Source organism: Nonomuraea sp. NPDC049625 (genome assembly GCF_040675285.1).
In the GTDB taxonomy this organism is placed as follows: domain Bacteria; phylum Actinomycetota; class Actinomycetes; order Streptosporangiales; family Streptosporangiaceae; genus Nonomuraea; species Nonomuraea angiospora_A.
On the sequence record NZ_JBFAOQ010000002.1, the window covers coordinates 1,282,027 to 1,338,790 of the forward strand.

General features: G+C 72.7%; 50 protein-coding genes (2 of these 50 running past the window's edge). 24 read left to right on the top strand and 26 right to left on the bottom strand.

Going from position 1 to position 56,764, the window contains the following annotated elements:
* Positions 1-905, bottom strand: partial view of a sulfate permease gene (gene sulP, locus AB0J87_RS13270; protein WP_363964927.1) — the 5' portion only. 760 nt of this gene lie to the left of the window's left edge; 905 of the gene's 1,665 nt are visible here — the first part of the coding sequence; its start codon is at positions 903-905; the stop codon falls past the left edge of the window.
* 73 nt (positions 906-978) lie between these two features.
* Between sulP and ppk2 the strand changes: the two genes are divergently transcribed.
* Entirely contained in the window at positions 979-1,773 is a 795-nt protein-coding gene (gene ppk2, locus AB0J87_RS13275; RefSeq protein ID WP_363964929.1) for a polyphosphate kinase 2, read from the top strand.
* Here ppk2 and AB0J87_RS13280 read toward each other — a convergent pair whose 3' ends face one another.
* A complete protein-coding gene (locus AB0J87_RS13280; RefSeq protein WP_363964931.1) occupies positions 1,774-2,748 on the bottom strand; it encodes a helix-turn-helix domain-containing protein in 975 nt (324 codons plus the stop codon).
* A gap of 122 nt (positions 2,749-2,870) precedes the next feature.
* Between AB0J87_RS13280 and AB0J87_RS13285 the strand changes: the two genes are divergently transcribed.
* A complete protein-coding gene (locus tag AB0J87_RS13285) occupies positions 2,871-3,677 on the top strand; it encodes an ion transporter (protein ID WP_363964933.1) in 807 nt (268 codons plus the stop codon).
* A gap of 18 nt (positions 3,678-3,695) precedes the next feature.
* On the opposite strand, the gene AB0J87_RS13290 is transcribed toward AB0J87_RS13285, so the two are convergent.
* Positions 3,696-3,968, bottom strand: coding sequence for a GlsB/YeaQ/YmgE family stress response membrane protein (locus tag AB0J87_RS13290; protein ID WP_350737993.1), 273 nt, complete (start codon positions 3,966-3,968; stop codon positions 3,696-3,698).
* Between the two features lie 195 nt (positions 3,969-4,163).
* Here AB0J87_RS13290 and AB0J87_RS13295 point away from each other — a divergent pair, with 195 nt between their 5' ends.
* Both AB0J87_RS13295 and AB0J87_RS13300 read left to right on the top strand, forming a co-directional pair.
* Entirely contained in the window at positions 4,164-4,760 is a 597-nt protein-coding gene (locus AB0J87_RS13295) for a DUF305 domain-containing protein (protein ID WP_363964935.1), read from the top strand.
* 243 nt (positions 4,761-5,003) lie between these two features.
* The gene (locus AB0J87_RS13300; protein WP_363964937.1) at positions 5,004-5,810 is read left to right on the top strand and encodes an isocitrate lyase/phosphoenolpyruvate mutase family protein; all 807 of its coding nucleotides are present in this window, start codon (positions 5,004-5,006) and stop codon (positions 5,808-5,810) included.
* 36 nt (positions 5,811-5,846) lie between these two features.
* Here AB0J87_RS13300 and AB0J87_RS13305 read toward each other — a convergent pair whose 3' ends face one another.
* The 3 genes from AB0J87_RS13305 to AB0J87_RS13315 form a co-directional block, all read right to left on the bottom strand.
* Positions 5,847-7,511 carry a VanW family protein gene (locus AB0J87_RS13305; RefSeq protein WP_363964939.1) on the bottom strand — a complete coding sequence of 555 codons (1,665 nt, stop codon included), beginning with the start codon at positions 7,509-7,511 and terminating at the stop codon, positions 5,847-5,849.
* 193 nt (positions 7,512-7,704) lie between these two features.
* Complete coding sequence (locus AB0J87_RS13310) at positions 7,705-8,700, bottom strand: pyridoxamine 5'-phosphate oxidase family protein (RefSeq protein ID WP_363964941.1); 996 nt, start codon at positions 8,698-8,700, stop codon at positions 7,705-7,707.
* Positions 8,701-8,824: 124 nt separating this feature from the next.
* The gene (locus AB0J87_RS13315) at positions 8,825-9,940 is read right to left on the bottom strand and encodes a glycosyl hydrolase 53 family protein (RefSeq protein ID WP_363964943.1); all 1,116 of its coding nucleotides are present in this window, start codon (positions 9,938-9,940) and stop codon (positions 8,825-8,827) included.
* A gap of 269 nt (positions 9,941-10,209) precedes the next feature.
* Between AB0J87_RS13315 and AB0J87_RS13320 the strand changes: the two genes are divergently transcribed.
* From AB0J87_RS13320 to AB0J87_RS13335, 4 genes are read left to right on the top strand one after another with little or no spacing between them, the layout of a single operon-like run.
* A complete protein-coding gene (locus tag AB0J87_RS13320) occupies positions 10,210-11,262 on the top strand; it encodes an aromatic ring-hydroxylating dioxygenase subunit alpha (protein WP_363964945.1) in 1,053 nt (350 codons plus the stop codon).
* Between the two features lie 20 nt (positions 11,263-11,282).
* The gene (locus AB0J87_RS13325) at positions 11,283-11,597 is read left to right on the top strand and encodes a hypothetical protein (RefSeq protein ID WP_363964947.1); all 315 of its coding nucleotides are present in this window, start codon (positions 11,283-11,285) and stop codon (positions 11,595-11,597) included.
* A complete protein-coding gene (locus AB0J87_RS13330; RefSeq protein WP_363964949.1) occupies positions 11,594-12,541 on the top strand; it encodes a PDR/VanB family oxidoreductase in 948 nt (315 codons plus the stop codon). Before AB0J87_RS13325 ends, AB0J87_RS13330 begins: the two co-directional genes overlap by 4 nt.
* A 14-nt stretch (positions 12,542-12,555) precedes the next feature.
* The gene (locus AB0J87_RS13335) at positions 12,556-13,338 is read left to right on the top strand and encodes an IclR family transcriptional regulator (protein ID WP_363964951.1); all 783 of its coding nucleotides are present in this window, start codon (positions 12,556-12,558) and stop codon (positions 13,336-13,338) included.
* 61 nt (positions 13,339-13,399) lie between these two features.
* Here the strand turns inward: AB0J87_RS13335 and AB0J87_RS13340 are convergent, their stop codons facing one another.
* Positions 13,400-14,254, bottom strand: coding sequence for an aldo/keto reductase (locus tag AB0J87_RS13340; RefSeq protein WP_363964953.1), 855 nt, complete (start codon positions 14,252-14,254; stop codon positions 13,400-13,402).
* Positions 14,255-14,299: 45 nt separating this feature from the next.
* Positions 14,300-15,145, bottom strand: coding sequence for a PP2C family protein-serine/threonine phosphatase (locus AB0J87_RS13345; RefSeq protein WP_363964955.1), 846 nt, complete (start codon positions 15,143-15,145; stop codon positions 14,300-14,302).
* 250 nt (positions 15,146-15,395) lie between these two features.
* On the opposite strand from AB0J87_RS13345, the gene AB0J87_RS13350 reads away from it, so the two are divergent.
* Entirely contained in the window at positions 15,396-16,199 is an 804-nt protein-coding gene (locus AB0J87_RS13350; RefSeq protein ID WP_363964957.1) for an SAM-dependent methyltransferase, read from the top strand.
* 2 nt (positions 16,200-16,201) lie between these two features.
* Positions 16,202-16,690: a hypothetical protein gene (locus tag AB0J87_RS13355; RefSeq protein ID WP_363964959.1), complete on the top strand. Its 489-nt coding sequence runs from the start codon at positions 16,202-16,204 to the stop codon at positions 16,688-16,690.
* Between the two features lie 88 nt (positions 16,691-16,778).
* Here the strand turns inward: AB0J87_RS13355 and AB0J87_RS13360 are convergent, their stop codons facing one another.
* On the bottom strand, positions 16,779-20,753 hold the full coding sequence (locus AB0J87_RS13360; protein WP_363964961.1) for a S8 family serine peptidase: 3,975 nt from the start codon (positions 20,751-20,753) through the stop codon (positions 16,779-16,781).
* Positions 20,754-20,907: 154 nt separating this feature from the next.
* Here AB0J87_RS13360 and AB0J87_RS13365 point away from each other — a divergent pair, with 154 nt between their 5' ends.
* Positions 20,908-21,882 (top strand): helix-turn-helix domain-containing protein, encoded by a 975-nt coding sequence (locus AB0J87_RS13365; protein ID WP_363964963.1) that lies wholly within the window; start codon positions 20,908-20,910, stop codon positions 21,880-21,882.
* 9 nt (positions 21,883-21,891) lie between these two features.
* On the opposite strand, the gene AB0J87_RS13370 is transcribed toward AB0J87_RS13365, so the two are convergent.
* Positions 21,892-22,428 (bottom strand): GNAT family N-acetyltransferase, encoded by a 537-nt coding sequence (locus tag AB0J87_RS13370; RefSeq protein WP_363964965.1) that lies wholly within the window; start codon positions 22,426-22,428, stop codon positions 21,892-21,894.
* A 51-nt stretch (positions 22,429-22,479) separates the two neighbouring features.
* Positions 22,480-25,968 carry a WD40 repeat domain-containing serine/threonine protein kinase gene (locus tag AB0J87_RS13375; RefSeq protein WP_363964967.1) on the bottom strand — a complete coding sequence of 1,163 codons (3,489 nt, stop codon included), beginning with the start codon at positions 25,966-25,968 and terminating at the stop codon, positions 22,480-22,482.
* 90 nt (positions 25,969-26,058) lie between these two features.
* Between AB0J87_RS13375 and AB0J87_RS13380 the strand changes: the two genes are divergently transcribed.
* Together AB0J87_RS13380 and AB0J87_RS13385 are read left to right on the top strand one after the other, a co-directional pair.
* The gene (locus AB0J87_RS13380; protein ID WP_363964969.1) at positions 26,059-27,165 is read left to right on the top strand and encodes a histidine kinase; all 1,107 of its coding nucleotides are present in this window, start codon (positions 26,059-26,061) and stop codon (positions 27,163-27,165) included.
* On the top strand, positions 27,105-27,743 hold the full coding sequence (locus AB0J87_RS13385) for a response regulator transcription factor (RefSeq protein ID WP_363964971.1): 639 nt from the start codon (positions 27,105-27,107) through the stop codon (positions 27,741-27,743). Before AB0J87_RS13380 ends, AB0J87_RS13385 begins: the two co-directional genes overlap by 61 nt.
* Positions 27,744-27,769: 26 nt before the next feature.
* Here the strand turns inward: AB0J87_RS13385 and AB0J87_RS13390 are convergent, their stop codons facing one another.
* From AB0J87_RS13390 to AB0J87_RS13405, 4 genes are all read right to left on the bottom strand, one after another.
* Positions 27,770-28,753 carry an FkbM family methyltransferase gene (locus tag AB0J87_RS13390; protein ID WP_363964973.1) on the bottom strand — a complete coding sequence of 328 codons (984 nt, stop codon included), beginning with the start codon at positions 28,751-28,753 and terminating at the stop codon, positions 27,770-27,772.
* A gap of 51 nt (positions 28,754-28,804) precedes the next feature.
* Positions 28,805-29,575 carry a DUF2267 domain-containing protein gene (locus AB0J87_RS13395; protein WP_363964975.1) on the bottom strand — a complete coding sequence of 257 codons (771 nt, stop codon included), beginning with the start codon at positions 29,573-29,575 and terminating at the stop codon, positions 28,805-28,807.
* Positions 29,576-29,658: 83 nt separating this feature from the next.
* Positions 29,659-29,889 carry a three-helix bundle dimerization domain-containing protein gene (locus AB0J87_RS13400; protein ID WP_363964977.1) on the bottom strand — a complete coding sequence of 77 codons (231 nt, stop codon included), beginning with the start codon at positions 29,887-29,889 and terminating at the stop codon, positions 29,659-29,661.
* Positions 29,890-29,979: 90 nt separating this feature from the next.
* A complete protein-coding gene (locus AB0J87_RS13405; protein ID WP_350742907.1) occupies positions 29,980-30,339 on the bottom strand; it encodes a luciferase family protein in 360 nt (119 codons plus the stop codon).
* Positions 30,340-30,563: 224 nt separating this feature from the next.
* Between AB0J87_RS13405 and AB0J87_RS13410 the strand changes: the two genes are divergently transcribed.
* The 3 genes from AB0J87_RS13410 to AB0J87_RS13420 all read left to right on the top strand — a co-directional run bounded on the left by AB0J87_RS13410 (position 30,564) and on the right by AB0J87_RS13420 (position 34,681).
* Positions 30,564-31,967, top strand: a complete 1,404-nt coding sequence (locus AB0J87_RS13410) for an alkaline phosphatase PhoX (RefSeq protein ID WP_363964980.1) — start codon at positions 30,564-30,566, stop codon at positions 31,965-31,967.
* Positions 31,968-32,219: 252 nt separating this feature from the next.
* Positions 32,220-33,638, top strand: coding sequence for an amidase (locus tag AB0J87_RS13415; RefSeq protein ID WP_363964982.1), 1,419 nt, complete (start codon positions 32,220-32,222; stop codon positions 33,636-33,638).
* An 83-nt stretch (positions 33,639-33,721) separates the two neighbouring features.
* Positions 33,722-34,681 carry a hypothetical protein gene (locus tag AB0J87_RS13420; protein ID WP_363964984.1) on the top strand — a complete coding sequence of 320 codons (960 nt, stop codon included), beginning with the start codon at positions 33,722-33,724 and terminating at the stop codon, positions 34,679-34,681.
* Between the two features lie 7 nt (positions 34,682-34,688).
* Here the strand turns inward: AB0J87_RS13420 and AB0J87_RS13425 are convergent, their stop codons facing one another.
* Positions 34,689-35,630, bottom strand: a complete 942-nt coding sequence (locus tag AB0J87_RS13425; RefSeq protein ID WP_363964986.1) for a LysR family transcriptional regulator — start codon at positions 35,628-35,630, stop codon at positions 34,689-34,691.
* Positions 35,631-35,703: 73 nt separating this feature from the next.
* On the opposite strand from AB0J87_RS13425, the gene AB0J87_RS13430 reads away from it, so the two are divergent.
* Complete coding sequence (locus tag AB0J87_RS13430) at positions 35,704-37,041, top strand: MFS transporter (RefSeq protein WP_363964988.1); 1,338 nt, start codon at positions 35,704-35,706, stop codon at positions 37,039-37,041.
* Positions 37,038-39,260, top strand: coding sequence for an arylsulfatase (locus AB0J87_RS13435; RefSeq protein WP_363964989.1), 2,223 nt, complete (start codon positions 37,038-37,040; stop codon positions 39,258-39,260). Before AB0J87_RS13430 ends, AB0J87_RS13435 begins: the two co-directional genes overlap by 4 nt.
* Positions 39,261-39,463: 203 nt before the next feature.
* Here the strand turns inward: AB0J87_RS13435 and AB0J87_RS13440 are convergent, their stop codons facing one another.
* A complete protein-coding gene (locus AB0J87_RS13440) occupies positions 39,464-40,294 on the bottom strand; it encodes a trypsin-like serine protease (protein ID WP_363964991.1) in 831 nt (276 codons plus the stop codon).
* A 130-nt stretch (positions 40,295-40,424) separates the two neighbouring features.
* On the opposite strand from AB0J87_RS13440, the gene AB0J87_RS13445 reads away from it, so the two are divergent.
* Genes AB0J87_RS13445 through AB0J87_RS13455 form a run of 3 tightly spaced genes read left to right on the top strand, consistent with a single transcriptional unit; the run spans position 40,425 to position 43,447 of the window.
* Positions 40,425-41,570: an acyl-CoA dehydrogenase family protein gene (locus tag AB0J87_RS13445; protein ID WP_363964993.1), complete on the top strand. Its 1,146-nt coding sequence runs from the start codon at positions 40,425-40,427 to the stop codon at positions 41,568-41,570.
* Positions 41,571-41,610: 40 nt separating this feature from the next.
* Positions 41,611-42,642 carry an acyl-CoA dehydrogenase family protein gene (locus AB0J87_RS13450; RefSeq protein ID WP_363964995.1) on the top strand — a complete coding sequence of 344 codons (1,032 nt, stop codon included), beginning with the start codon at positions 41,611-41,613 and terminating at the stop codon, positions 42,640-42,642.
* 16 nt (positions 42,643-42,658) lie between these two features.
* Positions 42,659-43,447, top strand: a complete 789-nt coding sequence (locus AB0J87_RS13455) for an enoyl-CoA hydratase-related protein (protein WP_363964997.1) — start codon at positions 42,659-42,661, stop codon at positions 43,445-43,447.
* A 3-nt stretch (positions 43,448-43,450) separates the two neighbouring features.
* Here AB0J87_RS13455 and AB0J87_RS13460 read toward each other — a convergent pair whose 3' ends face one another.
* The 3 genes from AB0J87_RS13460 to AB0J87_RS13470 all read right to left on the bottom strand — a co-directional run bounded on the left by AB0J87_RS13460 (position 43,451) and on the right by AB0J87_RS13470 (position 45,699).
* Positions 43,451-43,954 carry a cupin domain-containing protein gene (locus tag AB0J87_RS13460; RefSeq protein ID WP_363964999.1) on the bottom strand — a complete coding sequence of 168 codons (504 nt, stop codon included), beginning with the start codon at positions 43,952-43,954 and terminating at the stop codon, positions 43,451-43,453.
* A 23-nt stretch (positions 43,955-43,977) separates the two neighbouring features.
* The gene (locus tag AB0J87_RS13465) at positions 43,978-44,577 is read right to left on the bottom strand and encodes a TetR/AcrR family transcriptional regulator (RefSeq protein WP_363965000.1); all 600 of its coding nucleotides are present in this window, start codon (positions 44,575-44,577) and stop codon (positions 43,978-43,980) included.
* Between the two features lie 183 nt (positions 44,578-44,760).
* Positions 44,761-45,699, bottom strand: a complete 939-nt coding sequence (locus AB0J87_RS13470) for a LysR family transcriptional regulator (RefSeq protein ID WP_363965002.1) — start codon at positions 45,697-45,699, stop codon at positions 44,761-44,763.
* A gap of 115 nt (positions 45,700-45,814) precedes the next feature.
* Here AB0J87_RS13470 and AB0J87_RS13475 point away from each other — a divergent pair, with 115 nt between their 5' ends.
* Positions 45,815-46,732 (top strand): NAD(P)H-binding protein, encoded by a 918-nt coding sequence (locus AB0J87_RS13475; RefSeq protein ID WP_363965004.1) that lies wholly within the window; start codon positions 45,815-45,817, stop codon positions 46,730-46,732.
* Positions 46,722-47,087, top strand: a complete 366-nt coding sequence (locus AB0J87_RS13480) for a darcynin family protein (protein WP_363965006.1) — start codon at positions 46,722-46,724, stop codon at positions 47,085-47,087. Before AB0J87_RS13475 ends, AB0J87_RS13480 begins: the two co-directional genes overlap by 11 nt.
* A 112-nt stretch (positions 47,088-47,199) precedes the next feature.
* Here AB0J87_RS13480 and AB0J87_RS13485 read toward each other — a convergent pair whose 3' ends face one another.
* Genes AB0J87_RS13485 through AB0J87_RS13500 form a run of 4 tightly spaced genes read right to left on the bottom strand, consistent with a single transcriptional unit; the run spans position 47,200 to position 53,757 of the window.
* The gene (locus AB0J87_RS13485) at positions 47,200-48,732 is read right to left on the bottom strand and encodes an aldehyde dehydrogenase family protein (RefSeq protein WP_363965008.1); all 1,533 of its coding nucleotides are present in this window, start codon (positions 48,730-48,732) and stop codon (positions 47,200-47,202) included.
* A 13-nt stretch (positions 48,733-48,745) separates the two neighbouring features.
* The gene (locus AB0J87_RS13490) at positions 48,746-49,900 is read right to left on the bottom strand and encodes an FAD-binding oxidoreductase (protein WP_363965010.1); all 1,155 of its coding nucleotides are present in this window, start codon (positions 49,898-49,900) and stop codon (positions 48,746-48,748) included.
* A 29-nt stretch (positions 49,901-49,929) separates the two neighbouring features.
* Positions 49,930-50,922: a LysR family transcriptional regulator gene (locus AB0J87_RS13495; RefSeq protein WP_363965012.1), complete on the bottom strand. Its 993-nt coding sequence runs from the start codon at positions 50,920-50,922 to the stop codon at positions 49,930-49,932.
* 9 nt (positions 50,923-50,931) lie between these two features.
* Positions 50,932-53,757, bottom strand: a complete 2,826-nt coding sequence (locus tag AB0J87_RS13500; RefSeq protein ID WP_363965014.1) for an FAD-linked oxidase C-terminal domain-containing protein — start codon at positions 53,755-53,757, stop codon at positions 50,932-50,934.
* Between the two features lie 67 nt (positions 53,758-53,824).
* Between AB0J87_RS13500 and AB0J87_RS13505 the strand changes: the two genes are divergently transcribed.
* Positions 53,825-55,231, top strand: coding sequence for a VOC family protein (locus AB0J87_RS13505; RefSeq protein WP_363965016.1), 1,407 nt, complete (start codon positions 53,825-53,827; stop codon positions 55,229-55,231).
* Positions 55,232-55,326: 95 nt separating this feature from the next.
* Here the strand turns inward: AB0J87_RS13505 and AB0J87_RS13510 are convergent, their stop codons facing one another.
* Positions 55,327-56,082 (bottom strand): GntR family transcriptional regulator, encoded by a 756-nt coding sequence (locus tag AB0J87_RS13510; protein WP_350727636.1) that lies wholly within the window; start codon positions 56,080-56,082, stop codon positions 55,327-55,329.
* Positions 56,083-56,149: 67 nt separating this feature from the next.
* On the bottom strand, positions 56,150-56,764 hold the 3' portion of the coding sequence (locus AB0J87_RS13515; RefSeq protein WP_363965018.1) for a citryl-CoA lyase. Its footprint extends 276 nt past the window's final position; only the last 615 of its 891 coding nucleotides appear in the window; its start codon lies off the right edge, out of view — the gene reads right to left on this strand; its stop codon occupies positions 56,150-56,152.

A 56,764-nucleotide genomic window follows, 5' to 3' on the forward strand; every position in this document is an offset into this window, starting at 1 on the left:
CTGCTGACGGGGAAGCCGTGCAGCGCGCCCGCGCCCAGGTTGGCCGCGCCCAGCGCGAGGAGCTCCTGGTTGGCGTCGACCTCCTGGTGGTGGCGGGCGGCGAAGGAGCGGGCGGTCAGCATGTTGTCGCTGTAGCCGACGAGGAAGACGCCGACGGCGGGCAGCAGCAGGTTCTCCAGCGGGGGCAGCGAGGGGGCGGGCAGCCCGGCGGGGATCGCGCCGACCACCTTGATGCCCCGCGCCTCCAGGTGGAACACCGCCACGCTGAGCGTGGCCAGCAGCACGGCGAGCAGGGGCGCCGGGGCCGCGGGCAGCCGCCACTGCAGCAGGAACAGGAAGGCGAGCACCGCGGCCGCCATGATGACGGTGCCGGGATGAGCGCGGGGCAGCAGATGGACGAACGACGACACCTGCTCGATGAGGGACTCTCCCGTCACCGGGGCGCCGATGAGCTTGCCGAGCTGGCTCGCGATCATGATGACGGCCACGCCGGCGAGGTAGCCGACGAGGATCGGCCTGGACAGCAGGTCCGCGACGAAGCCCAGCCGCAGCAGCCGGCAGCCCAGGCAGAGCAGCCCGACGATGAGGGCCAGCGAGGCGGCCAGGGAGGCGTATCCGGCCGGGTTCCCGGCGGCCAGGGGGCCGATGGCGGTGGCGGTCATCAGCGCGGTCGTCGACTCGGGCCCGACCGACAGCTGGCGGGAGGAGCCCAGCAGGGCGTACAGGGCCAGCGGGGCCAGGATCGCCCACAGCCCGGTCACCGGCGGCAGCCCGGCCACGGTGGCGTAGGCCATGACCTGGGGGACCAGGTAGGCGGCGACGGTCAGCCCGGCGAGCACGTCGCCACGCAGCCATTCGCGCCGATAGGCGGTCAGGGTGGCCAGGCCGGGCAGAAAACGGATCACGCCCGAGGATGGCGCATGATGGCACGCGGGCGCCAGCATCACGCGCCCTGACCGGTGGAGGGAGTCCGAAGGCATGAGTTCTGACGGATTGCGGCGCAAGCCTTACGAGAAGCGGCTGCTCCAGTTGCAGGGTGAGCTGGTGAAGCTGCAGGAGTGGGTGAAGGCGGAGGGGCAGCGGGTGGTCGTGATCTTCGAGGGGAGGGACGCGGCGGGCAAAGGGGGCACGATCAAGCGGGTCGCCGAATATCTCAACCCGCGCGTGGCCAGGATCGCGGCGCTGCCCGCGCCCACCGAGCGGGAGCGGACGCAGTGGTACTTCCAGCGCTACGTGGAGCACCTGCCGGCCGCGGGGCAGATCGTGCTGTTCGACCGGAGCTGGTACAACCGCGCCGGGGTGGAGCGGGTCATGGGGTTCTGCACGCAGGAGGAGTACACCCGCTTCCTGCACCAGTGCCCGATCTTCGAGCGGTTGCTGGTGGAGGACGGGATCCTGCTGCGCAAGTACTGGTTCTCGGTGAGCGACGACGAGCAGGAGCGGCGGTTCCGGTCGAGGCTGGAGGATCCGATGCGGCGGTGGAAGCTGTCGGAGATGGACCTGGAGTCGATCACGCGGTGGGAGGAGTACTCGCGGGCCAAGGACGAGATGATGATCCACACGCACATCCCCGAGGCGCCGTGGTACGAGGTGGAGAGCGCGGACAAGCGGCGGGCCAGGATCAACATGATCTCCCACCTGCTGTCCACGATCCCGTACGAGGAGGTGCGACGGGCGCCCCTGAAGATCCCGCCGCGGCCCGCCCCCAGCGGCTACCGGAGGCTGCCGCGGGTGGAGACGCCGGTCCCGGACGTGACCGGAGACCTCACCTGATCAGGGGCCGGGCTCGCGTCCGACGGCCCTGGAGCGGAACTGCGACGGCGAGACGCCGGCCCACGCCACGAACGCCTGCCGTAAGGACTCGGCGGAGGTGAACCCGCACCGGCGGGCGATGGCCGCGACCGGCTCGCGCGATCCGGCCAGCAGCTGGGAGGCCGCCTCCAGCCGCGCGTCGCGGACCAGCCGCGACGGAGTCCGGCCCACGTGCTCGACGAACAGCCTGCTCAGGTGCCGCTCGCTCACCCCGGCGAGCGCGGCCAGCCGGGGCACGCTCAGGTCGCCGGTGAGGTTGCTGATCACGTGGTCGATGACCCGCCGGACCAGGGCCTGGTCGGAGCGCGGGATCCGGTTGAACAGGCTCACCTGCGCCTGGTTGCCGGGGCGCTTCAGGTAGGCGACCATGCCCATGGCCACGCGGCGGGCGAGCTCGGCCCCGTGGTCCTCCTCGATGAAGGCCAGCGTGAGGTCGAGGGCGGCGGTGACCCCGCCCGAGGTCGCGACCGCGCCGTCCCGGATGAAGATCGGCGCCGGATCGACGTCGACCCGCGGGTAGCGCGCGGCGAGCTGCCCCGCGTAGTGCCAGTGCGTGGTGGCCCGGCGGTGGTCGAGCAGCCCGGTGGCGGCCAGCACCGTCGCCCCGGTGCACACCGACGCGACCCGCCGCGACAGCCCGGCGAGCCGCAGGACCTGGCTGACGAACCGGGGGTTGGCGGCGGCGGCCGCGTGTCCCCGCCCGCCGGAGACGACCAGGGTGTCGATGGGGCCGTCCATCCGGTCGATCCGGTGCTGCCCGGACAGCTCGAGCCCGGAGTCGCAGCGCACGGGCCGGCCCATCGGCGTCGCGAACACCACCTCGTACGCCGGGTCGGCGCCCTGCTGGTTGGCGTGGTCGAACCCGGTCGTCACGGACGCCACGTCAACGAGCTCGATGCCGTCGTAACCGATCATGACGATCAGCCGTGCCACCATGGCCACATCGTACGGGTGCGCCGCTCGCCACGGCGATCCCGGACCTCCGGCCCAGCCGGCGCGGGCGCCGCGGCCCACTACGATGATCAATAATTGTGGTCGTCACCTGGGGGCGGTAGAAGTTGTCAGGGCCAGAACGCGTTCGTGCCGTCCTGGAGAGCAAGTTCGTGCAGCGCGGCGTCATCGCCGTGATCGTCATCAACGCGATCACCATCGGATGCGAGACGAGCGCGGACCTGATGGCGCAGGTCGGCGGGCTGCTGCACGCCGTCGACCGGATCGCGCTGGCGATCTTCACGGTCGAGATCGCCGCCCGCCTGTACGCCTACCGCAAGTCGTTCTTCGCCGACCCGTGGAACTGGTTCGACGCCGCGATCGTGGGCATCGCGCTCGTCCCGGCCTCCGGGCCCACGTCGGTGCTGCGATCGCTGCGCATCCTGCGGGCGCTGCGGCTGGTCTCGGCGGTGCCCAGCATGCGGCGCGTGGTGGGCGCGCTGCTGACCGCCATGCCCGGGATGGCCTCCATCATCGGCCTGCTGGTGCTGATGATCTACATCGCGGCGGTGATCTCCACGAAGCTGTTCGGGGAGCTCGTGCCCGACCGCTTCGCCGACCTGCCGCGCTCGCTGTTCACCCTGTTCCAGATCATGACCGGCGACGACTGGGGCAACGTCGCGCAGGAGGTGATGGAGCACAAGCCGTGGGCGTGGGTCTTCTTCATCGTCTACATCCTGATGTCCACCTTCGTCGCGCTGAACCTGTTCATCGCGGTGGTGGTCAACGCCATGCACGAGACGGAGCCGTCCCCCGCGGAGACCCGCGCGCAGGCGGAGCTGGAAGAGGTGAAGCAGGAGCTGGCGGCGGTCAACGCCAAGCTCGACCAGCTGCTGACGCGCGAGCCCGCGCCCGCGGGCGGCAAGGGCCCCTGACGGGGACGGCTGCCGCCGCTACCTTCGCCGCTTGCCGCCGTAGAGGCCGACCGTCAGCGAGACGCCGAGGGCCGCCAGGGCGACCTGGATGGCGAGCTCGATCCAGTCGACGCCGCCGGTCTCGGCGACGCCCAGAACGGAGGCGATCGCGGTGCCGACGAGCGCCGCGACGACGCCGATCGCGATCGTCAGCCAGATGGGGATGCGCTGCCGCCCCGGGATGACCAGCCGCCCGAGGGCGCCGATCACGATGCCGATGATGAGTCCGGAAATGATGCCGGTGATCGCCATGCTGAACTCCCCGACGCTCGGTGGTCCGTCTGCCCCGCACAACGAACGCGCTCCACGGCCGGTTCCTGACGCTCCCAGCACGGTAGCAACGGCCCTTCCCGGGGAACATATGGCCAGGTCAGCCCCGCGTAGACGGCTTGGGCTGACGTGCTGAAATCGGGGGGTTCAGCGGCGATGACCATAAAACCAGCGGCAGTGCACGGCGTCTCACTGGCCACGTCCTTGGCGGTGGGGGCGTTCGCCCTCGCCGCCTGCGGCAGTAGCCCGGCGCGGCGGGACACGACCATGATGTCCGGAGCCGTGCCGGTCGCGACGGCGAGCGCTCAGTCGAAACCCGCTTTCGACGACGCCGACGTGATGTTCGCGCAGATGATGATCGCGCACCACCAGGAAGCCATCGAGATGGCCGAGCTGGCCACGACGCGGGCAACGTACGAGGAGACCAAAGAACTGGCGGAGAAGATCAAGTCCGGGCAGCAGCCGGAGATCGAGACCCTGCAGGGCTGGTTGAAGGAGTGGGGCAAGACCACGCCGATCAGCGAGGCGGGGCACGAGGCGGCGGCCGGCATATCCGACGCGAACATCAAGACACTGCTGGACGCCCGGGGCTCGGCCTTCGACAAGGAGTTCCTCACGATGATGGCCGATCATCACGAGGAGGCGATCGCCATGGCGCGGGTCGAGCGGAAGCACGGGAAGAGTTCGAAGGCGAAGAAGCTGGCCGATCGGATCATGAAGGAACAGCAGGCCCAGGTGACGCAGATGAAGAAGCTCCTCGCCCGGATTCCATGACGCGAGGGTCTCGACCGGGCGGGAGGTCACGGGTGACCGGCCTCGCGTCCGGGCGGGGGACGCTGGTCGGGGCGCGCGACGGGGGAGTTGCCCGTCAGTCGCGCCCTGACTGTTTCCGAGGTCGCGTGCGCTCTGGTGGGCAGCGGCACGGTCACAGCGGGATGTCCGGATATGGCCGGACCTGAGCCTGCGGCACGGAAGATCCTTTGGTGTCCGTAGAGCTGCTTTGCCAAGGAGATCCGCATGACGCCGACCACGGTCACCCAGGCCGCCCGGTTCAGAGACCTGCACGAGGGCACGGTCCTCGTGCTCCCCAACGCCTGGGACGCCGCCTCCGCCGCCCTGATCGAGGCCGCGGGCGCGCGGGCGATCGCGACGACCAGCGCCGGGGTGTCCTGGGCCAACGGGGCGCCGGACGCGGAAGGGCTCGGCCGGGAGCGGATGGTGGCCGCCGTCTCCGCCATCGTGGCGGCCGTGACGGTGCCGGTCACCGCCGACATCGAGGGCGGGTACGGCGACGTCGCGGGCACCGTTCGCGCGGTGATCGAGGCCGGCGCGGTCGGCGTCAACCTCGAGGATTCCCCCGGCCCCGACGGCGCGCCGCTGCTGTCACCCGCGGACCAGGCCCGGCGCATCGCCGCGGCGCGGGCGGCGGCCGACGCCGCGGGGGTCGAGCTGTTCGTCAACGCCCGTACCGACGTCTACCTGGCCGGTGCTCCGGGGGACCGGCTCGCCGAGGTCGAGGAGCGGGCGCGGGTCTACGCCGAGGCCGGGGCCGACGGGCTGTTCGTGCCGGGCCTGCTGGACCTGGACGCCATCGCCCGCCTGGCCGGCGGGCCGCTGCCGCTGAACGTGATGGCCGGGCCCGGAGCCCCGCCGGTGCAGCGGCTGGCGGCGGCCGGCGTGGCGCGGGTCAGCGTCGGCTCGGCGATCGCCCAGGCCGCCTACGCGTGCGCCGCGCGGGCGGCCGCCGAACTGCTCGGCGGCGGCACGTACGCGACGCTCGACGGCGGCCTCGACTACGGCGGCCTCAACGCCCTTCTCCGATGACGACACCGCCCTCGCCCGCGCTCACCGGTCCCGAGGTCACTTCTCGCAGGTGAGGCGGGGTTCGGCGTCGTAGACGGTGTGGAAGCGCTGCTTGCGCAGGACCTTGCCGTCCTTCTTGAAGATGCGCCACACGTCGATGGCGAAGCCCTCCGAGCCGTCCATGGGGATGCACTCGTCCCCCTTCTCGCTGAGGGTCTCGACGGGCTTGACGTTGTAGCGGTCGGAGCTCTGCGACTCGATGTCGTAGCGCTTGGTGCTCCAGAACTGCACGGTGACCGAGGTGCTCGTGTACGAGGTCTTGATCAGGACGCCGTGGCGGGAGTCGTTGCGCCAGCGGAAGTCCGGCTGGGGGAAGGAGACCGTGGACTCGCGCCCGGCCGGGTAGCGGGAGATGTAGTACTGGTGGGCCCGGTGCTGGACGTCCTGGAAGCCGCCGAAGAAGACGGCGTTGAACATGGTGGTGGCGAACTGGGAGACCCCGCCGCCGACGTCGTTGACGAACCGGTTGTTGAGGATCATCGGTGCCTCGACGAAACCGCGGGCCTTGTCGCGCTTGCCGACCACGTCGTTGAGGGAGAACGTCTCCCCGGGCTGCACCACGTAGCCGTCCACGATGTCGGCGATGGTGTGGATGTTGGTCACGCGGGGCGCGCAGCACGGGTGCTGGGTGGTGAACGAGCTGACCTGCTCCTTGACGCCGAGCTTGGCCGCCTCGGCCGTGGTCACCCGGGGCTGCCGGGCCGTGGCGGGCAGGTCGACGCGGCGGCTGCCCGCCGCGACGGCCTCGGCGATGGCCGGGCCGAGCGTCTTGATGTCGGCGCCGTGGCCGGCCTTGGAGGGGACGACCTTCGGCTTGCCCTTGACGATCGTGAAGGAGGCGTCCTTGGGCGGCGTGATCAGCAGCGACTTGGCCATGTCCGCGGCGATCTTGCCGGCGTCGTACGACGGGCGCAGGCCGTTCTTGCCGTCGGGGACGAAGCGGAGACCGGCGGCCAGCTGCTCCCTGGACACGGTGGCCTGCTTGCCGCCGCTGGCCAGCGTGAGCGGGGAGGCGATCGCGGTGCGCGCCGTGGCGGAGGCGACCTCCTTGACCTGGGCGGCGGTGAGCGCGGGAGGCGTCACCTGGAGCTTCAGCTCGACGGAACTGCGCCCGGCCGCGAAGGCCGCCCGCACCGCCTGGGCCGCTCCGTCGCGGTCCAGCGCGCGTCCGGGCTTGGGCAGGACCGTGCGCGGCTCCAGCCCCTGGTAGCGGACGCCGCCCTGCACCGGCTTGGTGTCCACGCTCTTGGCCAGGCCGGCGAGCCCGGCGGCCAGCCGCTGCTCGTCCACGATGACCCGGGGCGGGAGCTGCCGGCTGCCGAAGAGGGAGCGGGCGATGCCGGCCGGGGTGGCGGCCCCGGCCATCGCGGCCTCGATGGTGGCCCGGGCGTCGAAGTCCAGCCCCAGCTCGGCGGGCGTGAGCTGGACCCGCTTGCCGCCCGCGACCAGCGTCATCGGCTGCCGTACGCGCTGGGCCAGCTGCCGGTCGAGGTGGGAGCGGGCGGCCTCGGGCGCCAGCCCGCCGATGTCCACGCCGTCCACGCGCGTGCCCGGGGGAACCTTGCCGGAGAGCGAGATGGCGGGCACGGCGTAGCCGAGCACCGCGACCAGGACGACGGCGGCGGTGATGATGAGCACGCGCCGCGAGCGAGGGGCGCTCACGACGGCGCCCGAGTGTGCATGAGGCCCGGGTGCGGGCCGCCGGCCGGGAGGGGCCCGGATCCGGTAACTGTGATGTCCATTTGGTCTTGGATACGGCTGGCGACCCGTTCAGAGTTCTCCGCCGACCTGACCTGCGATGATGCCCGGGGGTCGCGCATAGTGACGGAGTGTACTAGCAGATGTAGTAGGCGCGTCACCGGCGGACGGCGGGCACCGGCTGGTCACGGCGGGCGGCCTCCGCCCTGACCCGCTTCCGCAGCTCCTTCGCGTGCCGGACGAACGACCACGTACGGCCCACCGCACCGCCGGCCAGGCTCCAGTCGTTCAGCGCCCGTTCCACCTCGACCTCCAGCAGGTCGCCCGAGCCCGTCGTCGATCCCAGCAGCACGACGTTCTCCTGCCCTCCGGTCCCCGAGGACCGGTGGAACGTCAGGCACACCGGCCCCGGCGAGCCCGTCACCCCGGCGGGCAGCAGCACCTCGAACCCCCGCCTGGTGCGGACGACCGAGCGGGCACGCACCGTCACCGGCAGGCCGTCGGCCACCATCGAGACGACGGGGGCGCCGAGCCCCATCGCCCGCGCGGCGTAGGGCCGCCAGTCCACCGGCGGCGCCGACCGGCTCGGCAGCCGGGGCCCCGACGGCGCCAGGTCGGACCGGGGGAAGCTCGTCCCGCCCGGGCAGGTCCAGGTGCGGGGCGCGGAGGAGAGGTCGCCCTCCGGCCACCAGGTGACGCGTTCGGGGGTCACCTCCACGTAGACGCGGGCGAAATACCAGGTCAGCCCCCTGAGCAGGAACAGCGGCGCGTCGGCGAGCCCGCTCCCGGCCTTGGCCGGCGCCTCGCGAACGTACCGGTCGGTGTTGGCCTGCAGGTCGGCGTCGCGTACGGCGGCCCGCCCCTGGACGAGCACCACGGGCGCCCGGTCGAGGCCGCTGCCCGCCGGGTCGGAGTACAGCAGCGCCACGCGCGGGTCACGGCGGGCGCGTTCGGCCTTGTCGGGGTAGGACAGGCCGGTCGTGACGTCGAGCGTCCCGCCCTTGCCGACGTACGGCGTGACCGGCCAGGTCACCGGGCGGCCGGCCCGGGTCAGCGAGGTGTACTCGCACACGGACGAGCGCTCGAACACCTGCCGCACCTCCGCGGGCAGGACCCCGCCCGCAGGGGCTGTGGTCGTGAAGCCTGTGATCATCGCCTGTCTCCCTTCCGTCCTCCGGAGACAGTGTGCGGAAGGCTTCTCCTGAACGTCTTGGCGCTCACTTGCGGACGTCTTGGACCCCGGCTCGACGCCGTATCGAGCCGGGGAGCGGGTCAGGCTAGGGGGTCCATCTGATGCCGGGGTTGACGCCGCCGGTCCAGTTGAAGGTGGCCATGTTGTCCCACTGGTCGCCGGTGCCGTTGATGTTGGCCGGGTCCCAGCCGTTGCCCTGGATGGCGTACCAGGTCGGCTCCCAGTAGAAGACGCCGATCGCCCCCGCGTTGCGGGCGGTGTTCTGGACGGCGGTGAAGTTGCTCGCCTGCCCCGCCCAGGTGGCCGGGTAGCCGGAGCACGGCGCCGAGCCGTTGATCGCGTTCGGCTCGCTGTCGGCGTTGTTCGCGGTGAACGGGTAGGCGGTCTCCGCCACGATGACGGGCTTGCCGTAACGGGTCCGCACGTCGTTGATCACGCTGGACAGGGTGGACTGCGAGCCGTGCCACATGCAGTAGTACGACAGGGCGGTGATGTCCCACGGCACGCCCTTGGCGCGGATCCCGTCGTAGAACCAGCGGGCGTTCGCGAGGCTGTCGGCGTCCGCGGTGTGGATGATCACCTGGGTGCCGCTGTTGCACGCCTTGGTCGCGTTGTAGCCGGCTTTGAGCAGCAGGCTGAGGTTGGTGAAGTCGTTGTTGATGACCTTGCCGTCGTTCCAGAGCATGCCGACGTTGATCTCGTTGCCGATCTGCACGCTGTCCGGCGTGGTGCCCTGCGCCTTGAGGCTGGTGCAGATGTCGTACGTGTAGTTGGAGACGTCCGTCTGGAGCTGGGCGATGCCGTGACTGGCCCACGCCGCCGGCTTGAACTGCTTGCCCGGGTCGGCCCAGGTGTCCGAGTAGTGGAAGTCGATCATCAGGCCGAGGCCCTTGGCCTTGACCGTCCTGGCGTAGGCCAGCACCTTCGCCTTGTTGTTGTAGCCGCCGGCCGGGTTGTTCCAGATGCGCAGCCGGGCGTAGTTGACTCCGGCGCCGATGAGGATGTCCAGCGGGTCGGCGGCCGTCCCGGAGGCGTTGTAGTACTTGGCCCCCAGGTCCAGGCTCCGCTGGAGGGAGGAGATGTCGGCGCCGCGCATGCTCAGCGTGGCGGCCTGGACGGGCGTCGCCGGCGCGACCGCGATCAGCGCCGCGAGTGTCAGCAGGAGGGTGACCCGGATCCTTCGTAAGTGGTACGTGGTCATGATCGGTCCCGTTGATAGAGCCGAATTCCGGACTGTGTGCACGTTCACGGACGCATGTGGCGACGAGCTGGCCGAAAAATGCGCCTTTGGGGGGCGAAAGCGGCCTTATGCATACTGTGAACGTTCACAGACTGCTTGAGCATGAGGATAAAGAAGAATCCGGCACTCGGGAAGAGCGAGTTTTCCGGCATCCGGGAATCGTTGTTCCGCGCTCCGGGCGGCCGAGCCACCATCGTTCCCACCGGCCGCCGCACCACGAAGGAGTCGCCGTGTCGAGCATCCCCCGCGATCAGTGGTACGTCGCCGCGTACGGGCGAGAGATCGGCCAGGAGCTGTTCACCCGCACCATATGCGGCGAGTCCATCCTGTTCTGGCGCACCCGCGCCGGGACCGTCACCGCCATGTCCGACCGCTGCGTGCACCGCCGGTTCCCGCTGTCGCAGCCGCCCAGCCGGCTCGTCGAGGACCAGGTGGTCTGCGGGTATCACGGCTTCACCTACGGCGCCGACGGCGCCTGCGTCGCCGTCCCCGGCCAGACCAGGGTGCCGCGTACCGCCCGGTTGAAGAGCTACCCGGTCGTCGAGCTGGACTCCTTCGTCTGGGTCTGGATCGGCGACCCCGCCCTGGCCGACGCGGCCCGCATCCCGCGCGCGCCCTGGCTGGACTCGCCCGAGTACACGACGGTGTCGGGGATGGAGCCGCTCCAGGCGCGGTTCGGGCTGCTGGTGGACAACCTCATGGACCTGTCGCACGAGACGTACCTGCACGGCGGGTACATCGGCACCCCCGAGGTGGCCGCCACCCCGATCACCACCACGGTGGACGAGGAGGCCGGGATCGTGCACGTCAGCCGCCACATGGACGACGCCGAATGCCCGCCGTTCTACGCCAAGTCCACCGGGCTGACCGGCCGCATCATGCGCTGGCAGGACATCGAGTACACCCCGCCGTGCCTGTACAAGCTGCACTCCCGCATCGCCCCGCTCGGCGTGCTGCCCTACGCCGGCGGCGGCGACCCGGACGCCTTCCACGTCGAGGTCGTGTACGCGATCACGCCCGAGACCGAGCACTCCACGCACGACTTCTGGGCGGTGGCCCGCGACTTCGCCCTGGACGACCAGGGCGTGTCCGACTTCCTGGCCGAACAGAACCGCACGGTGGTGCTGCAGGACGTGGCCGCGCTCGACGTGCTGGAACGGGTGATCGCGACCGAGCCGGCGGGCTACCAGGAGCTGTCGATCAACATCGACACGGGCGGGCTGGCGGCCCGGCGCATGCTGGCCGGACTGGCGGGGCAGGGCGCCCCGGCCCGGCAGGCGTGACGGGCATGGAGCCCGGACGCGTGCCCACCCGGCGTGGGCTGCTCCGCGTGGTGTGGCTGCCGGGGAGCGACCTGCTCCAGGGCACCTGCCACTGCGGCGCCGTACACGTCGCCGACGGGCCCGTCGAGGTCTGGGAATGGCTCCTCGGCCACCCGACCGGCCACAACACCCCCACGAACCCGCCGCCACCCGACGCCCCCACCGGAACGGCGCGAACCGACGCCGGGGCGGCGCGAACCGACGCCGGGGCGGCGCGAACCGACGCCGGGATGGCGCGAAGCGACGCCGGGGCGGCGCGTCCGGACGCCCTGTCGGGGACGGGAGCCGCCCGATGAGCGCTGAGCGCAAGCTGGTCGTGCAGGCTCGCGACCCGGTCGCCGACGGGGTCGTCGCGCTCGACCTGCGCGACCCGGCAGGCGCCGAGCTGCCCGCGTGGGAGCCCGGCGCGCACATCGACCTGGTGCTCGGCGGCGACCGCGTCCGCCAGTACTCGCTGTGCGGCGACCCGGCCGACCGCACGACCTGGCGCGTCGCCGTGCTGCGCGAGCCGGACGGCCGGGGCGGCTCGGCGTACGTGCACGAGGATCTCCACCCGGGCGCGACGGTCCTCGCCCGAGGCCCGCGCAACCACTTCCCGCTCCACCCGGCGCCCCGCTACCTGTTCGTCGCCGGAGGCATCGGCATCACGCCCATCCTGCCGATGGTGCGGGCCGCCGACGCCGCCGGCGCCCGGTGGCACCTGGCTTACGGCGGCCGTACGGCGGGCTCGATGGCGTTCGGCCGCGACCTCGAAGCCGCGTACGGAGACCGGGTGGAGCTGCGCCCGCAGGACGAGCACGGCCTGCTCGACCTCGACGCCCTCCTGGCGCGGGCCACCCCGGACACCCTCGTGTACTGCTGCGGCCCCGCCCCGCTGCTGGCGGCCGTCGAGAGCCGCTGCGCGGACCGGCCGTCCGGCACGCTGCACGTGGAGCGCTTCGAGCCCAAGGAGGCGGCCGACCCCGTACGGACGGAGTCCTTCGAGGTCGAACTGGCCGTCACCGGCGTCACCCTCACCGTGCCCCCGGACCGCTCGATCCTCGACGTCGTGCTGGAGGCCGGCGTGCAGGTCCTATCCTCGTGCCATGAGGGGACGTGCGGCACCTGCGAGACCGCGGTGCTGGCCGGCGCGGTCGAGCACCGTGACTCCCTCCTCACCTCCGAGGAGCGGGCGGTGAACGACACCATGTTCGTCTGCGTCTCCCGCGCCGCCTGCCCCAAGCTGGTCCTCGAACTCTGACCAGGGAGCCGCCGATGCAGATCCCAGCCCCCAGGCAAGCGGCCGAACGCACCGGCCCGGTCGTGGCCCGCGCGCTGCAGATCCTCGGCGCGTTCACGCCCGACCGGCGCTCGCTCACCCTCAGCGAGCTGTCCCGGCACTCCCGCCTGCCGGTCTCCACGGTGCACCGGCTGGCCGCCGAGCTGCTGGCCTGGGGCGCGCTCGAACGGGATCCGGCCGGGTGCTACCACATCGGCCTGCGCCTGTGGGAGATCGGCTCGCTGGCCCCGCGCGGTCTGGGCCTGCGCGAGGCCGCGCTCCCGTACCTGGAGGACCTGTCCCAGGTCACCCGCGAGAACGTGCAGCTGGCCGTCCGGGAGGGCGCCGAGGTGGTGTTCGTCGAACGGATCGCCGGGAGCAAGGCCGTCCCCGTGCTGACCCGGGTCGGCGGCCGCTTCGCGCTCACGGCCACGGGCGTCGGCCTGGTGCTGCTCGCGTACGCGCCGGCCGAGGTGCAGGAGCAGGTCGTGGCCGGCCCCATGACCCGCTACACCGAACGGACCATGACCACCCCGCGGCAGATCCGCGCCGCGCTCGCCGACACCCGTGCCCGCGGTTACGCCGTCAGCGACCGGCAGGTCACCATGGACGCCCTGTCGGTCGCGGCGCCGATCCACGACGCCCGGGGCGACGTCGTGGCCGCGGTGTCCCTCGTGGTCCACCACGGCAGCACGTCGCCCCACGCGCTCGCCCCGCTCCTGCGCACCAGCGCCCGCGCCATCTCCCGCGCGCTGCCGCCGTCCACCCGAGGCTCGTGACGGGCCCGGTCACGCTCGGGTCGTGACGGGCCCGGTCACTTTCGGATGGTGACGGCTGAGGTCAGCCGAGGCGGGCCAGCTCCTCCTCGGTGAGCTCCAGGCCGGCGGCGCCGATGGAGTCGAGGATCGTCTCCGGCCGGCTGGCGCCGGGGATGGGGATGACGACCGGGCTGCGGGCCAGCTCCCAGGCGAGGCAGACCTGCTGGGGGGACACGCCGCGCGCCTCGGCGATCTCGGTGAAGGCGTCGCGCCGGCTCAGCTCCCCGGTACGGCCGATGCCGCCCAGCGGCGACCAGGGCAGGAACGCCAGGCCGAGCTCGGCGCAGACGTCGATCTCGGGCTCGCTGGAGCGGAAGCGCGGAGAATACTCGTTCTGCACGCTCACCAGGCGCTCACCCAGGATGTCGTGGGCGAGCCTGATCTGCTCCGGATCGGCGTTCGAGATGCCGGCCATCTGGATCTTGCCGGCGTCGTGCAGGTCCTTCAGCGCGCCGATGGTCTCCGCGTACGGCACCTTCGGGTCGGGCCGGTGGTGCTGGTAGAGGCCGATGCTCTCCACGCCGAGGGCCTTGAGCGAGCGCTCGCAGGCCTCCTTGAGGTACGACGGGTCGCCGTTCACGGACCAGCCGCCCCCGGCGACGCGGGTGTGGCCGCCCTTGGTCGCGACCAGCACCGTGTCGGCGTCACCGCCCCAGCGGGCCAGCGCGAGGGCGACCAGGCGCTCGTTGTGGCCGACGTCGTCGTGCGAAGGCGTGTAGGCGTCTGCCGTGTCGATCAGGGTGACACCGGCCTCCAGGGCCGCGAGCAGGGTGCGGATCGACTGGTCCTCGTCGGGCATGTGCCCGGCCACCGACATGGGCATGGCGCCGAGCCCGACGGCCCCGACCTGGCGGTTTCCGATGGTGCGCGTTCGCATGGCGTTGTGCATGGGTCCACCCTGCCTGCTGGAGCGCGCTCCAGGTCAACCTTCGCGCGCCGGCGTCCAGCGCATGGCCAGGAGCAGGGTGTCGTCGCTGTGCAGCACCTCGCGGCGCATCATCCGTACGAGGGTGTCGGTCAGCTCGTCCACCGGCAGGTCCCGGTGCCGGCCCGCCAGCTCGGCCAGCTCGTCCAGCCCCGCGTTGAGGTCGCGCCGGGCCTCCACCAGCCCGTCGGTGTAGAACAGCACCAGCGTGCCGGGCCCCAGCCACCGCTCGGCCACGTGGTCGCTGCCCGGATCCGGGTAGCCGAGGCCGCGCCCCCACGCCTCCAGGTACGTCGCCGGCTCGCCGGGCGCCACGATCAGCGGTGGCGGGTGGCCGCCGGTGGCCACCCGGAGCACGCCGGTACGGGGGTCGAAGCGGGCCACCAGTACGGTGCCGGCCAGATCGGGGTAGACCGGCTGCAGGATGGCCGCGGCGCGCTCCACGACGTTCTCCAGCGGCAGCCCGGCCAGGGAGAGCACGCGGATGGCGTGGATGATGTTGAGCGCGGCGCGGGTGCTGGTCACGCCGTGGCCGGCCGCGTCCACCACGACCACGTGCAGCTCGCCGCCCGGCATGATCACGACGTCGTAGAGGTCGCCGCCGGTCGGCGCGTCGTCCTCGGAGGAGGAGTAGTAGACCGCCAGCCGCGCCTGCTCCACGTGCGGGATCGGCGGGCGCAGGGCGTCCTCCAGCTCGCGGAAGATCGCCCGGTGGGCCCGCCTGAGCCGTACGTCGCGCTCCTCCAGCTCCGCGACCAGGGCCAGCACGTCCTGGCGGGCGTCGGCCAGCTCGCCCTCCAGCGTGCGGATCCGCCGCAGCGGCTCATCGGGGACGGACTTCACACCGCCCCCCGCCCATGCCGAGGCTGCTCGACCACCAGCCCCCCTGTCCGTAGCAGTCGCGGGCCAGCTCGCTCACCGCGGTGATCAGCTTAGACCGGGAGGCCGGGCCGAAGCCGTCTTCCGGGGCCGCGGCGCGTACGGCGTGCCGCGCGGCGAAGCAGACGGCTGGCGACAATGCGGTGATAAGCGCATTTGTCGGTCCGGATCCGCCCTATGATCCTGATGATCGACTCCGTGAGGAAGGGCACCTGTGGGCGAGAAGTCGGATGAGTGGAAGAGCGCGATCGACACGACCAGGCCCAGCATCGCCAGGGCCTATGACGTCGTCCTGCACGGCAAGGACAACTTCGAGGTCGATCGCGCTTTCGTCGCGGAGATCGTCAAGGTCATCCCGGAGATCTACGACGTGGCGGCCTACAACCGCCAGATCCTGGACCGCGGCGTCCGTTTCATGATCGACCAGGGCATCACGCAGTTCATCGACCTCGGTTCGGGGCTGCCGACCGTGGAGAACACCCACCAGGTCGCGCAGCGCGCGAACCCGGAGGCGCGCGTGGTCTACGTCGACAACGACCCGATGGTGCTGGCCCACGGCCGGGCCCTCCTGGCCGAGAACGAGCGCACCGCGGTGGTCACCTCGGACCTGCGCGACCCGGTGGCGATCCTCGGCGACGAGGCCGTCAAGCAGCTCATCGACTTCGACCGCCCGGTCGGCGTGATGCTGGTCGGCATCCTGCACCACCTGCACGACGACGAGGACCCGCAGGGGATCGTCGATGCGTACATGGCCGCCGTCCCGCCGGGCAGCTACCTCTTCATCACCCACTTCTGCGACTCGAGCCAGGAGTCCCGCGACGCGGAGAAGCAGTACCTCGCGCTCCTCGGCACCGGCAGGTTCCGCACCGTCGCGGAGATCACCGGATTCTTCGAGGGGTTCGAGCTGGTGGAGCCGGGCGTCGTGCCGCTGCCGTTGTGGCGTCCGGAGGTGGACGTCCCCGAGGAGCTGACCGTGGGCCAGCGCCTCATGTTCGGCGGCATCGCGCGCAAGCCCTGATCGTGTCGTCGCGCCGGGGCACCGAGCCGAGCCGGGCGGCCATCGACCTGGCCCGGCGGCAGGGCGCGGCTCCCGAGCTGATGTACGTGGTGGACCTGCCCGGGTACGAAGTGTCCGAGCAGTCGGTCGGCGTGATCAACGACGACGGTTTCGGCGCGGTCTACACCTCGCCCGACGGCAAGCGGGTGGAGCTGCGGATCGACCGCGGGCCGTACGTGCGCACGGGCACGTGCGAGCGTGACGGCGGCGGCTGGTACGTCGTGAACGGCGGCGAGCAGGAGTACGTCGCCGTGCGCAAGGACCACCACATCCGGCTGATCTGCCCGGTCGGCCAGGTGGACCGGGCGGTGCTGAAGCGGGCCGCGCAGGGCGCCCGCCCGGCGACCGGCACGGGCCCGCCTGCTCCCTCGCCACCGGCCCCGGTGGAGCGCGGCGATCTGCCCCGGAACGGCGACGCCGCTCCCATCCGGCGGAGAGGGCCCGGCGGCTGAGAGGGGGGGCCAGGGCGTCCCGGCCCCGCTCCCGCGGTCACTTCACGAGGTAGCGGGGGCCAGGGTGTCCCGGCCCCCGCTACCGCCCTCACTTCACGAGGTAGGCGTCGGACAGGATCTGCTGGACGGAGTTGCCGTCCTTGTCCTGCGCCTCGACCTTGATCGAGATGCTGCCGGGGCCCTTGGGGTTGAGCGCCAGCACCTTGCCGCCGGGCAGCACCGTGGCCCGGGTCCAGTGCGCGCCCTTGTCACCGGAGATCCAGGCCGCCCGCAGCGACGACGAGCGGCCGCCCTCGGTCCTGACGGTGAAGGCGAACGGCCGGCCGCCCTGGACCGTGTCGTTCTCCGGCAGGCCGAGCTCGTACCGCAGCCGGATCATCGGCACCTGCGCGCAGGGCTGCTTGTCCTCCCACAGCACGGAGTCCAGACAGGGGTAGGGGTTGCTGTCGCCCGTGGGGCGGGCGGAGCGGAACGTCCAGCTGGTCTCGACACCGGTGCCGGCGTGCTTCCCGGGGAACGCGTCCTTCCACGAACTCGTCAGCCGATACGTGCCGGACCCGGCGGGGACGCCGTAGTAGGGCACACCCAGGTCGTCGTACTGCGGCTTGACCTCGGCGGCGCCGCTGAACAGCCGGAGCTCCTCGGTCCCCGGCGCGCCCTGGTACATGTGGCTCGGGTCGGAGGCGTCGGAGTAGTAGCCGAAGCCGATCGGGCTGAGCGCGCGCAGCCGCAGCCGGTCGCCCTGGCGGCAGCCGTCGCAGTAGATGATGGGGGTGACCCAGTCCGGCAGGCCGGCGCCGGCCGCGAACTGCGAGGGCATGATGGCCTCGTTCCAGTCCTCCCGCTCCTTGGTCGCGCGGTTGAAGCCGCGGGCCGAAGCGGCGAAGCGCGCGCCGCCCGAGGCAGGGTCGATGAAGGTGAACTCACGCTCCCACAGCACGTCCCGGCCGGGCGCGTTGTAGTACTCGGTCCTCGCCGTGGGCCCGGCGAAGGCATGCGAGCCGCGGATGCTGAAGCGCTGCTCGGGGTTGTAGGTGTGGTTGACCTCGGTGAAGTTCGTGTACGGGCCCCACGGGCCGGGCTGGGGGGCGAACCGGGCGTGGTAGGTGGTGTCGATCTCGGTGAGGTCGCGCGCCTTCGGGGCGAAGCTCAGCTTGCCCGCCGTGGTCCCCTTCACGTAGTAGGCCAGCTTGTACTCGAACGGGGTGGTCGGCGTGACGCGCAGGGCGGCGCTCGGGTACGGCTTGCGGGCCAGGGCCTTGCCGAGCCGGTCCGCCTCGCCGCTGTCGATCCACAGCACCGGGATCTTGTTGTGGTCCGTGTAGTGCGAGTCGCTGAGCAGCCAGGCGAACCGGTCGCTGGTGACCACGCCGGCGGCCCCCACCTTGATCGCCAGGTCCACGTCGGCCGTGAAGAGGTCGAGCGAGTCCCTGGCCGGGAGGTAGACGAGCTTGCCGCGCGCGTCCGCGCCGCCGCGCAGGTCGTCGCCCGTGGTCAGGCTCAGGCGCTGGTCGGCGGCGAACTTCGGCACCAGCGGGTCGTGCTCGCTGACGTAGTGCGGGTTGAGCCGGAGCCCCGGCACGGCCAGCTCGACCTCGGGCGCCCGGCGGATCTGGTCGAACAGCACCGTGGAGGTGCCCACCGTGGGCGCCTTGCGCACCGGCGTGACCCAGAACCTGCCCCGGTTCACGGGCTCGTAGCTGAGGAGCGACGCGCCCGCGTACATCTGGCCCGAGGCGGTCGTGCGGGCGACCATCAGGTTCATGAACACCGGCTCCGACGTGCGCGGCGTGGTCACCTGGATCTGCTCGAGCTCGGTCGCGTCCAGGGTCACCGTGGTGTCGCCGTCGAGCTTGATCTCGGGGGCGAGCAGTGTGGCGTACTGGATCTGCCGGTCCGGCCTGGTGTACCACCAGGGCATGTCGCCGATGGAGTAGACGCCGCCGTGCGCGAGCTTGAGCTCGGTCTCCACCGTGCCGGGCGTGTCGGTGGTCCGCCAGTTCGCGGTGGCCGTGGTCATCGGCTCGCCCTGGAGGAGCGGGTCGGTGTCGCTGACCCGGAGGGCGGTCACGACCCCCGGGTTGAGTGTCCATTCCGGCTTTCCGACCAGCTTGACGCGTACGGTGTCCAGCTTGGCGCCCTTGTGGAGGGCGATCGGCGCGGTCAACCGGGTCGTGCCCGCGGTGGCCGTCAGGCGGCCCTCGTACCAGCCGGGGTCGCCGAGCGTGGGCTCGATGGTGAGGTCCGCGCTCGCGGTGCCGCCCGCGGGGACGGTCAGCGACGACGGGGTGAGCGTGGCCATCCCGGCGGGCGGCTGGGCGTCACCACGCTTGAGCGTCATCGACAGGGCCAGCGTGACGGGGTCCTTGCCGGTGTTGCGGAAGGTCACCTTCCTGGCCAGCGTCTGGCCGGTGTACGGGTCGGTGAACCCCGCGTGCACCGTCGCCAGGTCGTCGAAGACCTGCTGGGTGACGGCCTGCCCGATGTCCAGCCGGCCCGAGCCCTGGTCGTAGACCGTGCCGTCGGTCGGCTTCGCGGTGCCCGTCAGCGCGGTCTTGAGCTGCTCGGGCGTCCAGTCGGGGTGCTGGACGGCGAGGATTGCGGCGGAGGCGGCCACGTGCGGGGCGGCCATCGAGGTGCCGGACGCCGCGGTGTAGTTGTCGTCGATCGGGCCGCCGCCCGGGACGCTGCTGCCCTCGCCCAGCGAGGTGCCCGCCGCGCGCGCGGCGATGATGTTCACGCCGGGCGCGGTGATCTCCGGCTTGATCGCGAAGTCCTCGCTCAGGCGCGGGCCGCGGCTGGAGAACGAAGCGATCTTGTCGGCCGAGTCCACCGCGCCGACGGTGAGTGCCGAGGTCGCCGCGCCGGGGGAGGCGATGGTGTACCGGCCGGGGCCCGAGTTGCCCGCGGCGACCACGAACAGCGTGCCGTACTCGGCGGTCAGCTCGTTGGCCGCCTGGCTCAGCGGGTCGGTGCCGTCGGTCGGGTTGCTGCTGCCCAGGCTCATGTTGACCACCCGGACGCGCTCGGTGGCCGCCTGCCACTGCATCGCCGCGATGATCTCGGAGTTGTTGCCGCTGCCCGTGTCGTCCAGGGCCTTGGCGATGGTCAGCTTGGTGCCGGGGGCGACGCCCTTGTACTTGCCGCCGGAGGCGGCGCCGCTGCCGGCGATGATCGACGCCACGTGGGTGCCGTGACCGACCCGGTCGGTGACCTCGTCGGGGTTGCCGCCGCCCGGCATGCCGGCCGGGACGAAGTTGCGGGACGCGACGATCCTGCCCTGCAGGTCGGGATGCGCCAGGTCGATGCCGCTGTCGATGATGCCGACCTTGGCGCCCGTGCCGTCGTAGCCGGCCGCCCAGGCCGCGGGGGCGCCGATCTGCGGGTTGCTGACGTCGTCGAGCGCCTTGGCCTTGCCGTCGAGCCACACCTTGCGCAGGCCGCTCGTCAGGGCCCTGGCATCGTTCCGGCCCCCTCCCAGGGACTGCCAGAACGCGGCGGCCTGCTTCTTGTCCACCTTGATCGCGGCGCCGTCGATGCTCTCCAGCACCATCGGCTCAGTGCCGCCCTTCAGCGACCTGGCCTTGCCCGCCAGGTCGGCGGCCTTGGTCTGCGGCTGGTACTGGACGATGAGCGGCAGCTGCGCGGTCTTGGCGTCGCCGTAGCCGTTGGCCGCCAGGTAGTCGACGTTGAACAGCTCCTTGTCCAGCAGGCCCCCGCTGACGTAAGGGGCGGCGTCAGCGGGGATCACGTAGTAGCCGTGGTCGTCCTGCTGGGCCTGGTACGTCCGCGCCTCCGCACCCTCGACGGGCTCCAGCGTGGCCGAGGCGCGGCCCGAGGCGTCCTTCGCGTAGGTGACGGTGTCCCCGGTGATCAGCGTGATCTTGACCGCCGGCAGGCCGGTCACCGGCGCGTTCGCCCTCGTGGCCGCCCCCGTGGTCGCCGTCGTGGTCGCCGTCGTGACGGTCGCCGCGACGGCCGCCTGCGGGACCGCGGCGAGCGGCGCCGCGAGTAAGGACGCGAATAAGGCCACGAGTCCGCGGCGCCGGGGGGTGGACAGCATACGCACACCTTTCTCCAGACCTGGGAAACGCCGGAGATCGTTTCCTCGCTGACCTAATCTGGGATTGAGTCAGGGCACAAGTCCGCCGAACGGGCCAAAACCCGCCAGGTGGCGGTAACCCGCCATCCCTGCGGCGGGAGGAAGGGCGTCGCCGATGCTCAAAGCGATCGGCCTGTCACCGGCAGAGAGCCGCCTGTACGCGACGCTCGTCGAGAACCCGCGATCATCCGCCGCCGAACTCGCCACCCACTGCGGCGTCTCGACGCCCCTGGCGGCCCGGACGCTGGCGGCCTTCGCGCGGCGCGGCCTGGCCAGCAGGTTGCCGGGCCGCCGCGCCCGTTACGTCGCCGTCGCCCCCGACATCGCCTTCAGGCCGCTGCTCACCCGCCAGGAGGAGGAGCTCCACCAGGTGCGCACGGCCATCCACGAGCTCACCACGTCGTTCCACCTGGCCTCCCGCTACGCGGCGCACCCGGCCGAGCAGGTCGAGGTCGTCACGGGGACCGACAACATCATCAGCAGGGCGTACGCGCTCCAGGACAGCGCGCAGACCATGTTCCGCAACATCGACAAGCCCCCGTACGTCATGCGCGGCCACGCCGACAACGTCGAGCGCGAGCGGCGCATGCTCAGGTCGGGCATCGACTACCGCAGCGTGTACGACCTGGAGTCGCTGGCGCTGCCCGGCAAGCTGCGGCTCGTCCAGGACTCCGTGGCCCACGGCGAGAAGGCCCGCGTGGTGGCCGGGGCGGCGGCCAAGATGTGGATCGCCGACGACGCGCTCGCGCTGATCCCCATCCGCAACGGGGCGTACTCCATCGACGCGGCGTTCATCCTGCACCGGTCCGCCCTGCTCGACGCGCTGATCGCGCTGTTCGAGCTCGAGTGGCGGCGGGGGTTCCCGCTGCGCGGGGAGCCCCGGCCCGCCGCCGGCCCCGGCGAGCCCGACGAGCCGACCAGGGACCTGCTCGCGCTGCTCGCGGGCGGCCTGACGGACGAGGCCATCGCGCGGGCGCTGGGGCTCGGGCTGCGCACCGTTCAGCGCCGCATCCACGCCGTCATGCAGGAGCTGAACGCCATCACCCGCTTCCAGGCGGGGCTGGCGGCCCGGGAGCGCGGCTGGATCTAGACCCGGGCATCACGCGTCCGGACGGGTCAGGGTGAAGACCGACGCCCGCGACTGCGGGTAGAAGCCGGCCGGCAGCGGGCCTGCCTCCCGCCACCCGAGCCTGCGGTAGAGGCCGGCGGCGGGCGCGCCGGGGTCGGTGATGAGCCAGGCGGAGGGCCGGTCGGCGGTCATCCCGTCGAGCAGCCGCGCGCCGATCCCCTGGCCCTGGTGGCCGGGGTGGACGAAGAGCTCGACGACCTCGAAGGCGCCGCGGGTCAGCGCGGTCGCCGCGGGCAGGCCGAAGGCCGTGACGAGGGCGTCATAGACGCGGTTGCCGCTCAGCTCGTCCGGGGTCGGCCAGCCGTAGCAGACGCCGGTGAGCCGGTCGGCGTCATCGGTCGTGGTCAGCGCGCTGAAACCCGGTTTGGCGGCGCCTGCGGCGAGCTTGGCGGGGTAGCGGCCGAGCTGCTCGGGAGTCTCCGACCACGGCGGGGCGGCGTAGCAACGCTGGTAGAGGTCGATGATCTGGGCGGATATCGCGGTGATGCCAGGTCCGTCGTGATGCATACGCGAAGCCTAATTGCGAGTAGTTCGCAAGAGCAATAGGCGTGCACTCTGTCACCGGGCCGCGCACACGTCCTGGTACGGCACGTCCGGGAGGTACCGGTCCCATTCGGCGGGCGTGAGCGTGCGACCCGCCCGCGCGCACACCTTCCCGATCATCAGCGCGTCGCCGACGGGCACCTCGCGCACGGCCCCGGCCTCCAGGCCGTCCTGCATGCCGACGTACAGGACGCTCCCGTCGGCGCCGAAGGCCATGGACGAGGGGGCGAACTCCCCGACCCGGTACGAGCTGCCGAGCCGGCGCCTGGACCGGACGTCCCAGAGCTCGAGCACGCCCTCGTCGGTGGACGTGGCGAGGGTCCTGCCGTCCGGCGAGAAGACGATGACGTCGCTGGCGCCGGCGGCGCGGGGCAGGACGGGACGCAGCGGGGTCGGGCCCTTGACGTCCCACAGCCCGATCCGGTGGGTGGCGGACTCCTGGACGGCCAGGAGCCCGTCACGGCTGACGGCCAGCGTGCCGGCGTCGCCGAGCCCGGAGCCGACGGCCTTGCCGGTCATCACGTCGACGAGCCTGCCGTCCCCCGAGACGAACACCTGCCGTCCCGGAAGGAAGGGGCCGATGCTCAGCCGGGTCTTGTACGCGGCCACCGCGCGGCCGTCGGCGGCGTCCAGCACGACCACGCTCATCAACGGACTCTCGCCCAGCAGGAGGGTGATGGCGATCCTGCGCCCGTCGGGGGTGAAGTTGACGTACGCCGGCTGGTAGTCGCCTTCCCCCACCCGCTTGGACCAGAGTTTCCTCCTGCTCGCCAGGTCCCACAGGGTGATCGTGCGGTCCATGCCGGCGACGGCCAGCCTGGTGCCGGCGTCGTCCATGCCCAGGATGGACCCTTCCTCCCCGACACGCAGGCGGCCCGCCTCCTTACGCGTCCGCAGGTCGAACACGCTCAGCTCGGCACCGTTCGTCCAGGACACCGCCCAGTGGGCGTCGCGGCTGAGCGTCGGGGTGTCGGGCACGGCGACGGACGGGGTGCGCGGCACGAGGTCCACGCTGATGACGGTGTCGTCGACGAGGTAACGCAGCGTCCTGCCGTCGGGGTCGAAGCGGACGTCGCCGAACTCGCCCTCGGCGCGGTAGCGCAGGACGGTCCGCTGGTCGCTGATCCGCATGACCTCCAGGTCGCGGCCGTAGAAGCCGGCGATGTAGCGCCCGTCGGCGCTGAACCGGAGCCGTCCGGAGTCGTGGCAGATCCCGCAGTTCAGCGTTTCCTTCAGCTTGTGCGGGCGCCCGGTGACGGCGTCCACTAGGACGATGTCGCCCGCGACGTCGGAGCAGGCCAGGGTCTTTCCGTCCGCGCTGTAGGCCGCCAGGACGTGGTTCCTCACGCAGGCGGGGAAGGGGCGCTCGGTGGTCCAGCCGGGCAGGCCGATCTGGTCGAACCGGTAGCCGGGAAGCAGCAGGTGTCTCCCCGTCGGATCCACGAGCGGCGCGGGGGTCTGCGCCATCGTCCGGTCCGCGTAGACCAGCCGGCCGAACTGCTTCCCGGTGGTCACGTCGATGAGGAAGGGGACGTCGTCGGCCATGGTGACGACGAGCGTCGTCTCGTGCTCGCCGAACACGACGCCGTAGCCGCCGTTCCCGGTCGGCTCAAGAGATCTGCGCACCAGCGTCCTGCCGGTCTTCAGGTCCCAGACGCCGAGCTCGTCCGAGGTGGTCTGGGCGAGCAGGCGCCCGCTGCGGCTGAGCGCGGGGCCCTGGATGATCGTCCCGCGCAGGGTCATGCCGGGCCAGCTCGCCGTCCGCCTGCCGGTGCGCACGTCGTAGACGTTGACGCCGCCCTCGCTGAAGCTGACCAGCGTGCGCCCGTCGCGGCTCAGCGTCCGCCGGCCCATGCCCTTGACCGGGGGGTCGCGGAAGGCGGCCGTCTCCAGTTGCTGGAGCGAGCCCATCAGGCTGGAGCGGGCCTCCGGCTGCGGCGAGACCCGGTACGCGGCCACGCTGAGCAGCATCGCGAGGCCCGGATCGGCGGTGCGCATGCGGTCGGACTCGGCCGCCACCTGCTTGGCGGTCAGGATGTCGAGCCGCTCGACAGCCTGCCGGCGCTGCCACACGGCCAGCCCGCCCGCCACCAGCGCCACCGCCAGCAGCCCGGCCAGCGCCGACGTGACCAGCGTCCTGCGCCGGCTGCGCCTCCTGGTCAGCTCGGTGCCCGCACGCAGGAAATCGCGCTCGAACGGGGTCAGCGTCAGGTGCCTGCGGCCGGTCGCCGCCCAGCTCAGCGCCTGCTCCAGGCGGCTGCCCTGCAGCACGTCGCCGTCGCGCCGGCCGTGCTCCTCCCAGTGCCGCGCCGCCGCGTTGATCTCGTCCAGCATCGCCAGCCCGGCGCGCTCGGCCTCCATCCACGTCCGCAGGCGCGGCCAGGCCCGCACCAGGCCGGGACGCGCCAGCGCCACCGACCCGTCCCTGGTGGTGACCACGTACGAGAACGCCTCCAGGATCCGCTGGACGGCCGCCGCCTCGTGGTCCGGCCGGCCGCCGAACAACTCCTCGTGGCCGGCCCGCCGCAGCGTCTCCTGGCCCTCGGCGTTCACCGCCACCAGTCGCAGGAACACCTCGGCCGCCAGGTCGCGCGCCTCCGGGCCGAGCGAGCCGTAGGCGTCCTCGGCGATCGCGCCCAGCGCGGGGTCGTCCCGGTCGGGCGCCCGCATCCCCCCGGCGCGGCGGCTGCCGGCCGCCAGCAGCCCGCCCACGTCGGACCCGTCGCCGCTGACCAGCGCCAGCAGCAGGTCGCGGGCGGACGGCCGGGCCCGCGGATCCTTCTCCAGCGCGGCCTCGATCAGCGTGGCCAGCCCCGGGGGCAGCGCGCTCACGTCGGGGTGGTGCGTCAGCACGCGGTGCATGACGCCGCCCAGGTTCTCGCCGCCGAAGGCGTCCTGCCCGGTGGCCGCGAACACCATGATCGCGCCCCACGCGAAGACGTCGGCCGCCGTCCCCGCCCGCTGCCCGGTCAGCACCTCGGGCGCCATGTAACCGGGCGTTCCGGCCAGCTCGCCGGTCCTGGTCAGCGACATCTCCACCGTCCTGGCGATGCCGAAGTCGATCACGCGCGGCCCGTCCGGGCCGAGCAGCACGTTGTCCGGCTTCAGGTCGCGGTGGACGACGCCCGCCTCGTGGATCGCGGTGAGCGCCGTGGCCACCGCCGTCGCCAGCCGATGCAGGTCGTCGCCGGTGAAGCGCCGCCCCTCCCGTACCGCCTCGCGCAGGCTCGGGCCCGGCACGTACTCCGAGACCAGGTACGGTTTGCCGCCGTCGAGATCGGCCGCCAGCAGCCGGGCGGTGCAGAACGAGGCCACCCGCTCCGCCGCGGCCGCCTCCTTGGCGAAGCGCCCGCGATCGCCCGCCGCGTGCAGCACCTTCACCGCCACCCGCCGCCCGTCGGGGTCGTAGGCGTCGTAGACGACCCCCTGACCTCCCGCGCCGAGCCGCCCGGCCAGCCAGTAGTCCCCGATCTGCTGCGGATCCCCCGCGATCAGCGCCTCCACGGCGGGTTAGATGCCCCCGGATCCGCCAAAGTTGCGGTGAGCACGTGGGGAGTTCCGGTCGGTGTCCGGTCTGCGCGTATCGTCGGTCCGGTGAGCTTGATGTGGGTCGCCGACGCCGTACCGGCACTGGCCGCGGTCTCGTTCGCGGCCTCCACGTCGTTCCGTCCGCGGCTCAGGTCGCGCCTGCCCGAGCTGACGCTCCTGGCCGCGGCCGTCTCCCTGGCCGTCACGCTCGCCCACGTCATGGGCGCGGTGGAGGCGGCGCCGGGCGCCGACGCGCTGGGGATGGCCGAGGGGCTGGCGCTCGCGGCGCTGGCCGGCCTGGTCGTCCGGTACGCGCCGCCCCGGCGGGCGGCCCCGGCCGCGTCGGCGGCGGGCCTGGCCGGGGCCGTCTGGCTGCTGCGGTTCTTCTTCCCGGTCTCGTGGCTGGAAGCGGTGGGCGCGTCCGCGTTCTGGGGCCTGGGCGCGCTCCTGGCCGCCGCCGTGGGCGGCTACCTGCGCTTCCTCGACGTACGGCAGGCGCGCGCGGCGGCCGACGCCCGGACCGAGCTGCGGCTGCGGCTGGCCCGGGACCTGCACGACTTCGTCGCCCACGACATCAGCGAGATGGTGGCGCACGCCCAGGCGGGCATGGTGGCGGGCGATCCGCTGGACGCCCTCGAACGCGTCGAGGCGGCCGGCCAGCGCGCCCTGTCGATGCTGGACCGGACCCTGGACACGCTGCACCACGACCGGCCCCTCACCCCCGCGGGCGATCTCGACGGCATCCGCGCCGCCGCCGAGCGCTTCTCCGAGGCGGGACCCGCCGAGGTCCGCCTGCGCATGGACGCGTTGCCGGCGGTGCCCGCGGACACCGGGGCCCTGGCCTACCGGATCGTGATCGAGGGGCTGACCAACGTGCGGCGGCACGCCCCAGGGGCGGCCCGGGTCGATCTCGCCGTGACCGCCGGGTCCGGCGCGCTCGAGATCACCATGACCAACGACGGCGTGGCGGGAACGCGGGGCGGCCGGCGAGGCGGGTCCGGCCTGCCGGCGCTGGCCGCGCTCGTCCGGGAGCAGGGCGGTGACCTGGTGGCGCGGGCCGTACCGGACGGGTGGTCGCTGGCCGCCCGCCTGCCGCTGGCACAATCGCCGGGGTGGCCATCCGCATCCTCATCGCCGACGACCAGGAAGGCATCCGCGCCGCCTTCCGGCTGATCCTCGACGCCCAGCCCGACATGACCGTCGTGGCCGAGGCCGCCGACGGCCGGGCCGCGATCGAGACCGCCAGGGCGATCGGGCCCGACGTCGTGCTCGCCGACATCCGCATGCCCGGGGCCGACGGCATCGAGGTGGCCCGCGCGCTGGCGGGCAGCGGCATCCACGTCGTGATCGTCACCACGTTCGGGCTGGACGAGTACGTCGACGCGGCGTTGCGGCACGGCGCCTCAGGATTCATCCTCAAGCGCTCCGGCCCCGCGCTGCTCGTCGAGGCCGTCCGGGCCGCGATGAACGGCGACATGCTCATCAGCCCCCAGCTCACCGTCCGGCTGCTCCGGCAGCGCGGCCTGCCCGAGACACCCCCCGCGGCGCCGCACGTCGTCCTCACCGAGCGCGAGGACGAGATCGTGGCGATGGTGGCGCACGGCAGGACCAACGCCGAGATCGCCGCGGAGCTCTTCCTCGCGCCGGGCACGGTCAAGAACCACATCGCCGCGATCCAGCGCAAGATCGACGCCAGGAACCGGGTCGCCATCGCCGCGTGGGCCTGGGCCACCGGCAGGGCCGAGCCGTGATCCCTCAGTGATCCCTCAGTGATCCCTCAGGGTGAGCCGAGGCCGTGCCACTGCCGCAACGCGTCGAGGTGCTCCGGCCTGCCGACGGCGGCGAGGTTGGAGCGGTAGAGGCCGATCGCGTGCGGGTCGTCGAGCTCGGCCCGCGTGCACGGCCGCAGGACGTTGTCCAGCTCGTCGATCACGAAGACCCAGGGGTAGCGGTCGAAGACGAGGTCGAGCAGCTCGCCCGCGGCGCAGCCGCAGTTCTCCTGGAGCTCGGGATGCACCTCGAACAGCAGCGCCGGCAGCGCGGCCAGGCTCTCGGCCGCGCCCCGCAGCACGAAGCCCTCGTACCCCTCGACGTCGATCTTGATGAGGTCGGGCGGGCCCAGGCCGCCGTCGGCGAGGTAGGCGTCGATCGAGGTCATGGGCATGGTGAGGGTGCCGGCGGCGGTGCCGACGTTCGCCGCGGCGGCCGAGTGCTTGCCCGTCTGCTCGCCCGACAGGTGCACGGTCAGCCGGCCCGGCGCCGCCCCCACGGCCACGGGCTCGATGGTCACGCGGGCGGCGAGGTCGTTGCGCTCCACGTTGCGCCGCAGGTAACCGATGTTCTCCGGCACCGGCTCGAAGGCGATCAGGCTGCCGTCCTCGGGCAGGCGCGCCGCGCCGGTGCAGGTGTAGACGCCGATGTTCGCCCCCACGTCGAGGACGGAACGGCTGATCGAGGCCAGCCGCTCGAAGACGCCGACCTCGAACTCCTCGTAGTACCCCGCCGAGACCGAAGGCATGATCGTCGCGTCCCACGCGGGGCCGGTCAGCACGACGCCCCGGTAACGCGCCTCGGCGTCGCGGTCGCCGGTGGCCACCCCCAGCCGGAACACCGTGTGGTAGAGCCGGTTGACCAGGGCGAAGCGCCGGATGCTGCGACCGCGCAGGAGCCTGCGGGCCAGGGGACTCCGGTTCGCCGCCCTGGCCGCCCGCATCACCCGGATGGCGAGCCCCTGCCGTAGCCGCTTGATCAAGGTGACCATGACAGGCATTCTGCTCGAACAGTCGCCAAATATTCGTGTAAATGGTGATTGTCAGGGACGTGGTAGCAGGGTCCGGTATTCGTCGGGCAGCCGGCCCGCCAGGTCGGCGTACTCCTCGCCGGCGATCGACTCGCGCAGCATGGTGAAGACCGCCTTGGCGTGCTCGCGAGCCCGCTCGGGGGAGACGCCCTCGCGCGTGGCGATCCGGCGGACGAACTCCTCCAGCGGGAGCTCCCGGCCGGAACCCCCGCCCACTCCGCGCTTCAGCGGCGCGTGCAGCTGGACGGGCAGCTGGCCGACCAGGTCCTCGACCTTGCCCGGGGCGATGCGCTCGGCGAGCGTCTCCAGCGCCGCCTCGGTGGCCCGGCGCGCGCCCGAGTAGTCGAGCCCGGCCCGTTCCGCGACCCCGGCCAGGAACTCCCCGGCCGGCACGATCTCGACGTACCCGCGTCCGGCCTCCGCGACCAGGGCCTCGAAGTCGTCCGGGAGGTCGGCCGCCATGTCGGCGAACTCCTCGGGGCTCACCGCCTGCCCCATCGCCCAGAAGACCGCGCGGGTGTGCCGCCCGGCCGTCTCGACGTCGACCCCGGCGCGCTCGGCCACCCGCCGCAGGAACTCCTCGACGCCGAAGGTCTCGGGGTCCCGTTCGGTGTAGAGCCAGGGCATCGCCTCCGGAGGCAGCTCCCTGAGCAGATCGCGGCTCTCGTCCTTGGAGAGCCGCTCGGAGAGCGTACGGAGCGTGGCCTGCACGGCGCGTTCGGCGGCCTGGGGTCCCGCCCCGGTCTGCTGCTCCACGATCTTGAGCAACTGGTCGTAGTACATCCCCGCTCCCCGCGCCGAGCCTGTCGTGTTCCGCCGGCTCAGCTACCCCGGAAAGGGAGACCGTCACCCGTCAGGCGGTCCCGTCAGCTGGTGCCGCCGCACAGCAGCTCCCTGGAGCCGCGCAGCAGCTCCTTGGAATCGTGTTCCACCAGCACCGGGATGAAATCGCGCACCGGGCTGTCGGCGAATCGGTCATAGGCCGTCCGCACTGCCGCCTCTACCTGCTCGGCCGAACGCGTTCCGGTGAATCTGGCGACCAGCCTGGTCACCACGTCCTGGATCGCCTCACGTTCGAGGCGCTCGTCGTACGCCATGACTTTGTCATAGCACGTTCCAAAGCCCGCCCCATAGAGCACTTTTTCGGTATAAATCAGTCACCATGGGCGGGCGGCCCATGCCCGATATCAGGCGACCTCCGAGGCGGCGTGCGCCTTGATCGCCACGCTGGTCAGCGCCAGCAGCAGATCGAGGTCCGGCTCGGCCTCGACCCTCAGGGTCACCCACGCGTGGTCGGCGTCCACCTGGACCTGATCGCAGTCGCGCAGGTACGGTTCCAGCCGTTCGATCGCGGGCTCCGTCAGGCACAGGCGCACCTCGTCCGCGCCGGTCAGGCGCAGGATCTCGGTGCCGCGGACGGTGAAGGCCATGCCACGCCTGGTGTCGCTCAGCTCCAGGGCCGGCCAGGACAACAGCTGGGCCACCGCGCGGGCCACGTACGGCCCCCGGCGCCCGGTCGATCGCCGCCTGGCGGAAATGACTGTCACGTTTCCATGCTGATGCACCGCACCACGGACCCGCCATCGTCCGTTCTTCAACTGTTATCCGCGTCGTGAGAATTTCGAACCCCGACCCGCTCACCAGGGCGCCGGACGGAACCGGTTGTTCATCCGGCGTTCATCATGCGGACTGCGGGCGGCGCGGCGGCCGTCTCCGTGGCATCGTTGGGTCGGCTGGTGTACCTGCGCCCAGACGCTAGAGGAGATGTCCCGTGTCCTCACCTGTTTCTCGTCGTTCCTTCCTCGGCCGCACCGCGGCGGGGAGCCTTGGCATCGCGTTAGCCGGCAGCATCGAGACCATCGCCGGTCCTGCCGCGCTCGCCGCCACCCGGCCCCCGCTCGGCTACGGCCCGCTGGTCCCCGACCCGGCCGGCATCCTGGCCCTGCCCGCCGGATTCTCGTACCGCGTCGTCGCGGAGGCGGGGGTGACGCTGCTGGAGAGCGGCGAGCCGACCCCGAGCGACGCCGACGGCACCGCGGCCTTCCCGCACGGCCGGGGTGCCACGCTGGTCAACAACCACGAGATCGGAGGCAGCGAGCCGTATCGGGTGCCGGCGCTGCCCGGCCTCACCTACGACCCCGGCGCCGGGGGCGGCACCACGAACATCGACGTGGACGCGCACGGCGAGCGGATCCGCGAATACGTCAGCCTGGCCGGCACCCACAACAACTGCGCCGGCGGCAAGACCCCGTGGAACACCTGGCTGACCTGCGAGGAGACCGAGCAGCGTGCCGGCGGGGCCTACCAGAAGGACCACGGTTACGTCTTCGAGGTCGACCCGTTCGACCGCGAGGCCAACCAGGACCCGGTGCCGCTGAAGTTCCTCGGCCGCTACTCGCACGAGGCCGTCGCCGTCGACCCGAGGACGTCGGCGATCTACCTGACCGAGGACGCCGGCGGGCCGAACGGGCTCTACTACCGGTGGACCCCGCCGAGGAAGTTCCACGGCCGCAAGGGCGCGCTGCGGGCGCTGGCGCTGTCCGAGGGCGGCGACACCGCGGGCAAGCTGGAGGCGCTGAGCTGCTACCGGGACGACACGCACATCGCCGACCTGTCGGAGGCGACCGAGCCGGGCACGCGCTTCAAGGCCCGCTGGGTCGAGGTTCCCGACCGTGACGCGAAGGCCCAGTCGGTGCGCCTGCAGTTCGCCAACGACCAGGTCACCCGCAGCCGCAAGCTGGAGGGCGCCTGGTGGGGCGACGGCGGCGCGTACTTCGTGGCCAGCTTCGCCCGGCACACCGACGGCAGCGTCAACGAGCACGACGGCCAGGTGTGGTTCTACGACCCGCGCACCGAGACGGTCACGCTCAAGGTCATCTTCGGCGTCAACCCCGACCCGAGCCAGGACACCAACTACGACGGACCCGACAACATCACGGTCTCCCCGTACGGCGGGGTGATCCTCGCCGAAGACGGCGAGGGCATCCAGCACCTGGTGGGCGTCAGCGCGCAGGGCAAGTCGTACCCGCTGGCCCGCAACGACCTCAACGACAGCGAGTTCACCGGCCCGACCTTCAGCGCCGACGGCCGCATCCTGTTCGCCAACATCCAGTCGCCCGGCCACGTGTTCGCCATCACCGGCCCGTGGAAGCGCTCCGGGCACGCCGCCGACTGACGCCGGCCCGCCCTCCCGGCGCACGAGCCGTGCGCCGGGAGGACCCCGGTCGCGGGGAAAACCGCTCGACGGCCCTGGGCGGCACCCGCCACCATGGGTCGTGATGTACCGAGCGTAGAAGCACCTCGATCACAGCAGGGGATGGCCCCCGAGTCGCGGCCATCGCCGCTGTTCAGGCTGTTCGTCATCGGCGGCGCCCCGGGCGCCGCCCACCGCCACATGTGATCGAGGACGCTCAGAAGGAGGCTCTTCATGGAGCTCCATGAATACGCAAGGTACGACGCCGTCGGGATCGCGGATCTGATCAGGTCGGGCGAGGTCACCGCCGACGAGGTCGAGGCCACCGCCAGGCGGGCCCTGGAGCAGGCGGACGCGCAGGTCAACGGCCTGGCCTTGCCAATTTTTAGGCCGGCGCTGGACCATGCCGGGGACGGCCCGTTCGCCGGGGTGCCGTTCCTGATCAAGGACCACGGGCCGGTGGCCGAGGGGGTGCCGTTCACTCTCGGCAGCCGGGCCCTGCCGGGCATCGTCCCCGGGCGCGACACCGAGCTGATGGCCCGCTTCCGGGCCGCCGGCCTGGTCACGCTGGGCCTGACCACCGTCCCGGAGCTGTGCCTCAGCTTCGCCACCGAATCGCTCAGGTACGGGCCCACCCGCAACCCCTGGGACCTGGACAGGGGCGTGGGCGGGTCGAGCGGCGGCGCGGCCGCCCTGGTCGCCGCCGGCGCGGTGCCCGTCGCGCACGCCAGCGACGGAGCCGGGTCCATCCGCGTCCCGGCCTCCTGCTGCGGGCTGGTCGGGCTCAAGCCGAGCCGCGGCCGGATCACCTGCGGGCCCGACGCGGGCGAGGCGATGCTCGGCATGTCGTACGAGTTCGCGCTCACGCGGACCGTCCGCGACGCCGCGCACCTCCTGGACGCCGTCCAGGGACCCGGCATCGGCGACAAGTACACCGCGCCGCCCCCGCGGCGACGCTACGCCGACGAGGTCGGGGCCGACCCCGGCCGGCTGAGGGTGGCGGTGACCACCAAGGCCTGGTCGGGGGCCGAGGTGGACGGCCGGGTGGCCGAGGCGGCGCTCCGCGTGGGCCACGCGCTGGAGCGGGCCGGGCACCACGTCACCGAGGCCGCCCCGGACGTGGACCAGGAGGCGGTCATGCGCAGCCTGGCGGCCGAAAGCGTGGCGATCGCCTCCACGCTGCTCCTGGCCCCCAGACAGCCGGACCCGGCCCGGATGGAGGCCGTCTCCCGTCAGGCCCTGCGGGCGGCGCGGGAGTACACCGGGCTGGACCTGCTCGCCGCCTTCGACGCCCAGAACCGGCTTACCCGCTCCGCGGGCGCGTTCTTCACCGAGCACGACCTGCTCGTCACTCCCACGCTGGCCCGCCTGCCCGCGCCGCACGGCACGCTGCGCTACGACGATCCCGAACACACGCTGACGAGCTGGCTGGAGTCGCTCGACGGCTACGGGCCGTTCACGGTGCTGTTCAACGTCACCGGGCAGCCCGCGATCAGCCTGCCGCTCGGCCACGCCGACGGGCTGCCCGTCGGCGTGCAGATCGTCGCCCCTTACGGCCGCGAGGATCTGCTGTTCCGGATCGCCGCCCACCTGGAACAGGCGATGCCCTGGAAGGACCGGACTCCTCCGGTCTTCGTGGGAAACCGTTCCTAGGTGCCGAACGGCACGGTCGCCGGGGTCAAGAGGTGCCGAACGGCATCTGGCCCCGGCGACCGGGTCCCGGAAGGCTTGATCGCATGGAAACCCTCACTTCCGGCCGGCGCGGCTACGCGGCGGCGCTGTGGGCGCTGGGCTACGGCCTGCTCGGGGCGGCGTGGGCGCTGGGGACGCCCGGCTTCCCCTGGGGCGCCTCGGACCCCGACCCGGACGGGGCGCTGTCCGTCCTGGCCGGCGCGACGCCGAGCTTCGGCTGGTGGATCGCCGCCGTCGCGCTGCTCGCCCTGGTGACGGCGCTGGCGCTGGCCCGCGGCGACGGCGGCCGAGCCCCGCTCTACCTGGCCTGGCCGATCGCCGTGCTCCTGATCCTGGTCGTCCCCGACTCCCGGCTCATGATGGGCCTGGCCTACACGCCCCTCCTGCTGGTCGCGCCGCTGTTCGGCTGGAGCCTGGGCGGCGTCACCCTCGCCGACGCCTGGCCGTGGCCGGTGCTCAACCAGCTCGTCTGCGTGCTCGGCGGACTGCTCCTGGCCGCCGCGGCGCTGTCGTACGGCCGCGGCCGGGACGCCGCGCGCTGGTTCACCCCCGAGCGGGGGCGCCGGGCCGTGTACGTGGCGGTCGCGGTGCCGCTGGTGTACTGCCTGACCCGGTGGGCCTGGGCCCTGGGCATCCCGCTCGGCGTGACCCCGGAGTTCCTCGCCCAGGGAGAGGACGGCCTGTGGCTGGCCGGCGCGTACCTGGCGACCTTCGGCGCGTTCGGCGGCGTGCTCACGCTCGGGCTGACCCAGCGGTGGGGCGAGGTCTTCCCGCGCTGGATCCCCGGCCTGCGCGGCAGGCGGGTGCCGCCCCTGCTGGCGGTCATCCCGGCCGGGTTCGTCTCGATCGTCGTCACCGTGGCCGGGCTGACCTACATCAGGTCCACGATCGCCGGCCGGTTCACCCTGGACGAATGGGGCGCCTGGCTCCCGGAGTGCTTCTGGCCGATCTGGGGCGCCGCCCTGGCCACCGCCACGATCTGCTACTTCCGGCGCCGTTCCTAGCGGCGGGTCACTGCGGCCAGGCGGCGGTGCGGGCGGTCAGGGCCGGGGCCTCCTGGTGGAGGAGGTCGAGGAAGGCGTCCACCGGCCTGGTGGACACGCGTCCGGCCTTCCGGTAGACGCGGATCTCCCGCTGCCACAAGGGGGCCGGCAGCGGCCGGGTCACCACGTCGTCCCCGAACACCGCGACCTGCGCGGCGAACGCGCCCAGGATCGCCACCCCCAGACCGGCCGCCACCATGGCCGAGATCGTGGTGGCCTGCGCGATCACCATGATCTCGACGGGGTCGGCGCCGACGCGGTCGAGCCGGTCGCGGTAGTCGGCCCAGCCGGCGTACGGGTCGCCGGTGACCATGACGGTCTCCTGGGACAGCAGCCTGAGGTCCACCGGCGAGGCCGTGGCCAGCGGGTGGCCTTTCGGGGCCACCAGCACGATCTTCTCGTGGAACAGGTGCGCGGAGGGGACGTTGTGGTACACCTGCGGCACGTCCGAGGTGCGCAGCGCGATGTCGAGCTCGCCGCGGGCGATGGCCTCCTCCAGTTGCAGCGGGTCGCCCTCGCGCAGCACCACTGTCACCCCGGGGTGCAGCCGCCTGAACCGCTGCATCAGCGGCGCCAGGAGCACCGCGCTCAGCCCCGGGTAACCGCCCACCGTGACCCGGCCCTTGAGCTCGGCGCGCAGGGTCCGCACCTCGTCCACTCCGGTCTGGATCGCGGCCAGCGCCGCGCGGGCCTTGGGCAGGAACCTGGCGCCGGCGGCGGTGAGCGTGACCTCCTTGCTGGTACGGATGAGCAGCGTGTCGCCGAGCGCCTGCTCCAGGGCGGCGACGTGCGCGCTGACCCGGGGCTGCGAGCGGCCCAGGACGCGCCCCGCGGCGGTGAAGCCCCCGTGGTCCACGACCGCCACGAAGGTGGCCAGCCAGCTCAGCTGCAGGTCCAGGCGTTCGATCATCCGGAAAACGTATGGTTTTGAGCCGGGCCATGGCAATAGACGAATGGTTGCGCCTGTCCTAAATTCCCGGAATATGACGAGCGAGATTGTGGAGTTCGATGCCGGACGCATGACCAGAGGTCAGCGCAGGATCGCGCTGACCGCCATCGGCGGTTACTACGTGGACGGCTACGACCTGCTGGTCCTGTCCGGGGCCCTGCTCGGAATCGTGCCCGACCTCTCCCCGGACCCCGGCGTCCTCGGCCTGGTGGGCGCGTCCGCGTTCGTCGGGATGGCCCTCGGCTCCCTGCTGACCGGCCCGCTGACCGACCGCTTCGGCCGGCGGCCGGTGTTCTTCGCCTCGATGGCCGTCTTCGTGCTGGCCTCGCTCGGCTTCCTGTTCGTGAACGACGTGTGGCAGCTCATCGCGCTGCGGTTCTGCGTCGGGTTCGCGATCGGCGCGGACATGCCGGCCTCGGCCGCCCTGATCACGGAGTTCATCCCGTCCAGGAGGCGCGGGACGTTCACCGGCCTGGGCGGGGTGGCCTGGATGCTGGGCGCGCTGACCGCCATCGCCGTCACGCTGCTGGTCTTCACCGCTTCCGGGGTGGAGCACTGGCGCTGGGTGATGGCGACCGGGGCCGTCGCGGCGGTGCTGCTGCTCTTCCTGCGCCGCCGTACGCCGGAGTCGCCGTACTGGCTGCGTGCCCATGGCCGCCACGAGGAGGCCGTGGCCGCCTGGCGGTACGCCACCTCCGGCGAGGCGGGCTCGCCCGAGCCCGCCGCGACGGGCGGCGGGCAGCCGGCCCCGCTGCGGATGCTGTTTCGCCGGCCGCTGGCGATCATGATGGTCATGCTCTGCGTGTACTGGGGCTGCAACAACCTGTACGGCTCGGCCATCCTGCTCTACCAGCCCAGCCTGATCAAACGCATCGTCACGCCGAGCACGTTCACCTCGCTGCTGTTCACCGCCTGCACGACGGCGCTGGCCGTGATCCTGGGCCTGATCGTCTGCCTGTGGGTGATCGAGTCGATCGGCCGCCGCTTCATCGCGATCACCGGCACGGCCGTCGCCGCCGCGTGCACGTTCGTCATCTGGGCCGGGTTCGGCACCTCGTGGCTCGTGCTGGCGGCCTTCGCCGTCACGATCGCGGTGATCAACGGCGGCACCTCGCTGGCCTTCTACTCCTGGGCGCCCGAGCTGTTCCCGGCGGGGGTGCGGGGGCGGGCCGTCGGCATCGTCAACATGGTCGGCAAGACGGGCAGCGTGGTCGGCACGCTGGCGCTGCCCAGCATGTTCGAGGCGCTCGGCGCCGTCTCCTTCCTGGTCATCTCGGCCCTGGCCGTGCTGAACGCCGCGGTGACCTTCAAACTGGCCCCGGAGACCCGCGGCCTGACCCTGCGCCAGCTCGAAGAAAGGACGCATGCATGACCTCGGGGCACGTGGGACGTACCTACCAGGACTCCACGCCGTGGTGGCCGCAGCCGCCCAGGCCCCGAGAGGGCGCGCCGGACGTGATCGTGGTCGTCCTCGACGACGTCGGGTTCGGCAGCCTCGGCTGCTACGGATCCGAGATCGCCACCCCCACGATGGACGCCCTGGCCGCCGGCGGGCTGCGCTACACCAACTTCCACGTCACGCCGCTGTGCTCGCCCACCCGCGCCTCGCTGCTCACCGGCCGCAACCACCACGCCGTCGGCATGTCCCTGCTGTCCAACGCCGACAGCGGCTTCCCCGGCAAGCGCGGCACCGTGACCCACCGCGCGGCCACGATCGCCGAGGTGCTGCGCGACACCGGCTACAACACCTACGCCTTCGGCAAGTGGCACCTGGCGCCCATGGACCGGACCAGCGCGATCGGCCCCTACGACCAGTGGCCGCTGGGCCGGGGCTTCGACCGCTACTACGGCTTCCTCGAGGGCATCAGCGACCAGTACTTTCCCGAGCTGGTCCAGGACAACCACCGGGTGGAGCCGCCGCGGACGCCGGAGGAGGGCTACCACCTCACCGAGGACCTCGTCGACCGGGCCATCGCCTGCGTCTCCGACCACAAGTCGGTGGGGCCGGACAAGCCGTACCTCCTCTACCTGGCCATGGGGGCGGGCCACGCGCCGCACCAGGCGCCCGAGGAGTACCTGCGGCGCTACCGGGGCCGCTACGACGAGGGCTGGGACCTGATCAGGGAGCGCCGCCACGCCCGGCAGGTCGAGCTCGGGATCATCCCGCCCGGCACCGCGCTGGCGCCCCGCAACGACGGGGTGCGGCCCTGGGCCGAGCTCCCCGAGGAGGAACGCGCGGTCGCCGCCCGGCTGCACGAGGCGTTCGCCGCGATGCTGGAGCACACCGACGCCCACCTCGCCCGGCTCATCGCCCACCTGGAGCACATCGGCACCCGCGAGAACACGCTGTTCGTGCTCCTGTCGGACAACGGCGCCAGCCAGGAGGGCGGCGCGCTCGGCAACACCAACTCGATCGCCTACGAGAACGGCGACGCCGTCTCCCACGCCGACAATTTCGCTCGCCTCGACGAGATCGGCGGCTTCCGTTGCCACGGCAACTACCCCTGGGGCTGGGCGCAGGCGGGCAACACCCCGCTCAAGCGCTACAAGCAAAATACGCATGCCGGGGGAGTCCGGGCCCCGCTCATTGTCTCCTGGCCGGGGCGGGTCCCCGAGGGAGGCGTACGGACGCAGTTCCACCACGTCATCGACGTGACCCCGACGATCCTGGACGTCGTCGGCGCCGAGATGCCGCAGACGTACCGGGGGCTCCCGCAGCTGCCCGTGCACGGCGTGTCCATGCGCTACACCTTCGACGGCGCCACGGCTCCGACCAGCCGCCCCACCCAGTACTTCGAGATGTACGGGCACCGCGCGATCTGGCACGAGGGCTGGAAGGCCGTGGCCTACCACGAGCGCGGCACCTCCTACGACGACGACCGGTGGGAGCTGTACCACCTGGACGACGACTTCTCCGAGTGCCACGACCTGGCGGCCGAGCGCCCCGACGTGCTCCATGAGCTGATCGGCCGCTGGTGGTCCGAGGCCGACCGGTACGGCGTCTTCCCCCTGGACGACCGCAACTTCGCCGAACGCGCCGCAAAATACCACAGCGCGGCCTCGCCCAGGAGGCGGCGGAGTTTCGTGCTCTACCCGGAGATGAGCCGCATCCCGGGCGGGGTCACGCCGCTGATCTACGACCGCTCGTACCGCATCGACGCCGAGGTACGGCTGCGCGAGGGCGACGAAGGCGTGCTGATCTCCCAGGGTGACGTGAACGGCGGTCACGTCCTGTACGTGGCAGAGGGCCGGCTCCACTACGAGTACAACCACCAGGGCACCCGCTACCGCGTGCACGGCGAGCACCCGCTGCCGCCGGGCGACCACGTCCTGTCGATGATCTTCACGAGGACCGGCCCCTGCCAGGGTGTGGCCGCCCTGGCCGTGGACGGCCGCCCCGACGGCGGCAAGGAGCCGCTCACGACCGCCCGCTACCTGATCGGCTGGCAGGGCCTGGTGCTGGGACGCGACGCGTTGTCGCCGGTGAGCTGGGACTATCCGCGCGGTTTCCCCTTCACCGGCACGATCGAGCGGGTTCGCGTGGAGCTGGACGAGGACGTCCCGGACGCCGTCCACGAGACGTTCGACTGACGGGAGTAACCGGGCGCGCTCGTGACCTGCTCTTGGCGTCCGTCTCAGTACGCTCCCGTGCGTGATGGAAGACAAGAGCCGGAGCAGGCCGCGGATCAGCATCGACGGAGCGGGCATCGAGAGGCGCAGGACGGCGATCCAGGCGCTGGTGGATCAGGCGCCGCCGCCGGCGGCGGAGCGGGTCCCGATGCCCCGCCCCATCTTCAGCCCGCGCTCGGACGGGACGGAAGCGCCGCGATCGCCGCTGACCAGGCATCTCCGGGAAGGGTGACGTACTTGCCGAGGAACTGCCGCGCCGAGGCGGAGTCCAGTCGGTAGTCGTAGTTGGTCTTCCTGCAGGCGTCGTCCGCGCCGGAGATCGTCGTGGCGATGAGGAGGTGCGAGGTGAGCCCGCCCAGGAAGTTCGGGCCGCCCGAGTCGCCGAAGCAGGTGCTCCCGTCGCCCTTGGTGGACAGCGAGAGGTTGAGCCATCTCGGGGTCATGCTCTTGTACGAGATGGTCGCCTGGTGGCGCGTGTCGGTGTAGTGGAAGCTCTGGCCGCGCGGCTTGTTCTTGGTGGGCTTGAGCGAGCCGTACCCGACGGGGGTGAAGCGTGCGGACTCCAGCTTGTTCTGGGCCTTGAGGAGGTCGAGCAGGCCCGCGGCCGGCAGCTGGGCGGGCGTGATGTTCGGGACGGGCTTGCTGAACAGGACGACGGCCATGTCATGGAGGTCGGACTTCTTCGAGAAGCGGGGGTCCGGGATGTAACGGCCGGTGTAGACCTGGCCCCCGCGCTTGTAGTGGCCCGTGAAGGAGACGGTGGCCGTCTTCTGCTTCGGCTCACCGCAGTGGGCGGCGGTGAGGAAGACGGTCGGCGAGATGAGCGTTCCGGTGCAGTACGACCACGTGCCGTCGGGATTCGCCTCATCGGAGATGAGAGCCCCTACTTCCGGGTGAGCGTCACCGTCGGTGAAACCGTTGGTGATGGCCGCTGCCGGAGTCGCGGTGTATGCCAGCGTCGCAGCGGCAACCAGGACAAAAGGGACATAACGCATTCCCGAAGTTTAGGTGTCGAGGGGTGATGAATGGCACATATGGGCAAAAGATCTACTTGTTTTCCTGGGAACGGCCGGTTTGGCCGCGCATTTCCCGGAGTGGGAAGCATCGCGTATATAAGATCCCCTCGTGAATGCTCAGGCCCTGGCGCTCGGCGCGGTCGCCGGGCTGCCGGAGGGGTTACGGGAGCTCCGGGTGCGGGTCAGGCGGTTCCTCGAGGACGAGATCGCCTCCGGCGGCTTCGCCCCCGAGGCCGACGCCTGGATGTCGGGCGTCGATCCGGCCTTCAGCGGCCGCCTGGCCGGGCGCGGGTGGGTGGGGATGACGATCCCCGCGGCGTACGGCGGGCACGGGCGGACCGCGCTGGAGCGCTATGTGGTGACCGAGGAGCTTCTGGCCGCCGGGGCGCCGGTGGCGGCCCATTGGATAGCCGACCGGCAGATCACACCCAGCATCCTGCGTAACGGCACAGAACAACAGAAACAAACGTATCTCCCGCAAATCGCCCGCGCCCAAGGTTTCTTCGCGATCGGCATGTCCGAGCCCGATGCGGGTTCGGACCTGGCCTCGGTCCGGACCCGGGCCGCAGAGGTCGAGGACGGCTGGCGGCTGACGGGCACCAAGGTGTGGACCAGCGTCGCGCACATCGCCACGGCGGTGGTCGTCCTGGCGCGCACCGACGACGCCGGCGACCGGCACGCCGGGCTCTCCCAGTTCATCGTGGACCTGCCCCACCCGGCGGTCTCGATCCGGCCGATCATCACCATCGACGGGGCGCACCACTTCAACGAGGTGGTCTTCGACGACGCGGTGATCCCGGCGGGCGGCCTGCTGGGCCGCCGGGGGGACGGCTGGCGCCAGGTCACCGCGGAGCTGGGCAACGAACGTTCCGGCCCCGAGCGCATCCTCAGCACGCTGCCGCTGCTGCGGGAGTGGGCCCGGCCCGAGAACCTGGGGGACGACCCGGTCGCGCACGCCGAGCTGGGCCGGCTGGTCTCCCGGCTGGTGGCGCTGCGCCGGCTGTCCCTGTCGGTCGCCGCGCGGCTGGCCGCGGGGGAGAGTCCGGCCGTGGCGGCGGCCCTGGTCAAGGACCTGGGCACGGAGTTCGAGGGCGACGTCGTGGACGCCGTGCGGCGACACGTCCGCCCGGAGCCGGGCGGCCGGGGGCTCGCGGCCATGCTGGCCAAGGCCGTCCTGCACGTCCCGGCCTTCACCCTGCGCGGCGGCGCCAACGAGATCCTGCGCTCGATCGTGGCCAAGGAGCTGTCCTCATGACCGCCGACCATCTCCGCGACCTGGCCGAGGAGCTGCTCCGGTGACCGCCGACCACCTCCGCGACCTGGCCGATGCGGTGCGGGGCCTGCTGGACGCGGAGCTGCCAGGCCCGGCGCTCTGGGCCCGGCTGGAGGAGCTGGGTTTCACCTCGCTCACGGTTCCCGAGCCCCAGGGCGGGAGCGGCGGCACGCTCACGGACGCCGCCGTGGTGGTCCGCGAAGCCGGCGCGGCCGGGGCGGCGCTGCCCCTGGCCGAGGCCCTGTTCGTCGCCGGCCCGCTGCTCGCCGCGTCGGGAGCCGCCCTGCCGCCCGGGACGGTGACCGCGTACACCGGCGATCTGGTGGCGGAGCCGGGCCCCCGCGGCCGGTGGCGGGTCACCGGCCCGCTGATCCGCGTACCCTGGCTGAGATCCGCCGATCACCTGGTGGCCCTGGTCAGCACCCCGGACGGGCCGGCCACCGCCGTGCTGCCCGCCCCTGCCGGGCTTTCCCCCGGCGAGAACCTGGCGGGGGAGGAGCGCGACAACGCCGTGCTCGACGGCGCCGAGGCCGCGGTCACACCCCTGCCGCCCGGCCCGTGGCGCCACGAGCTGGAGCTGCACGGGGCCGCGGCGCGGGCGCTGCAGCTGGCCGGCGCCGCCCGCGCCGTACTGACGCTCACCACGCGGCATGTCACCGACCGGGTGCAGTTCGGCAAGCCGCTGGCCCGGTTCCAGGCGGTCCAGCACCGGCTCGCGCGGCTGGCGGCGGACGTGGTCACCGTCGAGGTGGCGGCGGACGCGGCGGTCGCGGCGCTGCGGGACGGCGCCGAGGACCGGGAGCTCGCCGTGGCCTCGGCCAAGGCCGAGGCGTCCGCGCTGGCCCGGTCCGTGGCCGCCGCGGGCCACCAGTTGCACGGCGCGATCGGGTTCACGATGGAGCACCGGCTCGGCTCCTGCACCAGGAGGCTGTGGGCATGGCGCGAGGAACACGGCAACGAGCTCCACTGGCAGCGCAGATGCGCCGACCTGGCGAGAGGATCGGGCGACGTGTGGGAGCTCGTCACCGGCGAGCCGGGATCGAGGCCCCTTTGACGACAGGAGCAGCACCATGACCGCCGAACCGCCCGCCATCACCACCGTCGGCGACGGGATCGCCAGGCTCACCCTGAACAACCCCCGGCGCAAGAACGCCATCACGCTGGAGATGGCCGCCCTCATCGAGGACTTCTGCGCCCGCGTCCACGGTGACGACACCATCGGCGCCGTCCTCGTCGACGGCGCGGGCGCCTACTTCTGCAGCGGCGCCGACACCCGCGACCTGGCCGCCTCCTCCGCCGATCCCGCCGCGCCCGAATCGGTCGCGCGGACCTCGGCCGTGTACGCGGCGTTCGTGCAGGTCGGGCGGCTCCCGGTGCCCAGCGTGTCCCTGGTGACCGGCGGCGCGGTCGGCGCCGGGCTCAACCTCGCCCTGGCCACCGACCTGATGCTGGTCAGCCACGACGCGGTGCTCGACAGCGGGTTCGTGGCGCGCGGCATCCATCCGGGCGGCGGTCACCTGGCCCTGCTCGGCCGCGCGGCCGGATATCAGCACGCCATCGCGCTCGGAGTCCTGGGCGCGGCGCTGTCCGGAGCCGAGGCCGTACGCCGCGGCCTGGCCTGGGACGTGGCCGAGCCGCACGCCATGCTGGACGCCGCCACCCGGCTCGTGGCCATGGCCGCCGCCGACCCCCAGCTGGCCCGGCGGATCAAGCAGAGCGCCACCCTCGAACTCGGCCCGCCCGCGGTGTCCTGGCCGTCGGCGCTGGAGATCGAACGCGGGATGCAGATGTGGTCGCTGGGCCGTAAGGGCAGCCAGGGGTGGGACCGGAAGCCGCCCAAGCCGCCCGTGGAGTCCTGATCGTCAGCCCTGTCCGAGCGAGCGGGCCTCCTTCCACCGCGGGCTGTCGAGGAAGTGGTTGTCGTACAGCTCCTGCGAATCGAGCAGCTCCTCGAGGGTGGCCTCGCCGGTGCGCAGGCGGGCCAGCAGGCGGAAGTACTCGAAGCGCTCCACGCCCGGCGTGATGACGATCAGCAGGTCGGCCTCGGAGCCGGGGGCGGCGGCGAAGGCGTGGGCGACGTTCGGGGGCACCACGGCCATGTCACCCTCCTCCAGGGTGAGCACCTCGTCGCCCGCCAGCACCTGGGCGGCGCCGCCGAGGACGTAGAACAGCTCGCTGGAGGAGGTGTGCAGGTGGGGCACCGCGCCGTCGGCGCCCGGGGTGAGGGTCATGCGGAGGCTGCTCAGGGCGCCTCCGGTGGCGCTGGAGTCGAGCAGGAGCCGGCCGGTGGCCGGGGCTTCGCCGCCGCCGATGATCTCGGCGTCGGCCGCGCGTACGACTGCGGTCTCGGGCGTGATGAGCGACATGGTGAGAAGTCCTTCCTGAGGAGTTACAGGGCGCCATCGAGGGCGGCGGCGACCAGGCGTGCGGCGTAGGCGCGATCCACCGGGTCGCCGGTGATCAGGACGCGGTAGTACAGGGCTCCGGCGAGCTGCTCCAGCAGCGTCATGGGGTCGACGTCGGGGCGGAGCCGGCCCTCGTCGCGGGCTCGTTCGATGAGGCCGCAGGCCAGCGCGTTGCGGCGGGCGTAGACGTCCCGCTCCAGCTCGCCGACGTCGTCGTGGCGCGCGGCGGCGGCGACCAGCTCGGCCACCGTCCCCGCCGAGCGGCTCTCCTGGCCGGGCGGCAGGCCCGCGACCCGCATCCGGTTGAGCCCGGCGGCGACCTTCTCCATGTAGTCGGTGAGGTCGCGCCGGATGTCGCCGGTGTCGGTGATCTCGTCGTGGTCCTGCAGCCTGGCCACGACGGCCAGGGCGAGGTGGTCCTTGGTGGGCCAGCGGCGGTACAGCGTGGTCTTGGCGATGCCGGCCCGCTCGGCCACCTCGTCGGTGGTCAGGCCGCCGTACCCGCGCCGCAGCAGCAGCTCGGTGGCCGCCTGCAGGACGCGTTCGTCGACCTCGGTGTCACGCGGTCGCCCCCGTGGCCTCATGTGGATCCCTCCATTTCGCTACTGGGGTAGCGAAATTCAAGGTACACCGGGGCCGCTCATTTACGCAACCAAAGTTTCGTATATGCCCTCAGGCTGATGACCTTGTGGCCGGCCTTGGCCGGCCGCGGTCGGGTTCGGGCCTGTGTCCGGGGCATCCGGGTCCGCGCGGACCCGCGCCGTCGGCTATTCCTCCCGGGCCGGACGGAGCACCCGGCGCACGGCGCCACGCAGCCACTGGTGGGCCCCGTCCGCGGTGTGGCGCGGGTGCCAGGCCATGCCGATCGTCAGTGGTGGCAGCGGCAGCGGGATTTGCAGCAGGCGTAGTCCCAGCGCGTGCGCCGCGTCGCTGAGTGGTGAAGGGGGCTCGCCCGGCAGTGCGGTCGGCACCAGGCAGACCACGTCGCCGACTGCGGCCAGCGCCATCGCCGCCAGATGTCCGGGCAGGACGGCGCTGACCCGCCGGCTGAGCCCTTGCTCGGCCAAGGCCGCGTCCAGCGGGCCGGTGAAGCGTCCCCGGCGGCTGACCGTGACGTGCTCGGCCGCGGCCAGCCTGGCGGGCGTCAGGGTTCCTTCGGCGAGCGGGTGCCCGGCCCTGACGCCGGCCGCCATCCGCAGCGTGACCAGCTCTTCGACCCGGGTCTCCGGGTCGACGTGGTCGATGGCCCCGATCTCCAGATCGATCCGGCCCTCGCGCAGCGCGGGGCCCGCCTCCCACTCCTCGGCCAGCACCCGCAGCGAGACGCCCGGCGCCCGGCGCCGGGCCAGCCCGAGCAGACCCGGCGCCAGCGCCGCGCCGACCAGGTCCGAGGCCTGGACGGTGAAGGTGCGCCGCAATGTGGCGGGATCGATCCCGCCGCTCGGGGCGAGCAGTGCCTCCAGCCGGCGCACCACCGCGGCGGCCTCGTCCCGCAGCGCCTCGGCGCGGGGTGTCGGCACCATCGCCTGTCCTGCCCGCACCAGCAGCGGGTCCTGGAGCACCCGGCGCAGCCGGGCCAGGGTGCGGCTCATCGCCGCGGGGGAGGTGTGCAGCCGCGCGGCGGCACGGGTGACGCTCTGCTCGGTCAGCAGGGCGTCGAGGGCGACGGCGAGGTTGGCGTCGAGGTTCGGGTCTGGGCTGCTCACCGGCATTATTCCGTTTCAGGCAATGATTGGATGCTGAAGTTCCCATTGTGGCAATGCGGTGCCGGTCTGCACGATCAAAGGGCCTTACCGATCCGACATAGACCGCGAGGTTTTCATGATCGTCATTACCGCCCCCACCGGGAACATCGGCCGGCGGCTGCTGTCGCTGCTGGTCGAGGCCGCGCCCGCACGCGGAGAGGAGTTGCGCGTCGTGGTCCGCGATCCTGCCCGGCTCCCCGAGGCCGTGCGCGGACGGGTCGAGGTGGTCACCGGCTCGCACGGTGACGCCGCGACCGTCGAGCGCGCCTTCACCGGGGCCGACGCCGTCTTCTGGCTGGTGCCGCCGGACGCCTCGGCCACGCCCGACGAGGCGTACAGCGGCTTCACCCGCCCGGCCGCGCGGGCGTTCGCCGCCCACGGCGTCGGCCATGTCGTCGGCGTCTCGGCGCTCGGCCGCGGCACGCCGCTGGCGGCCCAGGCCGGGCTGGTCACCGCCTCCCTGGCCATGGACGACCTGATCGCCGGCTCCGGCGTCGCCTACCGCGCGCTGGCCAGCCCGTCCTTCTTCGAGAACCTGCTGGAGGAGGCCGACTCGATCCGCGAGCACGGTGTCTTCACCGACACCGTCGCCGCGGACCGTCCGGCCCCGCTGGTGGCCGTCGCCGACATCGCCGCGACGGCGGCCGGGCTGCTGCTGGACCGCTCATGGACCGGCGTCGGCAGTGTCCCGGTGCTCGGCCCGCAGGACCTGTCGCCCGACGACCTGGCCCGCATCATGACCGAGGAGCTGGGCCGTCCGGTCCGCTACCAGCGCCAGCCGCTCGACGAGCTGCGGTCCACCCTGCTCGGCTACGGCCTCAACGAGGCGTTCGTCGAGGGCATGGTCGACATGAAGCGCGCCAAGGACCAGGGCCTGGACTCGGGCGTCGACCGCTCGCCGCAGGCGGGCCCGGCCACCGGATTCGCGCAGTGGTGCGCGCAGACTCTCAAGCCCGCCGTCCTCGCCACACCGGAGGCAGTCGATGCCCACTGACCGAACCGAGCCGCCGGTCACCGCGTTCATGCTGGTCAAGACAACGCCCGAGTGGCTCGCGATGACCGTGGCCGAACGCGTCCAGGCCTTCACCACCCACGTCGTCCCGGTGATCGAGGCCCGCACCCGCGGCGTCCGCTCCCGCTTCTACGACACGGAGTTCTACTCGGCGCGGGTCACCGACATCTGGGTCTGGGAGGCGGACGACCACGACGCCTACCGGCTGCTGATCGACGCGCTGCGCGAAACCCCCTTCTGGGACCGCTACTTCGACGTTGTGGACCTGCTCGTGGGCACCGAGAACGGCTACGCCCGCACCTACGACCTGGAGCCGGTGGCCACCCTCGCCACCTGAGGCTCCTCCCTGACCGGCCGGTGCCGCCACCACCCTGCGCAAGCACCGGCCGGGCTCCGCCGGAACGCATCCGTGACGGCGTTGAGATCTTCATTCGCGAAGATCGGGTTGGTCAGACGGTGAACTCGACCCCCTGGGCCAGCGGCAGCTCGCCGGAGTAGTTGATCGTGTTCGTCGCCCGGCGCATGTAGCCGCGCCAGGCGTCCGAGCCGGACTCGCGCCCGCCGCCGGTCTCCTTCTCGCCGCCGAACGCGCCGCCGATCTCGGCCCCGGAGGTGCCGATGTTCACGTTGACGATCCCGCAGTCGGAGCCCTCGGCCGAGACGAACAGCTCGGCCTCGGCCTGGTCGCGGGTGAAGATGCTGGACGACAGGCCCTGGGGGACCGCGTTGTTGAGCGCGATGGCCTGCTCCAGGGTCTCGTACGGCATGACGTAGAGGATCGGCGCGAACGTCTCCTGGGCCACGATCGGGGTCTGCTCCCCGATCCGGACCAGCGCGGGCTCGGCGTAGAAGGCGTCCGGGGCCTGGTCGGCGAGTCGGCGCCCGCCGCCGGCCACCAGCGTGCCGCCCTGCTCCACGGCGGCCTCCAGCGCGGAGCGCATGGCGGCGTGCGCGCGGCCGTTGATGAGCGGTCCGACCAGGGTGCCCGGCGCCATCGGGTTGCCGATCGGCAGCCGCGCGTAGGCGTCGGTGAGCCGCTCGGCCAGCGCGTCGGCGATGTCGGCGTGGGCGATGACGCGGCGCATGGTCGTGCACCGCTGGCCCGCCGTCCCGGCGGCCGAGAACACGATGCCGCGCGTGGCCAGGCCGAGGTCCGCGGACGGGCACACCACGGCCGCGTTGTTGCCGCCGAGCTCCAGCAGCGACCGCCCGAACCTGGCGGCGACCCGCGGCCCCACGGCGCGGCCCATGCGGGTCGAGCCGGTGGCGCTGACCAGGTCGACCCCGGGGTGGTCCACGAGCGCCTCGCCGACCTCGGGGCCGCCGACGAGGACCTGGCTCAGGTACGCGGGCGCGCCGTGCTCGGCGGCGGCCCGGTCGAGCAGGGCCGCGCAGGCCAGGGCGGTCAGCGGCGCCAGCTCCGACGGCTTCCAGACGACCGGGTCGCCGCACACCAGGGCGATGGCCGTGTTCCACGACCAGACGGCCGCCGGGAAGTTGAACGCGCTGATCACGCCGACGACGCCCAGAGGGTGCCAGGTCTCCATCAGCCGGTGGCCGGGCCGCTCGGAGCTGATCGTGCGCCCGTACAGCTGGCGGGACAGACCCACCGCGTAGTCGCAGATGTCGATCATCTCCTGGACCTCGCCGAGCGCCTCGGAGGTGATCTTCCCGACCTCCAGGCTGATCAGCGTGGCGAGGTCCGCCTTGTGCGCGGACAGCAGCTCGCCGAGCCGCTTGACCAGCGCGCCCCGGGCCGGCGCGGGCACGGTCCGCCAGGCCAGGAACGCCTGGCTGGCCCGCTCCACGGCGGTGTCGACGGCGCCGGGGTCCACCCAGTCCACGGCGGACAGCATCCCGCCGTTGATCGGTGAGGTGGTCGTGACGCCGCCGCCGAGCGCGTCCACGTCCACACCGCAGCGCTTGGCGGTCTCTCGCGCAGTCGCGGCCAGCTCGTCGGCGCCGGGCAGCGTGGTCACCATCAGGATCTCCTTGTCAGACGATGTTGATCTCGGGCCTGGCCCCGGACAGGGCGAAACGGCCCGCGTCGAAGCCGGTGACGTCCACGAACGGCGTCCGGCCCAGGTAGAGGTCGCGGACCACCTCGCCGACGGCCGGGCTCATCAGGAAGCCATGGCCGGAGAAGCCGGTGGCGTAGATGAACCGCTCGACGCCGGGGGCGGTGCCGATGAGCGCGTTGTGGTCCGGCGTCACCTCGTACAGCCCGGCCCAGCCGGTGGCGATGCCGGTCTCCATCAGCGCCGGGGCGCGGCGGGCCATGGCCTCGCCGAGCCTGGGCAGCCAGGCGTCGGAGCGGTCGAGCTTGAACCCCGGCGTCTCGTCCGGGTCGGACATGCCGAGGAGCAGCCCGGGGCCCTCGCGGTGGAAGTAGAACGTGGTGCCGAAGTCGATGGTGAACGCCATCGGCGGCAGGTCCGCGACCGGCTCGGTGACCAGGATCTGGCGGCGCAGCGGGGCCACCGGCAGGTCGACCCCCGCCCACTCGCCGACCGGCCGCGACCAGGCGCCGGCCGCGCAGATCACCGTGTCGGTCTCGACGCGGCCGCCCTCGGTCCGGACGGCGACGATGCGGCCGTCCACGACCTCGATGCCGGTCGCGGCGCAGTTCGGCAGCAGCCGCGCGCCCAGCCGCCGGGCCGCGCCGGCGTAGCCGAGCACCACGGACTCGGGCGTGCAGTGGCCGTCGGTGGGGGAGTAGGCGGCGGCCAGCAGCCCGTCGGTGTCGATCAGCGGCGACAGCTCCTTGGCCTCCCCGACCGGGATCATCCGGCTGGGGACGCCGAGGTCGTTCTGGATCGCCACGTTCTTCTCGAACTCCGCGACCGACTCGGGGGAGTCGAGCAGGAACAGGTAGCCGGGCTTGTGCAGGTCGATCTCCTGCCCGAAGCGCTCGGCGAAGGTCTCGAACGTCTCCAGGCTGCGTACGGCGAGCTCGATGTTGACCCGGTCGGAGAACTGCGCGCGCACGCCGCCGGCCGCCTTGGAGGTCGAGCCGGAGCCCAGCGGACCCTTGTCGATGAGGACCACGTCGCGCACGCCGGCCGCGGCCAGCGCGTACGCCGAGCTGACGCCCATGGCGCCGCCTCCGATGATGACCACCGAGGCCCGCGCGGGCAGGTCACGTCCCATTGATCGGCTTCCTTCCTCACGTACCGCATTCAGGATCGGGGATCGGACAGAGCCGGAGGAAGCGGCCAAGCCTCGGCATCTGTGGGTGAGGCGTAAGAAGTTCTTATGCTCCGGGGGAGGTCGTCCTCCAGCCGGGCCGCGGCCAGCCGCAGGGAGCACACGGCGCCGGTCACCGCCGGGTTGGCAGCGGCGGTCCGGTGCACGGCGGCGATGCGCCGGCGGGCCTCGACCCCGTCGAGCCCGGTCGCGACCACGCCCTCGCCGGGCAGGTGCGCCAGCGCCGGGACGAGCGCCACCCCCAGGCCGGAGCGTACGAACCCGTGGATGACGCCGTAGTCGTTGCTGCGGTAGTCGACCTGCGGTTCGTAGCCCGCCCGCGCGCACAGCCGGCGCAGGCAGGAGGCCCCGGAGGTGCCCTCCCGGGTGGACACCCACGTCTCGTGCTTGAGGTCGTCGAGCGCGACCGCCCCGGCGGCGGCCAGCGAGTGCCCCGCGGGCAGCAGGAGCAGCAGCTCCTCCGCCAGCAGCGGGATCTCCCGCAGGTCGCGCGGCCAGGCGCGGGGCACCAGGTCGTAGCGGTAGACCAGGGCCAGGTCGAGCTCGCCCGCCCGGACCAGCGGGATCAGCTCGTCGGGCTCCCCCTCGTCGAGCAGGGTCTCCACCGCCGGGTGCGTCTGCGCGTACGCGGCCAGCGCGATCGGCAGCAGCCGCTGGCTCGCGGTGGGGAAGCTGCCCAGCCTGAGCCGGCCGATCGTGCCCTCGGACATGCCGCGGACGTCGTCCTCCAGCGCGTCCAGCGCGGCCAGCACCTCGTACGCCCGCAGCACCAGATACCGGGCGGCCGGCGTGGGCGTGATCGTCTGGGCCCCGCGCTCGAACAGCGGCATCCTGACCGCCCGCTCCAGCGCCGCGATCTGCTGCGAGACCGCGGACCCCGTGTAACCGAGCCGCCTGGCCGCGGCGGCGAACGAGCCCGCGTTCAGCACGGCGGTCAGCGTCCGCAGGTGGAGCGGGTTGAGCATAAGCAGACCTTACGGCAGCCGGTCGGCGAGGAGCTGGGCCAGGTGGGTGCCCTGCCGGGCCGACAGATCGGCGATCTGCGTGCGGCAGGAGAACCCGTCGGCGAGCACGGCCGTCCCCGGCGCAGCCTCCCGGATCGCCGGGAGCAACTGGTGCTCGGCCACCGCCACGGACACGTCGTAATGCCCCTTCTCGACGCCGAAGTTGCCCGCCAGCCCGCAGCACCCGCCCAGCCGGGTCACCCGCGCGCCCGCCTCGCGCAGCAGCCGCAGGTCCTGCTCCCAGCCCATGACCGCGTGGTGGTGGCAGTGCGGCTGGGCCACCACCGTCACCCCGTCGAGCGCGGGCGGCCGCCAGCCGGGCGTGCCGGACAGCAGCTCGGCCAGCGTGCGGGTCATGCGCGCCACCGGCCCGGCCACCGCCTCGTCCAGCAGCTCCAGCGCGTCCGAGCGCAGCACGGCCGTGCACGACGGCTCCATCCCCACGATCGGCACGCCCTGCCCGGCGGCCTCGGCCAGCTCGGCGACCGTGCGGCCGAGGATGGCCCGGGCCGCGTCCAGCTGCCCGGTGGAGATCCACGTGAGCGCGCAGCACTGGCGGCTCTCGCTGATCCGCGGGCGGTAGCCGGCGGCCTCCAGCACCTTCACGGTCGCGCGGCCGATCTCCGGCGCGAAATGGTCGGTGAAGGTGTCGACGAACAGCATCACCGGCCTGCCCTCCACCGGCCGTCGCCGCTCGAACCAGGCCCGGAACGTCTCCCGCGCGAACTCCGGGAGCCCGCGCCGCCGGTCCACCCCGGCCAGCGCCGGCAGCCCCGGCACCCGCATGAGCGCGTTCACCGCCCGCGGCATCCGGCTCGCCAGCCGCGCCCAGCGCGGCAGCCGCCCCAGGGAGTAGTGCGTTAGCGGGCGGACGCGGCCCTTGTAGGTCTGGTGGAGCACCTCGGACTTGTACGCGGCCATGTCGATCCCCGTCGGGCAGTCCGAGGCGCAGCCCTTGCAGGACAGGCAGAGGTCGAGGGCCTCGTGGACCTCGGGAGAGCGCCAGCCGCCGGTGACGCCGGAGCCGTTGATCATCTCCTGGAGCACGCGGGCGCGGCCCCGGGTGGAGTCCTTCTCCTCCCTGGTGGCCAGGTAGGAGGGGCACATCACCCCGCCGGCCGCGGTGTTGTCGGCCCGGCACTTGCCCACGCCCGTGCAGCGGTGCACGGCCTGGCCGAAGTCGCCGCCGTCGTGGCGGTAGGCCAGGGCCAGGCTCTCGCGCACCGGGCGGGCGGCCGGGACGCGCAGGTCGGCGTCGAGGGGGCGGGGCCGTACGAGCACGCCGGGGTTGAGCACGTCGCCGGGGTCGAAGATCGCCTTGACCCCGGCGAACAGGTCGATCGCCGCCTGCGAGTACATGAGCGGCAGCAACTCGCTCCTGGCCCGGCCGTCGCCGTGCTCGCCGGACAGCGAGCCGCCGTAGCCGGCGACCAGCGTGGCCGCGGCCACCAGGAAGTCCCTGAACTCCGCGCGCCCGTCCGGCCGGTCCAGCGGCACGTCGAGCCGGATGTGCAGGCAGCCGTCGCCGAAGTGCCCGTACGGCAGGCCGGTCAGGCCGTGCCCGGCCAGCAGCGCCTCGAAGTCGCGCAGGTAGCGGCCCAGCATCTCGGGCGGCACGGCGGCGTCCTCCCAGCCCGCGTGGGCCGGACGCCCGGCGGGGCTGCGCCCCGACAGGCCCGCGCCGTCCTCGCGGATGCGCCAGAGCGCCGCGGCCTCGGCCGGATCGGTGACGACGAGGGCGTCCTCGCCGCCGGCCGCCACCCGGGCGGCCCGCTCCCGCACCTCGGCCGCGTCGTCGCCCGCGACCTCGACGAACAGCCAGGCGGCGCCGCGCGGCAGCGGCGGCACCGCGCCGGGGCCCCGTCGCAGGCTCACCACGTCGACGATGCGCGCGTCGATGCCCTCGCAGGCCGTCGGCCGGTGCTCCAGCACTCCCGGCGCGGCGTCTCCGGCGGCGGCGATGTCGGCGTAGCCGAGCACGACCAGGGCGCGGTACGCCGGATCGGTCACCAGCCGCACCGTCGCCTCCGTGAGCACCGCCAGCGTGCCCTCGCTGCCGACCAGCAGGCGGGCCACGTCGAACCCGCGCTCCGGCAGCAGGTGCTCCAGCGCGTATCCCGACATCTGCCGCCCGAACCGGCCGAACTCGGTCCTGATCGTGGCGAGGTCGGCCATCGCGAGGTCCCGCAGCGCGGCCGGGATGCCCTGGCCGCTCATGCCCGGCACGTCGGAGGCGCCCGGCAGGTCCAGCGCGCCCTGGGCGGGCAGGTCGAGCGCGGTCCCGTCGCCGGCCACGGCCTTGAGCCCGGCGATGTTGTCGGACGTGCGGCCGTAGCCGAGCGTCCTGGAGCCGCAGGCGTTGTTGCCGATCATGCCGCCGATCGTGCAGCGGGTGTGGGTGGACGGGTCGGGGCCGAACCTGAGCCCGTACGGGGCCGCCGCCCGCTGCAGGGCCGCCTGGACCACGCCCGGCTGCACCACCGCCGTGCGGGCCTCGGCGTCGACCCGCAGCACCTGGTCCATGTGGCGGCTGAAGTCCAGCACCAGGCCGGGGCCGATCGCGTTCCCGGCGACCGACGTGCCGCCACCGCGCGCGGTGAGGGGGATCTCGTGGCGCGCGCACAGCTCGATCGCCGTCGCCACGTCCTCGGCGGACCTGGGCCGGGCCACCAGCAGCGGCGGCACCCGGTAGAGGGAGGCGTCGGAGGAGTGGAGCGCCCGCGACGTGGAGTCGTCCAGCACGTCGGTGACCCCGCGACGGCGGAGGTCGGTCGCGAGAGCGGCTGCGCGGTCCATGAGTAGCATGCTACATGCGACCCATGTAGCATGCTACTCGCTTCCGGCGGCGAGGAGAGAAGGCACGATGGTCGACGCGACCGCACTCCGGGCGGCTTTCGCCCGGCGCCTGTCAGCGATGTACGGCACCGAGGTCCCCGCGTACAACACGCTCGTCGACGTCGCGCAGGAGGTGAACCGCGAGATGCTGGCCCGGATGGGCGCCGGCGCCGAACGCCTCGGCTCCATCGGCCGCGTCACCGCCGAGCGGCACGGCGCGATCCGCGTCGGCACGCCGGCCGAGCTGGCGCAGGTCGCGCGGATCTTCGGCGCGATGGGCATGTACCCCGTCGGCTACTACGACCTGCGCGAGGCGGCCAGCAGCTCCGTGCCCGTCGTCTCCACGGCCTTCCGCCCCGTGGACGAGGCCGAGCTGGCCGCCAACCCCTTCCGCGTGTTCACCTCCATGCTGGTGACGGGCGACCGGCGGTTCTTCGGCGCGGACCTGGAGCGCCGGCTCGGCGAGTTCCTGGGGGCGCGCCGCCTGTTCCCGCCGCGCCTGCTCGACCTGGCCGACCGCGCCGAGGCCGAGGGCGGCCTGGACGACGAGGCGGCCGAGGAGTTCCTGACGCTCGCCACGCGGGCGTTCGAGCTGTCCGCGGAGCCGGTCTCCCGCAGCTGGTACGCCGAGCTCGAACGCGTGTCAGCCGTGGCCGCCGACATCGGCGGAGTGGCCTCCACCCACGTCAACCACCTGACCCCGCGCGTGCTCGACATCGACGCCCTCTACGCCCGCATGAGCGAGCGCGGCATCACCATGATCGACGCCATCCAGGGGCCGCCCCGCTGGGACGGCCCCGACCTCCTGCTGCGCCAGACCTCCTTCCGCGCGCTGGCCGAGCCGCGGCTGTTCAGGGAGGACGACGGCCGGGTCGTCCAGGACGACCTGCGGGTCCGGTTCGGGGAGGTGGAGGCGCGCGGCATCGCCGTGACGCCCGCCGGACGCGCGCTCTACGACGAGCTGTCGGCCGAGCTGGACGCGCTGCTCGCCGGGCAGCGGGTCACCGCGGAGAAGCGCAACGCCGCCGGGGCCAAGCTGTGGGCGGACCGGGTGCCGCGCGGCGAGGCCGAGCTGGCCGCGGGCGACCTCGCGTACTTCACCTTCCACGTCCTCGACGCGCGCCCCGGCGGCGCCGCGCCCGCCGACCTCGCGATGCTCCTGGCCGACGGGTGGATCGGCGCCCGGCCCATCGTGTACGAGGACTTCCTGCCGCGCTCGGCCGCCGGCATCTTCCAGTCCAACCTGACCTCCGACGGCGCCAAGGACGTGACGGCGGCGGGCGCGGACTTCGGCCCGGAGGCGCTGGCCGCGGTGCTCGGGCGCCCGCTGCACGACCCCTACGAGCTGTACGCGTCGACCCGGGCGGCCTCGCTGGCCCGCGTCCGCGACGAGCTCGGCCTGGCCCGGGAGATCGCACTGCCCCAGGCTCGCTAACCCGGCTGCGGCTCGTCGATGATGGCCCGATGGCCCGGCTTCGGCTCTTCGGCGATGGCCCGTCAGCCCGGCTGCGGCTCTTCGGCGATGGCTTGTTAGCCCGGCTGCGGCTCCTCGACGATGGACGCCCACAACGCGTCCACGTCGACCGGCTCGCCCTGGGCCCTGGCCGCCTGCCGGGCCAGGATGAGGCCGGTGTTGGTCAGGTGGGCGCGCATCGCGCGCACCGCGCCCTCGGCGTCCGCCGCCGCGACGGCCGCCACGATCGGCTCGTGCTCCTCGTGCACCTGCCGCAGCGTGCGGGAGCGGTCGTCCGTGGATGTGCCGAGGATGCGCATGGTGTCGCGCAGCCCGCCCACGATCGCGCGGGCCCTGCCGTTGCCCGCCGCGACCAGGAGGCGGTCGTGCAGCGCCTGGTCGAGCTGGAAGAACAGCGCCTCGTCGGCCGCCTCGACCGCCGCCGCCATCTCCTCCATGGTCGCCCGCAGCGCCGCGCCGAGCCCGGCGGCGTCGCCCCTGGCTGCCCGCCGCGCGGCGGGCAGCTCCAGAGCCAGCCGCACCCCGAAGATCTCGACGATCTCCCGGGGATGCGGCAGCACGACGCGGAACCCGCGGTTGCGCTCGACCTGCACCAGCCCCGCCTCGGCCAGGCGCAGCATCGCCTCGCGGACCGGACTCCTGGAGACGTTGAGCTGCTCGGCCACCTGGTAGACGGAGTAGAGCCGGCCGGGGACCATCGCGCCCGTGTGCACCGCCCGGCGCACCTCGGAGATCACCTGCTCGGCCAGCGACCGGCCCGCGTGCGGCAACGGCTGCAGCTTCAGCTCGGCGTGTTCGCGGGTCGGCGGCATGTCGGCATGTTACCCGTACGGGACCGGCGGCGATCATGCGCCGCCCGGCGGGCGTTTCAGCGCCGTTTCAGTGCCGGTCGGCGGGCAGGTCGCGGGGTTCCGGTCCCCGGTAGGCGGGCAGCAGCGGGGGCGGTATGGGGCCTTTGATGCGGCGGCCCTCGCCGTGCTCCTCCCACGCGTGCGCCAGGACGCCGACCGCGCGTGACAGGACGAACAGGCCCCTGCCCAGCTCGGGCGCGAAGCCGAGCTCGCTGTAGACGATGGCGGTGGCGCCGTCGACGTTCATCGGCACCGGCGCCAGCTGCCGCTCGATCTCCAGCCCGATCCGCAGGTACGCGCCCTCGACCACGCCATCGCGGACCGCGTCCTCGACCGCCCGCACGAGGGGGTCGCGGCGCGGATCGCGCGGGTGGAAGCGGTGGCCGAACCCGGGGAAGTACCGCTTGGCACCCCGATACCCGTCCAGCACCCCCGAGACCACGTCCGAGACCGCCCCCGCCAGACCGGCCTCCGTCGGCTCGGTCCCCGCAGGATCGGTCCCCGCAGGATCGGTCCCCGCAGGCTCGGCTCCCGCCGGGTCTGCGGTGGTTCGCCCCCGGATGTCGGCCAGCACGGCCATGCACTCCTGACCAGCGCCCCCGTGTACGTCGCCGAGCAGCCCGACGCCCGTGGCCACGGCGGT

Coding starts and splice junctions, on each gene's coding strand:
- ppk2 (WP_363964929.1), top strand. CDS start 979: ATGAGTTCTGACGGATTGCGGCGCAAGCCTTACGAGAAGCGGCTGCTC.
- AB0J87_RS13280 (WP_363964931.1), bottom strand. CDS start 2,748: ATGGTGGCACGGCTGATCGTCATGATCGGTTACGACGGCATCGAGCTC.
- AB0J87_RS13290 (WP_350737993.1), bottom strand. CDS start 3,968: ATGGCGATCACCGGCATCATTTCCGGACTCATCATCGGCATCGTGATC.
- AB0J87_RS13300 (WP_363964937.1), top strand. CDS start 5,004: ATGACGCCGACCACGGTCACCCAGGCCGCCCGGTTCAGAGACCTGCAC.
- AB0J87_RS13310 (WP_363964941.1), bottom strand. CDS start 8,700: ATGATCACAGGCTTCACGACCACAGCCCCTGCGGGCGGGGTCCTGCCC.
- AB0J87_RS13315 (WP_363964943.1), bottom strand. CDS start 9,940: ATGACCACGTACCACTTACGAAGGATCCGGGTCACCCTCCTGCTGACA.
- AB0J87_RS13330 (WP_363964949.1), top strand. CDS start 11,594: ATGAGCGCTGAGCGCAAGCTGGTCGTGCAGGCTCGCGACCCGGTCGCC.
- AB0J87_RS13335 (WP_363964951.1), top strand. CDS start 12,556: ATGCAGATCCCAGCCCCCAGGCAAGCGGCCGAACGCACCGGCCCGGTC.
- AB0J87_RS13340 (WP_363964953.1), bottom strand. CDS start 14,254: ATGCGAACGCGCACCATCGGAAACCGCCAGGTCGGGGCCGTCGGGCTC.
- AB0J87_RS13360 (WP_363964961.1), bottom strand. CDS start 20,753: ATGCTGTCCACCCCCCGGCGCCGCGGACTCGTGGCCTTATTCGCGTCC.
- AB0J87_RS13365 (WP_363964963.1), top strand. CDS start 20,908: ATGCTCAAAGCGATCGGCCTGTCACCGGCAGAGAGCCGCCTGTACGCG.
- AB0J87_RS13370 (WP_363964965.1), bottom strand. CDS start 22,428: ATGCATCACGACGGACCTGGCATCACCGCGATATCCGCCCAGATCATC.
- AB0J87_RS13390 (WP_363964973.1), bottom strand. CDS start 28,753: ATGGTCACCTTGATCAAGCGGCTACGGCAGGGGCTCGCCATCCGGGTG.
- AB0J87_RS13395 (WP_363964975.1), bottom strand. CDS start 29,575: ATGTACTACGACCAGTTGCTCAAGATCGTGGAGCAGCAGACCGGGGCG.
- AB0J87_RS13400 (WP_363964977.1), bottom strand. CDS start 29,889: ATGGCGTACGACGAGCGCCTCGAACGTGAGGCGATCCAGGACGTGGTG.
- AB0J87_RS13415 (WP_363964982.1), top strand. CDS start 32,220: ATGGAGCTCCATGAATACGCAAGGTACGACGCCGTCGGGATCGCGGAT.
- AB0J87_RS13420 (WP_363964984.1), top strand. CDS start 33,722: ATGGAAACCCTCACTTCCGGCCGGCGCGGCTACGCGGCGGCGCTGTGG.
- AB0J87_RS13425 (WP_363964986.1), bottom strand. CDS start 35,630: ATGATCGAACGCCTGGACCTGCAGCTGAGCTGGCTGGCCACCTTCGTG.
- AB0J87_RS13430 (WP_363964988.1), top strand. CDS start 35,704: ATGACGAGCGAGATTGTGGAGTTCGATGCCGGACGCATGACCAGAGGT.
- AB0J87_RS13435 (WP_363964989.1), top strand. CDS start 37,038: ATGACCTCGGGGCACGTGGGACGTACCTACCAGGACTCCACGCCGTGG.
- AB0J87_RS13440 (WP_363964991.1), bottom strand. CDS start 40,294: ATGCGTTATGTCCCTTTTGTCCTGGTTGCCGCTGCGACGCTGGCATAC.
- AB0J87_RS13455 (WP_363964997.1), top strand. CDS start 42,659: ATGACCGCCGAACCGCCCGCCATCACCACCGTCGGCGACGGGATCGCC.
- AB0J87_RS13460 (WP_363964999.1), bottom strand. CDS start 43,954: ATGTCGCTCATCACGCCCGAGACCGCAGTCGTACGCGCGGCCGACGCC.
- AB0J87_RS13465 (WP_363965000.1), bottom strand. CDS start 44,577: ATGAGGCCACGGGGGCGACCGCGTGACACCGAGGTCGACGAACGCGTC.
- AB0J87_RS13475 (WP_363965004.1), top strand. CDS start 45,815: ATGATCGTCATTACCGCCCCCACCGGGAACATCGGCCGGCGGCTGCTG.
- AB0J87_RS13480 (WP_363965006.1), top strand. CDS start 46,722: ATGCCCACTGACCGAACCGAGCCGCCGGTCACCGCGTTCATGCTGGTC.
- AB0J87_RS13485 (WP_363965008.1), bottom strand. CDS start 48,732: ATGGTGACCACGCTGCCCGGCGCCGACGAGCTGGCCGCGACTGCGCGA.
- AB0J87_RS13490 (WP_363965010.1), bottom strand. CDS start 49,900: ATGGGACGTGACCTGCCCGCGCGGGCCTCGGTGGTCATCATCGGAGGC.
- AB0J87_RS13495 (WP_363965012.1), bottom strand. CDS start 50,922: ATGCTCAACCCGCTCCACCTGCGGACGCTGACCGCCGTGCTGAACGCG.
- AB0J87_RS13500 (WP_363965014.1), bottom strand. CDS start 53,757: ATGGACCGCGCAGCCGCTCTCGCGACCGACCTCCGCCGTCGCGGGGTC.
- AB0J87_RS13505 (WP_363965016.1), top strand. CDS start 53,825: ATGGTCGACGCGACCGCACTCCGGGCGGCTTTCGCCCGGCGCCTGTCA.
- AB0J87_RS13510 (WP_350727636.1), bottom strand. CDS start 56,082: ATGCCGCCGACCCGCGAACACGCCGAGCTGAAGCTGCAGCCGTTGCCG.